Annotated in this window: 28 protein-coding genes and 2 pseudogenes (1 of these 30 running past the window's edge); 19 read left to right on the top strand and 11 right to left on the bottom strand. The window is 63.0% G+C overall.

Features of this window, described 5'->3' with window-relative positions; all coding sequences use genetic code 11:
• From ACXR0M_RS08030 to ACXR0M_RS08015, 4 genes are all read left to right on the top strand, one after another.
• Positions 1 to 10,822 carry the 3' portion of an amino acid adenylation domain-containing protein gene (locus ACXR0M_RS08030; RefSeq protein ID WP_458831403.1) on the top strand. 2,192 nt of this gene lie to the left of the window's left edge, so 10,822 of the gene's 13,014 nt are visible here — the last part of the coding sequence; its start codon lies off the left edge, out of view; it ends in the stop codon at positions 10,820 to 10,822.
• Positions 10,819 to 28,641, top strand: coding sequence for a non-ribosomal peptide synthase/polyketide synthase (locus ACXR0M_RS08025; protein WP_458831402.1), 17,823 nt, complete (start codon positions 10,819 to 10,821; stop codon positions 28,639 to 28,641). The genes ACXR0M_RS08030 and ACXR0M_RS08025 overlap by 4 nt, the downstream gene beginning before the upstream one ends.
• A 66-nt stretch (positions 28,642 to 28,707) precedes the next feature.
• Positions 28,708 to 29,856 (top strand): macrolide transporter subunit MacA, encoded by a 1,149-nt coding sequence (gene macA / locus ACXR0M_RS08020; RefSeq protein ID WP_458831401.1) that lies wholly within the window; start codon positions 28,708 to 28,710, stop codon positions 29,854 to 29,856.
• A gap of 2 nt (positions 29,857 to 29,858) precedes the next feature.
• Positions 29,859 to 31,817, top strand: a complete 1,959-nt coding sequence (locus ACXR0M_RS08015; protein WP_458831400.1) for a MacB family efflux pump subunit — start codon at positions 29,859 to 29,861, stop codon at positions 31,815 to 31,817.
• A 67-nt stretch (positions 31,818 to 31,884) separates the two neighbouring features.
• Here ACXR0M_RS08015 and ACXR0M_RS08010 read toward each other — a convergent pair whose 3' ends face one another.
• Complete coding sequence (locus ACXR0M_RS08010; RefSeq protein ID WP_458831399.1) at positions 31,885 to 32,634, bottom strand: helix-turn-helix transcriptional regulator; 750 nt, start codon at positions 32,632 to 32,634, stop codon at positions 31,885 to 31,887.
• Positions 32,635 to 32,909: 275 nt separating this feature from the next.
• Between ACXR0M_RS08010 and ycaC the strand changes: the two genes are divergently transcribed.
• Positions 32,910 to 33,542 carry an isochorismate family cysteine hydrolase YcaC gene (ycaC, locus tag ACXR0M_RS08005; RefSeq protein ID WP_025109120.1) on the top strand — a complete coding sequence of 211 codons (633 nt, stop codon included), beginning with the start codon at positions 32,910 to 32,912 and terminating at the stop codon, positions 33,540 to 33,542.
• Between the two features lie 156 nt (positions 33,543 to 33,698).
• Here the strand turns inward: ycaC and ACXR0M_RS08000 are convergent, their stop codons facing one another.
• Entirely contained in the window at positions 33,699 to 34,436 is a 738-nt protein-coding gene (locus ACXR0M_RS08000; RefSeq protein WP_458831672.1) for a Fic family protein, read from the bottom strand.
• Positions 34,433 to 34,696, bottom strand: a complete 264-nt coding sequence (locus tag ACXR0M_RS07995; protein WP_458831398.1) for a hypothetical protein — start codon at positions 34,694 to 34,696, stop codon at positions 34,433 to 34,435. The genes ACXR0M_RS08000 and ACXR0M_RS07995 overlap by 4 nt, the downstream gene beginning before the upstream one ends.
• Positions 34,697 to 34,956: 260 nt before the next feature.
• On the opposite strand from ACXR0M_RS07995, the gene ACXR0M_RS07990 reads away from it, so the two are divergent.
• The 11 genes and pseudogenes from ACXR0M_RS07990 to ACXR0M_RS07940 all read left to right on the top strand — a co-directional run bounded on the left by ACXR0M_RS07990 (position 34,957) and on the right by ACXR0M_RS07940 (position 47,292).
• On the top strand, positions 34,957 to 35,892 hold the full coding sequence (locus tag ACXR0M_RS07990; protein ID WP_458831397.1) for a Gfo/Idh/MocA family protein: 936 nt from the start codon (positions 34,957 to 34,959) through the stop codon (positions 35,890 to 35,892).
• 269 nt (positions 35,893 to 36,161) lie between these two features.
• The gene (locus ACXR0M_RS07985) at positions 36,162 to 37,193 is read left to right on the top strand and encodes an isopenicillin N synthase family dioxygenase (protein ID WP_458831396.1); all 1,032 of its coding nucleotides are present in this window, start codon (positions 36,162 to 36,164) and stop codon (positions 37,191 to 37,193) included.
• A gap of 27 nt (positions 37,194 to 37,220) precedes the next feature.
• Positions 37,221 to 37,463: pseudogene (locus tag ACXR0M_RS07980) on the top strand (MetQ/NlpA family ABC transporter substrate-binding protein); the annotation flags it as partial.
• A pseudogene (locus tag ACXR0M_RS07975) lies at positions 37,447 to 38,031 on the top strand (methionine ABC transporter ATP-binding protein); the annotation flags it as partial. The pseudogenes ACXR0M_RS07980 and ACXR0M_RS07975, both read left to right, overlap by 17 nt.
• Positions 38,028 to 38,699, top strand: a complete 672-nt coding sequence (locus ACXR0M_RS07970; protein ID WP_458831395.1) for a methionine ABC transporter permease — start codon at positions 38,028 to 38,030, stop codon at positions 38,697 to 38,699. The pseudogene ACXR0M_RS07975 and the gene ACXR0M_RS07970, both read left to right, overlap by 4 nt.
• A gap of 8 nt (positions 38,700 to 38,707) precedes the next feature.
• Positions 38,708 to 40,258, top strand: a complete 1,551-nt coding sequence (locus tag ACXR0M_RS07965; protein WP_458831394.1) for a sugar ABC transporter ATP-binding protein — start codon at positions 38,708 to 38,710, stop codon at positions 40,256 to 40,258.
• Positions 40,251 to 41,276 carry an ABC transporter permease gene (locus ACXR0M_RS07960; RefSeq protein WP_458831393.1) on the top strand — a complete coding sequence of 342 codons (1,026 nt, stop codon included), beginning with the start codon at positions 40,251 to 40,253 and terminating at the stop codon, positions 41,274 to 41,276. The genes ACXR0M_RS07965 and ACXR0M_RS07960 overlap by 8 nt, the downstream gene beginning before the upstream one ends.
• A gap of 25 nt (positions 41,277 to 41,301) precedes the next feature.
• Entirely contained in the window at positions 41,302 to 42,357 is a 1,056-nt protein-coding gene (locus tag ACXR0M_RS07955; RefSeq protein ID WP_458831392.1) for a substrate-binding domain-containing protein, read from the top strand.
• Positions 42,358 to 42,402: 45 nt separating this feature from the next.
• On the top strand, positions 42,403 to 43,068 hold the full coding sequence (locus tag ACXR0M_RS07950; RefSeq protein ID WP_458831391.1) for a sulfite oxidase-like oxidoreductase: 666 nt from the start codon (positions 42,403 to 42,405) through the stop codon (positions 43,066 to 43,068).
• Between the two features lie 430 nt (positions 43,069 to 43,498).
• Positions 43,499 to 45,886 carry a TonB-dependent receptor plug domain-containing protein gene (locus ACXR0M_RS07945; RefSeq protein WP_458831390.1) on the top strand — a complete coding sequence of 796 codons (2,388 nt, stop codon included), beginning with the start codon at positions 43,499 to 43,501 and terminating at the stop codon, positions 45,884 to 45,886.
• 41 nt (positions 45,887 to 45,927) lie between these two features.
• The gene (locus ACXR0M_RS07940) at positions 45,928 to 47,292 is read left to right on the top strand and encodes an APC family permease (RefSeq protein WP_458831389.1); all 1,365 of its coding nucleotides are present in this window, start codon (positions 45,928 to 45,930) and stop codon (positions 47,290 to 47,292) included.
• Here ACXR0M_RS07940 and ACXR0M_RS07935 read toward each other — a convergent pair.
• On the bottom strand, positions 47,289 to 47,750 hold the full coding sequence (locus tag ACXR0M_RS07935) for a DUF3574 domain-containing protein (protein ID WP_458831388.1): 462 nt from the start codon (positions 47,748 to 47,750) through the stop codon (positions 47,289 to 47,291). The two genes, ACXR0M_RS07940 and ACXR0M_RS07935, sit on opposite strands and share 4 nt — an antisense overlap.
• 386 nt (positions 47,751 to 48,136) lie before the next feature.
• Here ACXR0M_RS07935 and ACXR0M_RS07930 point away from each other — a divergent pair, with 386 nt between their 5' ends.
• The gene (locus tag ACXR0M_RS07930; protein WP_458831387.1) at positions 48,137 to 48,646 is read left to right on the top strand and encodes a hypothetical protein; all 510 of its coding nucleotides are present in this window, start codon (positions 48,137 to 48,139) and stop codon (positions 48,644 to 48,646) included.
• Between the two features lie 335 nt (positions 48,647 to 48,981).
• Here ACXR0M_RS07930 and ACXR0M_RS07925 read toward each other — a convergent pair whose 3' ends face one another.
• The 6 genes from ACXR0M_RS07925 to ACXR0M_RS07900 form a co-directional block, all read right to left on the bottom strand.
• Positions 48,982 to 49,572, bottom strand: coding sequence for a helix-turn-helix domain-containing protein (locus ACXR0M_RS07925; protein WP_458831671.1), 591 nt, complete (start codon positions 49,570 to 49,572; stop codon positions 48,982 to 48,984).
• Positions 49,573 to 49,625: 53 nt separating this feature from the next.
• On the bottom strand, positions 49,626 to 49,787 hold the full coding sequence (locus tag ACXR0M_RS07920; RefSeq protein WP_169840464.1) for a hypothetical protein: 162 nt from the start codon (positions 49,785 to 49,787) through the stop codon (positions 49,626 to 49,628).
• Positions 49,788 to 49,997: 210 nt separating this feature from the next.
• Positions 49,998 to 52,379, bottom strand: coding sequence for a DUF3772 domain-containing protein (locus ACXR0M_RS07915; RefSeq protein ID WP_458831386.1), 2,382 nt, complete (start codon positions 52,377 to 52,379; stop codon positions 49,998 to 50,000).
• A 121-nt stretch (positions 52,380 to 52,500) separates the two neighbouring features.
• Entirely contained in the window at positions 52,501 to 53,289 is a 789-nt protein-coding gene (gene mddA / locus ACXR0M_RS07910; RefSeq protein WP_458831385.1) for a methanethiol S-methyltransferase, read from the bottom strand.
• Positions 53,290 to 53,513: 224 nt separating this feature from the next.
• On the bottom strand, positions 53,514 to 53,708 hold the full coding sequence (locus ACXR0M_RS07905; RefSeq protein ID WP_458831670.1) for a DUF2986 domain-containing protein: 195 nt from the start codon (positions 53,706 to 53,708) through the stop codon (positions 53,514 to 53,516).
• Positions 53,709 to 53,826: 118 nt separating this feature from the next.
• Positions 53,827 to 54,858, bottom strand: coding sequence for an alpha/beta hydrolase family protein (locus ACXR0M_RS07900; protein WP_458831384.1), 1,032 nt, complete (start codon positions 54,856 to 54,858; stop codon positions 53,827 to 53,829).
• A 221-nt stretch (positions 54,859 to 55,079) separates the two neighbouring features.
• Between ACXR0M_RS07900 and ACXR0M_RS07895 the strand changes: the two genes are divergently transcribed.
• Positions 55,080 to 55,775, top strand: a complete 696-nt coding sequence (locus tag ACXR0M_RS07895) for a tRNA (adenine(22)-N(1))-methyltransferase (RefSeq protein ID WP_458831383.1) — start codon at positions 55,080 to 55,082, stop codon at positions 55,773 to 55,775.
• Here ACXR0M_RS07895 and ACXR0M_RS07890 read toward each other — a convergent pair.
• Positions 55,756 to 56,760 carry an alpha/beta hydrolase gene (locus ACXR0M_RS07890; RefSeq protein ID WP_458831382.1) on the bottom strand — a complete coding sequence of 335 codons (1,005 nt, stop codon included), beginning with the start codon at positions 56,758 to 56,760 and terminating at the stop codon, positions 55,756 to 55,758. The genes ACXR0M_RS07895 and ACXR0M_RS07890 overlap by 20 nt on opposite strands.
• 144 nt (positions 56,761 to 56,904) lie before the next feature.
• Between ACXR0M_RS07890 and ACXR0M_RS07885 the strand changes: the two genes are divergently transcribed.
• Complete coding sequence (locus ACXR0M_RS07885; RefSeq protein WP_458831669.1) at positions 56,905 to 57,564, top strand: carbonic anhydrase; 660 nt, start codon at positions 56,905 to 56,907, stop codon at positions 57,562 to 57,564.
• Positions 57,565 to 57,671 lie beyond the last annotated feature (107 nt).

The following is a 57,671-nucleotide window of genomic DNA, read 5'->3' as shown; positions in this document are numbered from 1 at the left end:
CGTGTGGGCGCTGTTCCATTCCTTCGCCTTCGATTTCTCGGTGTGGGAAATCTGGGGCGCGCTGGCGTTCGGCGGCCAGTTGCTGCTAGTGCCGCAGGCGATCAGCCGTGCGCCGGACGATTGCTACGCGCTGCTGTGCCGCAGCGGCGTGACCGTGCTCAACCAGACCCCGAGTGCGTTCCGCCAGTTGATCGCGGCACAGGGCCGCAGCCCGTTACAGCACTCGCTGCGTGAAGTGATCTTCGGCGGTGAAGCGCTGGAGCCGGGCCTGCTCAAACCGTGGTACGCCCGGGTCGGCAATGCCGGCACGCGCCTGGTGAATATGTACGGCATCACCGAAACCACCGTGCACGTGACCTATCGCCCGTTGCAGGCAGCGGATGCGCAACTGGTCGGCCGCAGCCCGATTGGCGTGAGTATTCCCGACCTGCAACTGTACGTGCTCGACGCCCAGCGCGAACCGGTACCGGTCGGCGTCATCGGCGAGTTGTACGTCGGTGGCGCGGGAGTGGCCCGGGGGTATCTCAATCGCGAGACGCTGACCGCCGAGCGCTTTATCGCCGACCCGTTCAGCGGCCGCGCCGCAGCGCGCCTGTACAAGACCGGCGACCTCGCGCGGCGCACTGCGGATGGTGGCCTCGAATACCTCGGGCGCAACGATGATCAGGTGAAAATCCGCGGCTTCCGCATCGAACTTGGCGAGATCGAAGCGCGCCTCGCTGCCTGCACCGGCGTGCGTGAAGCGGTGGTGATTGCCCGCGAAGACAGCCCCGGTGATCAGCGTCTGGTCGCCTACTGGCTGGCCGCCGAAGGTGCGGAACCCAGCGCCGCGCAATTGCGTGAGCAGTTGCTGCAGTCGCTGGCCGAATACATGGTGCCGAGCGCCTTTGTGCGTCTTGATGCGCTGCCGCTGACCACCAACGGCAAACTCGACCGCAAAGCCTTGCCACAGCCAGACAGCGAGGCCTTCGCCCGACGCGGTTTCGAAGCCCCGGTGGGCGACGTGGAAACGCTGATCGCCGGCCTCTGGCAGACCCTGCTCGGTATCGAACAAGTCGGGCGGCATGACAATTTCTTCGAACTCGGCGGCCATTCGCTGCTGGCGGTGAAGCTGATCGAGCGCATGCGTCAGCACGATCTGCATTGCGATGTACGCGTGCTGTTCGGCCAGCCAAGCGTGGCGGCGCTCGCCGCGACCCTGAGCAATGCCGACAGTTTTGTGGTGCCGGACAACCGGATCACTCCCGACTGCACGCACATCACCCCGGATCTGCTGCCACTGGCGACCATGGATCAAGCGGCCATCGAGCGCATCGTCGCCAGCGTGCCCGGCGGCGTCGGCAATGTGCAGGACATCTATGCGCTTGCGCCGTTGCAGGCGGGAATTCTTTATCACCATTTGGCGACCAGTGCCGGCGATCCCTACGTGCTGCAGGCGCAATTCGCTTTCGAGGGTCTGCCACAGATCAAGGCCTTCGTCCGCGCGCTGAACGCGGTGATCGAACGCCACGACATTCTGCGCACCAGTGTGGTCTGGGAAGGTCTGGAAGAGCCGGTGCAAGTGGTCTGGCGCGAAGCGCCGCTGGCACTGGAACGCGTCGATGCCGACCTGCTGCAGGGCGATGTGCTGGAGCAGATGCAGGCGCGTTTCGACCCGCGACAGTACCGCCTCGACCTGCGCCGCGCACCGCTGATGCGTCTGGCCTACACCGAAGACCGCGAACAGCAGCGCTGGGTCGGCATTTTGCTGTTGCACCACATCATCCTCGACCACACCGCACTCGAGGTGCTGCTCGCGGAAATGAACGACCATCTGCAACCGCGCGGCCGCGAATTGCCGGCGCCGGTGCAGTACCGCAACTACGTGGCACAGGCGCAACGCAGCGCCAATGAGCAACAACACGCAGCGTTCTTCCGCGACATGCTCGGCGATATCGACGAGCCGACCGTGGCCTTCGGTCTGCAGGACGTGCACGGCGACGGCAGCACGGTGATCGACACCGTGCAGGCGCTGGACAGCGGCGTCGCCCGGCGTTTGCGCGAGCAGGCGCGGCGACTCGGTATCAGCGCCGCGAGCCTGGTGCATCAGGCCTGGGGGCAGGTGCTGGCGCAGCTTTCCGGGCACGCGGACGTGGTGTTCGGTACCGTGCTGCTCGGGCGCATGCAGGGCGGCGAGGGCGCCGACCGCGCGCTGGGCATGTTCATCAACACCTTGCCGCTGCGCGTCAGCGTTGACGCAAGTTCGGTGCAGCACGGCGTGCGCGCCACCCATGAACGACTGGCGCAACTGCTGGCGCATGAGCAGGCGTCACTGGCGCTGGCCCAGCGTTGCAGCGCTGTTTCGGCCTCGCTGCCGCTGTTCAGCACCTTGCTCAACTATCGCCACAGTGCCGCCGAACCGGTGAGTGTGCAGTGGGACGGCATTCAGGTGCTCAGCTCTCGCGAACGCAGCAACTATCCGCTGGTGGTGAGTGTCGACGATCTTGGCGAGGGCTTTGGCCTCAGCGTGCAAGCCGTCCCGCAAGTCGACGGCGCGCGGGTCTGCGACTACCTGCAAACCGCGCTGCACAACCTGCTGACCGCACTCGAACACAACCCGGCGCTGCCGTTGCGGCAGATCTCGGTAATGTCGCCGAGCGAGCGGCAGCAGGTCCTGCACGGTTTCAACCTGACCGCCCGCGACTACCCGCAACCGCAGACCGTGCAGCGCCTGGTCGAAGCGCAAGCGGCGGCGCACCCCGAGGCGTTGGCCGCGGTGCAGGGCGCGCAGCAGTTGAGCTATGGCGAACTCAATCAGCGCGCCAATCGCCTCGCGCATTACCTGATCGGCCTTGGCGTGCAGCCCGATGACCGGGTCGTGCTGTGTGCCCGGCGCAGCCCGCAGATGCTGGTGGCAATGCTGGCGATCCTCAAGGCCGGCGCCGGTTATGTGCCGGTCGATCCGGCGTACCCGGCAGAACGCATCGCCTACCTGTTGCAGGACTCTGCGCCGGTGGCGGTGCTGGCCCAGGCGTCGACTCGCAATCTGCTGGCTGGTGTGTCCGTCATCAATCTGGACAGCGAGCTCTGGCAGCACCTGCCAGACGCCAATCCGCAACTGCCGACGCTGACCCCGAACCACTTGGCCTACGTGATCTACACCTCCGGTTCCACTGGCCAGCCGAAAGGGGTGATGGTCGAGCACGCGACCCTGGAAAACCTCGTGCACTGGCACGCAGAAGCCTTTGACCTGCAGGCCGGCAGCCATACCGCGAGTGTCGCCGGCTTCGGTTTCGATGCGATGGCCTGGGAAGTCTGGCCGGCGCTGTGCGTCGGCGCGACCCTGCACCTGCCACCGCCAACGTTCGGCAACGAGCACCTGGACGAGCTGCTCGACTGGTGGTGCGCGCAGCCGTTGCAGGTCAGCTTCCTGCCGACGCCGGTGGCCGAATACGCCTTCAGCCGTGAATTGCAGCACCCGACCTTGCGCACCTTGCTGATCGGCGGTGATCGTCTGCGCCAGTTCAGCCGCCCGCAAAGTTTTGCGCTGATCAATAACTACGGCCCGACCGAAGCCACGGTGGTGGCGACCTCGGGACTGGTCAAGTGTGGCCAGCCGTTGCACATTGGCCGGCCAATCGCCAATACCAGGGTTTATCTGCTCGACGAGCAGCAGCGTCCGGTGCCAGTGGGCGTGGCGGGCGAGTTGTATGTCGGCGGCGCGGGCGTGGCACGCGGTTATCTGAACCGCCCCGAGCTGAGCGCTGCGCAGTTCCTCTTCGATCCGTTCAGCGAGGTGCCGCAGGCGCGCATGTATCGCACCGGTGATCAGGCGCGCTGGCTGGCCGACGGCAATATCGAATACCTGGGACGCAATGACGATCAGGTCAAATTGCGCGGAGTGCGCATTGAACTCGGTGAAATCGAAGCCGCGCTCGGCAGTCACGCGGCGCTGCAGGAAGCGGTGGTACTGGTGCGCGACGGGCGACTGATCGCCTGGTTCACCGAGCGCAGCCCGGTTGATGTGCAGCAGTTGCATACGCACCTGCAAGCGCGTTTGCCCGATGCGCTGCTGCCGGCGGCGTATGTGCGGCTGGATGCCTTGCCACTGACCGCCAACGGCAAGATCGATCGCCAGGCCCTGCCGGAACCGGCGCAGGGCGCCTGGCTAAGCCGCGAATACGCGGCACCGCAAGGCGTGGTGGAAACCGCGCTGGCGCAGATCTGGATCGATGTGTTGAAGGTCGAGCGGGTCGGGCGCCACGACAACTTCTTCGAGCTGGGCGGGCATTCGCTGTTGGCGATGAGCCTGATCGAACGCATGCGCCAGATCGACCTCGCGGCCGACGTGCGCGTGCTGTTCAACCAGCCGACTCTGGCCGCGCTGGCCGCCGCTGTGGGCAGCGGTCGCGAAATCGCAGTGCCGGCCAACCGTATCCCGGCGGGCTGCACCCACATCACTCCGGATATGCTGACCCTGACCGAACTCGATCAGGCGAGCATCGAACGTATCGTTGCCACGGTGCCCGGTGGTGCGGCCAACGTGCAGGATATTTACCCGTTGGCGCCGCTGCAGGAAGGCATTCTCTATCACCACCTCAGCGCCGAGCAGGGCGATCCGTACCTGCTGCAATCGCGCCTGGCCTTCGACAGTGTCGAGCGCTTGCGCACCTTCAGCGGCGCCTTGCAGCAAGTCATCGCCCGCCACGACATCCTGCGCACCAGTGTGGTCTGGGAAGGTTTGCCGAGCCCGCATCAGGTGGTGTGGCGCGAGGCGCCGCTGGTGGTGCAGAACGTGCCACTGGATCCGGCGCAGGGCGATCTGCTTGAACAGCTGCACGCACGCTTCGATGCACGCCAGCACCGCCTCGACCTGAGTCAGGCGCCGCTGCTGCGCATCGTTTACGCCGAGGACCCGACGCAGCAGCGGGTGGTGGCGATCATCCTGTTCCAGCACTTGATCCTCGACCACACCGCGATGGAGGTGATCGGCCAGGAAATGCGTGCGTTCCTGTTTGATCAGGTCGAGCGCCTGAGCACGCCGATGCCGTACCGCAACTACGTGGCGCAGGCCCGGCTCGGCGCCAGCGAGCAGGAGCACGAAGCGTTCTTCCGCGAGATGCTTGGCGACATCGACGAGCCGACCCTGCCGTTCGGCCTGCACGATGTGCAAGGCGATGGCGGCGACATTGAAGAGGCGCAGCAGGCGGTCGATGCCGAGCTGACCCGGCGTCTGCGCGAGCAGGCCCGCCAGTTGGGCGTCAGCCCGGCGAGCCTGATGCATCTGGCTTGGGCGCAGGTGGTCGGGGTACTGGCCAACCGGCGCGACGTGGTGTTCGGCACGGTGCTGATGGGCCGGATGCAGGGCGGCGAGGGTGCTGACCGCACGCTGGGGGTGTTCATCAACACCTTGCCGTTGCGCGTGGATGTCGGCGAAGGCGTGCAGGCTGCGGTGAAGACCACCCATGCCCGGCTGACCGCGCTGCTGGCCCACGAACATGCGCCACTGGCGCTGGCCCAGCGTTGCAGTGCGGTGTCCGGGGCGCCACTGTTCAGTGCCTTGCTCAACTACCGGCACAGCGCCGCCGACGCGCAGCCGCAGGACGGTCAGGGCATCTGGGAGGGCGTGCAGTTGCTCGGTGGTGAAGAGCGCAGCAACTACCCGCTGACCCTCAGTGTCGATGACCTCGGCGACGGCTTTGCCCTCGCGGTGCTGGCGCTGACGCAGATCGGCGCACAGCGCATTTGCGCCTACATGCACACCGCGCTGGAACATCTGGTGGACGCGCTGGAGCAGGCGCCGCAACGGCCGCTCAACCGCTTGCCGATACTTGCGCTCGAGGAATACGAGCGCTTGCTGGTCGGCTTCAATCCGACGGTCACCGCGTACCCGCGCGGGGCGACGATTCAGGCGCTGGTGCAAACGCAGGCCGAACAACGACCGCAGGCGCCGGCGGTGGTGCAGGGCGCGCAGCAACTGACCTATGCACAACTCAATCAGCAGGCCAATCGCCTGGCGCATCACTTGCTCGGCCTCGGCGTGCAGCCGGACGACCGCATCGCCGTGTGCCTGCAACGCGGCCCGCAGATGCTGGTGGCGCTGCTGGCGATCCTCAAGGCGGGCGCCGGTTACGTGCCGGTCGACCCGGCGTACCCGGCGGAGCGCATTGCCTACCTGTTGCAGGACAGCGATCCGGTGGCAGTGCTGGCGCAAGGTTCGACCCGCGAGCTGCTGGGCCGGGTGCCGGTGATCGATCTGGATCAGCCGCTGTGGCAGCAACTGTCCGATGCCGATCCGCAATTGCCGACGCTGACCCCGGCGCATCTGGCCTACGTGATCTACACCTCGGGCTCGACCGGCCAGCCGAAAGGCGTGATGGTCGAGCACGCGACCCTGGAAAACCTCGTGCACTGGCACTGCGCGGCATTCGACCTGCGCGCCGGCAGCCACACCGCGAGTGTTGCCGGTTGCGGTTTCGACGCCATGGCCTGGGAAGTCTGGCCGGCGCTGTGCGTCGGCGCGACCCTGCACCTGCCGCCGGCGTCGATCAGCAACGAGCACCTGGATGACTTGCTCGACTGGTGGCGTGCGCAACCGTTGCAGGTAAGCTTCCTGCCGACGCCGATTGCCGAATACGCCTTCAGCCGTGAACTGCAACACCCGACCCTGCGCACGCTGCTGATCGGCGGTGATCGCCTGCGTCAGTTTCCCCGCGAGCAAAGCTTTGCGGTGATCAACAACTACGGCCCGACCGAGGCCACGGTGGTCGCCACCTCCGGGCAGATCCATGCCGGGCAGTCGCTGCATATCGGTCGACCGATCGGTAACGCAAAAGTCTACCTGCTGGATGAGCAGCAACGACCGGTGCCGGTTGGCGTGGCAGGCGAGTTGTATGTTGGCGGCGCGGGCGTGGCCCGGGGGTATCTGAATCGGCCCGAGATGAGCGCCGAACGCTTCCTCGACGACCCGTTCAGCGAGCAACCGCAAGCGCGCATGTACCGCACCGGCGACCTCGCGCGCTGGCTGGCCGATGGCAATATCGAGTATCTGGGACGCAATGACGATCAGGTCAAACTGCGCGGCGTGCGCGTGGAACTCGGGGAAATCGACGCTGCGCTGTGCAGTCATCCGGCGGTGCAGGACGCGGTGGTGCTGGTGCGCGACGCCCGTTTGATCGCCTGGTTCACCGCGTCCACGGCGGTTGATATCGAAGACCTGCGCGCGCATCTGCAAGCGCGCTTGCCGCAGGCATTGGTACCCGCCGCCTATATGCGCCTGTCAGCGCTGCCACTGACCGCCAACGGCAAACTCGATCGCAAGGCCCTGCCGGAACCGGATCAGGACGCCTGGCTCAGCCGCGAATACGCGGCGCCACAAGGCTCGGTGGAAATCGCCCTGGCGCAGGTCTGGGCCGAGGTGTTGCAGGTCGAGCAGGTCGGGCGGCACGACAACTTCTTCGAACTGGGCGGGCATTCGTTGCTGGCGGTGACCCTGATCGAGCGCATGCGTCAGCTCGGTCTGAGCACCGACGTGCGCGTGCTGTTCAGCCAGCCGACCCTCGCCGCGCTGGCCGCGGCGGTGGGCAGCGGTCGCGAAGTGGAAGTGCCGGCCAACCTGATTCCATCCGGATGCATGCACATCACCCCGGACCTGTTGACGCTGGTCCAACTGGATCAGCCGAGTATTGAACGGGTGGTCGCCACGGTGCCGGGTGGCGCGGCCAATGTGCAGGATATTTATCCGCTGGCACCGCTGCAGGAAGGCATTCTTTATCACCACTTGAGCGCCGCGCAGGGCGATCCGTACCTGCTGCAATCGCGCCTGGCCTTCGACGGTTTGGAGCGTTTGCAAGCCTTCGCTGACGCGCTGCGTCAGGTCATGCAGCGCCACGACATTCTGCGCACCTCAGTGGTGTGGGAGGGGCTGACGACGCCGGTGCAGGTGGTGTGGCGCGAGGCCGAACTGCCGCTGCAGCAAGTCGCCTTCGACCCGGCGGCGGGGGATGTTCTGGCGCAGTTGTACGAGCGTTTCGACGCGCGGCATTACCGCATCGAACTCAGTCAGGCGCCGTTGATGCGTCTGGTCTATGCACAGGATCCGGCCAATCAGCGGGTGGTGGCCATGCTGCTGTTCCATCACATCGCCATGGACCACACGGCGCTGGCGGTGGTCCAGGAGGAGATGCAGGCGATACTTTTCGGCGCCGGTGAAACGCCGCAGCCGGCGGTGCCGTACCGCAACTACGTCGCGCAGACGCGCCTGGGTGTCAGTGAGCAGGAGCATGAGGCGTTCTTCCGCGCGATGCTTGGCGACATCGACGAGCCGACGCTGCCGTTCGGCCTGCTCGACGTGCGCGGCGACGGCAGTGACATTGAAGAAGTCCGCCAGAGCGTGCCCGAGGCACTGACGCGCAATCTGCGCGATCAGGCGCGGCAGCTCGGCGTCAGCGTCGCCAGCCTGTTCCACTTGGCCTGGGCGCAAGTGCTGGCGGCGACCTCCGGGCATGAGCGGGTGGTGTTCGGTACCGTGCTGCTGGGGCGGATGCAGGGCGGCACGGGCGCCGATCGTGGTCTGGGCATGTTCATCAACACCTTGCCGTTGCGCGTGGACTTAGGCGCAACCCCGGTGCGCGCCGGCGTGCGGGCGACCCATGCGCAACTGACCGCGCTGCTCGGCCACGAACACGCGTCACTGGCTCTGGCCCAGCGTTGCAGCGGGGTGGCGGCGCCGTCGCCGCTGTTCAGCGCCATGCTCAATTACCGCCACAGTCTCAGCGAGGAACAGCAGCAGGCCACGCGTCTGAGCTGGCAAGGTATCCATAACCTTTCCAGTGAAGAGCGCACCAACTATCCGCTGAGCCTCAACGTCGATGATCTGGGGCAGGGCTTTGATCTGACGGTCATGACCCCTGCGTCGATTGGCGCGGCGCGGGTCTGTGGGTACATGCAGCGCGCTTTAGCGGCGCTGGCCGAAGCGCTGGAGCAGGCACCGCAACAGGCGTTGAATCAACTGCCGATATTGCCGGAGGCCGAGCGTCAGCAATTGCTGTTCGGCTTGAATGCCACCGACGTTGATTACGATCTGCAACAGACCATTCACGGCCTGTTCGAAGCGCAGGTGTTGCGTGCGCCGCATGCACCGGCGGTGCTGGCCGGGGAACTGGCGCTGACTTACGCCGAACTCAACGCCCGGGCCAATCAACTGGCGCAGCACCTGCGCGGGTTGGGTGTGCAGGCGGATTCGCGGGTGGCGATCTGCGTCGAGCGCGGTCTGGACATGGTGGTCGGGCTGCTGGCGATCCTCAAGGCTGGAGGCGGTTATGTGCCACTGGACCCGGCGTATCCGCTGGAACGTCTGGCCTACATGCTGGAGGACAGCGCGCCGCTGGCGGTGCTGGTGCAGGGTTCGACTCGCGGATTATTGGGCGATGTTGCGGTGCCGTTGATCGATCTGGATCAGCCGCAGTGGCTGTCGCTGCCCACCGACAATCTGTCGGTTGCTGAACTGACCCCGCAACACACCGCGTATGTGATCTACACCTCGGGCTCGACCGGTCAGCCAAAGGGCGTAATTAACGAACATGGCGGGGTAATTAACCGCCTGCTGTGGATGCAGGACGCCTATCAACTGACGGCGGCCGACACCGTACTTCAGAAAACCCCGTTCAGCTTCGACGTCTCGGTGTGGGAGTTTTTCTGGCCGCTGATGACCGGCGCGCGTCTGGTCATGGCACGGCCCGAAGGGCACAAGGATCCGCAGTACCTCAGCGAAATCATTGAGCGTGAGCACGTCACCACGTTGCACTTCGTACCGTCGATGCTCGACGTGTTCCTTGCCCACGCCGACACCGCACGCTGCAGCACTTTGCGTCAGGTCATGTGCAGCGGCGAAGCCTTGCCGGGCAGCGTGGTGCGGCGCTTCAAGCAGCAACTGCCGGGCAGTGAATTGCACAACCTCTACGGTCCGACCGAAGCCGCAGTGGACGTCACCGCGTGGAATTGCGCCGGCCCGTTGGAAAGCACCCCGGACAACACGCCCATCGGCAAACCGATCGCCAACACCCGCCTGTACATCCTCGATGCACAGCAACAACCGGTGCCACACGGCGTGGTCGGCGAGTTGTACATCGGTGGCGTGCAAGTGGCGCGCGGCTATCTGAATCGTCCGGAGCTGAACGCCGAACGCTTCCTCGACGACCCGTTCCAGCCCAACGGGCGCATGTATCGCACCGGCGACATTGCCCGTTACTTGCCCGACGGCAATATCGAATACCTCGGCCGCAATGACGATCAGGTCAAGATCCGTGGCCTGCGTATTGAACTCGGTGAAATCCAGGCGCGCCTGACCGGGATCGACGGGATTCAGGAAGCCGCGGTACTCGCCCGCGAAGACGTGCCCGGCGATAAACGTCTGGTGGCGTACTACACCGGCGCTCGGCTGGAGATAGACATCCTGCGCAGTCATCTGCTGGAGCATCTGCCGGACTACATGGTGCCCGCCGTGTTCGTGCACCTCGATGTTTTGCCGCTGAGTCCCAACGGCAAGCTGGATCGCAAGGCACTGCCGGCGCCGGACCACACAACGCTGACCACTCGCGAATACGAAGCTCCGGTCGGCGAAGTGGAAATCCTTCTCGCCCGGCTGTGGGCCGAACTGCTCAACGTCGAGCGGGTCGGGCGGCACGATCATTTCTTTGAACTGGGGGGTCACTCATTGCTCGCGGTCAGTCTGATCGGCCGCTTGCGTCAGGAAGGCATGGAAGCCGATGTCAGGTCGTTGTTCGAACATCCGACCCTGGCCGGTTACGCCGCAATTACCGAACGAATGGAGATCGTCCTGTGAACATGATTGAACTGTTGGCCACGTTGAAAGCTAAAGATATTCAACTGGCGGTCGCGGACGACCAATTGCGCGTCAACGGCAACAAGCAGGCGCTGAACGACCCGGCGCTGCTGGCGCTGTTGCGCGAGCACAAACCAGCGCTGATCGAGCTGATCAAGGCCGGGCACTACTCGGCCAGCAAGCACGGCCAGGTCGAGGTGCCAGCCAACGGCATCGTCCCCGGTGCCACCCGCATCACCCCGGCGATGCTGACCCTGGTCGAACTCGATCAACCGACCATCGACGCTCTGCTCGAGCAAGTGCCCGGCGGCGCGGCCAATGTGCAGGATATTTACCCGCTGGCGCCGCTGCAGGAAGGCATTCTTTATCACCACGTCAGTGGCGGCGAGGGCGACCCGTATGTGATGCAGTCGCAGTTCGCGTTTGCCAGCCGCGAGCGTTTTCAGGCGTTCGCCGAGGCGCTGCAAACCGTGATCGACCGGCATGACATCCTGCGCACGGCGGTGTTCTGGCAAGGGCTGGACGCGCCGCTGCAGGTGGTCTGCCGTCAGGCTCAACTGCCGGTGGAAGAGGTGCTGCTGACAGATGCCGACAGCGACGCATTGGCCTGTCTGCACCAGCGTTTTGATGCGCGGCATTTCCGTCTCGATGTCAGCCATGCGCCGCTGATGCGCCTGGCTCATGCCTGGGATGAGGCCGGGCAACGGGTGGTCGCCACGCTGTTGTTCCATCACATGGCCCTCGACCACTCGGCCCTCGACGTGGTGCGCCATGAAATGCGCGCCTGCCTCACCGGGCAAAGCGAACTGCTCGGGCGCCCGGTGCCGTTCCGCAATTACGTGGCTCAGGCGCGTCTGGGCGTCAGCGAGGCCGAACACGAGGCGTTTTTCCGCGACATGCTCGGCAGCGTCGATGAACCGACGCTGCCTTACGGTCTGCAGGACGTGCAGGGTGACGGCAGCCATATCGTCGAACTCAGTGTGGCGCTGGAAACCCTGCTGGGGCAGCGCTTGCGCGCGCAGGCGCGCATGCTCGGGGTCAGTGTCGCGAGCCTGTTTCACCTCGGTTGGGCGCAGGTGCTGGCGGCGCTTACCGGCAAGCAGCAAGTGGTGTTTGGCACGGTATTGATGGGGCGCATGCAGGGCGCGGAAGCGATTGATCGTGCATTGGGGATTTTCATCAACACCTTGCCGCTGCGGGTGGATGTCGACAGCCAGGACGTGCGCGCGGCGGTCAACGCCACGCACGCACGACTGACCACCTTGATGCGCCACGAACACGCGCCGCTGGCCCTGGCTCAGCGCTGCAGCCAGGTGGTGGCGCCGACGCCGCTGTTCAGCACGCTGCTCAATTATCGCCACAGTCACAGTGTCGCCGCGGCCAGCGCGGAAACTCTCGCGGCGTGGGAAGGTATCTCCACCCTGCACTCCGAGGAACGCAGCAACTATCCGCTGACCATGAGCGTGGATGACCTCGGGGACGCCTTCAGTCTGACCCTGCTGGCAAGCACGCAAACCGATCCGCAGCGCATCTGCGATTACTTGCAGTGCGCGCTGGAAAACCTCGTGCTCGCGCTGGAGCAGGCGCCGCAGACGCCGGTCAATCAACTGCCGATCCTGCCGGCAGCGGAGCTGGAACAACTGCTGCTGGGCTTCAATGCGACGCAGGTGGAGTTCGCCCGGCGTCTGACCATTCACCAGCGTTTCGAGGCGCAGGTGGCCGAGCGGCCTGAGGCCGTAGCGGCGGTGTTCGGCGAGCGCCAATTGACCTACGCCGAACTCAACGTTCAGGCCAACGCGCTGGCGCATCACCTGACCGAACGCGGAGTGAAACCTGACGACCGCGTCGCCATCGTCGCCCGTCGTGGGCTGGACACGCTGGTGGGGCTGCTGGCGATTCTCAAGGCCGGCGCCGGTTATGTGCCGATTGACCCGGCGCATCCGACAGAGCGTTTGAATTATCTGCTGGAAGACAGCGCGCCGGTGGCAGTGCTGAGCCAAAGCCATCTGCGCGAGCGTCTGTCGACGCTGAACGTGCCGCTGATCGAACTCGACCGCCGCACCTGGCCGCAGACCGTCACCCATGATCCGCAAGTGCCGGGGCTGAACAGCACGCATCTGGCCTACGTGATCTACACCTCCGGCTCCACCGGCCTGCCCAAGGGCGTGATGGTCGAGCACCAGACTTTGAACAATCTGGTCGATTGGCATTGCTCGGCATTCGACCTGTGTGCCGGGCGCCACACCTCAAGCCTCGCCGGCTTCGGTTTCGATGCGATGGCCTGGGAAGTCTGGCCGGCGCTGTGTGTCGGCGCGACCCTGCATCTGGCGCCGACCTTCGAGGCTGGCGAAGACATCGACGCGCTGCTGGCGTGGTGGAGCGCGCAGCCGCTGGACGTGAGTTTTCTGCCGACCCCGGTGGCCGAGTATGCGTTCAGCCAGAACCTCGAACACCCGACCTTGCGCACACTGCTGATCGGCGGCGATCGCCTGCGCCAGTTCAACCGCAACCAGCATTTCGACGTGATCAACAACTACGGACCCACCGAGGCCACGGTGGTCGCGACCTCGGGGCTGGTCGCAAGCGGCGATGCGCTGCACATCGGCAAACCGGTCAGCAACGCCACGGTGTACCTGCTCGACGCCCAGCAGCGCCCGGTGCCGATCGGCGTTGCCGGCGAGTTGTACGTCGGCGGTGCCGGGGTCGCCCGGGGTTATTTGAATCGCCCGCAGATGACCGCCGAGCGCTTCCTGCGTGACCCGTTCAGCACGGCACCGAACGCGCGGATGTACCGCACCGGCGACCTCGCACGCTGGCGCGAGGACGGCACCATCGAGTACCTGGGGCGCAACGACGATCAGGTGAAGATCCGTGGTGTGCGCATCGAGCTGGGCGAAATCGAAACCTGCCTCAACCAGTTGCCGGGGATTCAGGAAGCGGTGCTGCTGGCCCGCGAAGACCAGCCGGGGCAGCCACGTCTGGTGGCGTACTTCACCGAACAGGCGCAGGTCGAAGCGTTGCCGGTGGGCGAGTTGCGCGCACAATTGCTCAGCCGCTTGCCGGAATACATGGTGCCGAGCGCGTTCGTCAAACTCACCGCGCTGCCGCTGACCGCCAATGGCAAGGTCGACCGCAAGGCCTTGCCGGCGCCGGACCTGACCGCGCTGTTCACTCGCGAATATGTGGCGCCGGAAGGCGAGGTGGAAACCGCGCTGGCGCAGATCTGGGCCGAGGTGCTGCAGGTCGAGCGGGTAGGGCGTCAAGATCACTTTTTCGAACTTGGCGGACATTCGCTGCTGGCCATGCGCATGGTCTCGCAAGTACGTCAACGGCTGGGCGTCGAACTGGCGCTGGGGGATCTGTTTGCCAATGCCGAACTGGCTGCGGTCGCGTTGCTGTTGAGTGAAGCCGGACGCTGCGCGCAGCCGCCGATCGTGCCGGTACCGCGTGACGGCGCCTTGCCGCTGTCGTTCGCCCAGCAGCGCCTGTGGTTCCTCGCGCAGATGGAAGGCGCCAACACCGCCTACAACATCCCCGTGGCCCTGCGCCTGCGCGGGCGTCTCGACGATGGGGCGCTGCAACGCGCGCTGGCGCGCATCGTCGCCCGGCACGAAACCCTGCGCAGCCGCTTCGCCCAGTTCAATGACGAAGCGCAGGTGCTGATCGCCCCGGTGGACACGGGTCTGCTGTTGCGCGTCGAAGACCTGCGCCAGCACCCGCAGCCGGAGCAAACCCTGCAAGCGCTGATTCAGGGCGAAGCTTCGGGGCCGTTCGATTTGCAGGACGATCCGCTGATTCGCGGGCGCCTGGTGCGCCTGGCTGATGATCATCATGTGCTGTTGCTTACCCTGCACCACATCATCTCCGATGGCTGGTCGATGGGCGTTTTGACCCGCGAACTGATGGCGCTGTATCAGGCCTTCAGCCACGGTCAGCCGGACCCGTTGCCGCCGCTGGCCCTGCAATACACCGACTATGCGGTGTGGCAGCGGCGCTGGCTCAGCGGCGAGGTGCTGCAACGCCAGAGCGAATACTGGCAACAGACCCTCGCCGGCGCCCCGGCGCTGTTGCTGCTGCCCACCGACCGCCCGCGTCCGGCGCAGCAGGACTACGCCGGCAGCAGCGTCGCGGTGTTGCTCGACGAACGCCTGAGCGCCGGGCTCAAAGCCTTGGGCCAGCGCCACGGCGTGACGATGTACATGACGTTGATGAGCGCTTGGGCGATGCTCCTCAGTCGCCTGTCCGGACAGGCAGAAGTGGTGATCGGCTCGCCAGTGGCCAACCGGACCCGCGCCGAGATCGAAGGCCTGATCGGCATGTTCGTCAACACGCTGGCCTTGCGTATCGACACCGCTGGCGAGCTCAGCGTCGAAGCGCTGCTGGCGCGGGTCAAGGCGCAGACCCTGCAAGCACAGGCGCATCAGGACCTGCCGTTCGAACAGGTGGTGGAAGTGACGCGACCCGTGCGCAGTCTGGCGCACAGTCCGCTGTTCCAGACCCTGCTCAGCTGGGACGGCCTCGAAAGCCCGGCGCTGGCCCTCGGCGAGCTGACCCTGGAAGGCGTGGCCGAGCCGAGCCACTTTGCCAAATTCGATCTGTCGCTGAGCCTCAGCGAGGCTCATGGTGTGATTCGTGGATCGCTGGAATACGCCACGGCGCTGTTCGAGCCAAGCACGGTCGAGCGTTTTGTCGGCTACTTCCAGCGCCTGTTGCAGGCGATGGTCGCCAACGATCAGGCGGTGCTGGAACATGCGCCGTTGCTGGCGCCGGAAGAACGGCAGCGTTTGCTGGTGGCGTTCAATGCCACCGAAGCCGATTACGATCTGCAGCAGACCATTCATGGCCTGTTCGAAGCGCAGGTTTTGCGTGCGCCGCAGGCACCGGCGGTGGTGGCCGGGGAGCTGGCGCTGACTTACGCCGAACTCAACGCCCGGGCCAATCAACTGGCGCGGCATCTGCGCGGGTTGGGTGTGCAGGCGGATTCGCGGGTGGCGATCTGCGTCGAGCGCGGTCTGGACATGGTGGTCGGGCTGCTGGCGATCCTCAAGGCCGGCGGCGGTTATGTGCCGCTGGACCCGGCGTATCCGCTGGAGCGTCTGGCTTACATGCTGGAGGACAGCGCGCCGCTGGCGGTGCTGGTGCAGGGTTCGACTCGCGGACTATTGGGCGACGTAGCGGTGCCGTTGATCGATCTGGATCAGCCGCAGTGGCTGTCGCTGCCGACGGAGAATTTGTCGGTTGCTGAACTGACCCCGCAGCACACCGCGTATGTGATTTACACCTCGGGATCTACCGGCCAACCGAAAGGCGTGATCAATGAGCATAGCGGGGTGGTCAATCGCTTGCTGTGGATGAAGGACGCTTATCAACTGACGGCCGGCGACACGGTGCTGCAAAAGACCCCGTTCAGCTTCGACGTCTCGGTCTGGGAGTTCTTCTGGCCGTTGATGACTGGCGCAAGGCTGGTCATGGCGCGCCCCGAAGGTCATAAGGATCCGCAATACCTCAGCGAAATCATTGAGCGCGAGCACGTCACCACGCTGCACTTCGTACCGTCGATGCTCGACGTATTCCTTGCCCACGCCGACACCGCGCGTTGCAGCACTTTGCGTCAGGTCATGTGCAGCGGCGAAGCCTTGCCGGGCAGCGTCGTGCGGCGCTTCAAACAACAACTGCCGAACAGTGAACTGCACAACCTCTACGGCCCGACCGAAGCCGCAGTGGACGTCACCGCGTGGAACTGCGCCGGACCGCTGGAACAAACACCGGACAACACGCCCATCGGCAAACCGATCGCCAACACCCGCATGTACATCCTCGATACGCAGCAACAACCGGTGCCGCACGGCGTGGTTGGCGAGTTGTATATCGGGGGCGTTCAGGTAGCCCGTGGTTACCTCAATCGTCCGGAACTGAACGCCGAACGCTTCCTCGACGATCCGTTTCAGCCAAATGGGCGCATGTACCGCACCGGCGACATCGCCCGTTACCTGCCCGATGGCAATATCGAATACCTCGGCCGCAATGACGATCAGGTCAAGATCCGTGGCCTGCGCATCGAACTCGGCGAAATCCAGGCGCGCCTGACCGGGATCGACGGCATTCAGGAAGCCGCGGTACTGGCCCGCGAAGACGTGCCCGGCGATAAACGTCTGGTGGCGTACTACACCGGCGCCGCGCTGGAAATCGATGCACTGCGCAGCCAATTGCTGGAGCACCTGCCGGACTACATGGTGCCTGCGGTGTTCGTGCATCTCGATGCATTGCCGCTGAGCCCCAATGGCAAGCTCGACCGCAAGGCACTGCCGGCGCCGGATCTGGCAGCGCTGACCACCCGCGAATACGAAGCCCCGCTCGGCGAAGTGGAAGTTGCGCTCGCCCGGCTGTGGGAGGAGTTGCTCAACGTCGAACGGGTCGGGCGTCACGATCACTTCTTCGAGCTGGGCGGGCATTCGCTGCTGGCGGTGAATCTGGTGGCGAAAATGCGCCGCGCCGGCCTCAGCGCCGATATTCGCGTGCTGTTCAACCAGCCGACTCTGGCGGCACTGGCTGCGGCTGTGGGTGGTGAACCCGAAGCCGAAGTTGCGGCCAACCTGATCCCGGCGGATTGCACCCGCCTCACTCCGGAACTGTTGCCACTGGTGGCCCTCGACCAGCCGAGTATTGATCGCATCGTTGCCAGTGTTCCCGGTGGCGTCGCCAATGTGCAGGATATCTACCCGCTGGCGCCGCTGCAGACCGGGATCCTGTTCCATCATCTGTCCGCCGTGCAGGGTGATCCGTACGTGTTGCAGGCGCAGTTTGCCTTCGCCGATCAACCGCGTCTGCAGGCCTTTACCCAAGCGCTGCAAAGCGTGATCCAGCGCCATGACATCTTGCGCACGTCGCTGTTCTGGGACGGCCTGCAAGACCCGGTGCAAGTGGTCTGGCGCGAGGCGCCGCTTGCTTGCGAAAGCCTGGCATTGGACGCCGCGGACGGCGATGTACTTGAGCAATTGCGCGCGCGTTTCGACGCCGGGCACTACCGCATGCCCGTCGATCAGGCGCCGCTGATGCGCGTGGTACATGCCTGGGACGCGGTGAATCAGCGCGTGGTGGCGTTGCTGCTGTTCCACCATTTGGTCATGGACCATGTGGCGCTGGAGGTGCTGCAACACGAGATGCAGGCGTTCCTGATCGGCCAGCCGCAGCGTCTGGCCGAGCCGGTGCCGTATCGCAATTACGTGGCGCACACCCTGTCCGGGCTGAGCGATCAACAGCACGAAGCCTTCTTCCGCAACATGCTCGGCGACGTCGACGAACCAACTTTGCCTTACGGGCAGAATCCGCCGCATGAAGGACTGGCTGAACAGGCGCGTTTGACCCTCGACGCCAGCCTGAGCCAGAGCATCCGCAGTCAGGCGCGGCGTCTGGGTGTCAGCGCCGCGAGCCTGATGCACCTGGCCTGGGCGCAGGTGCTCGGGCAGTTGTCCGGGCGTGACGATGTGGTATTCGGCACGGTCTTGCTCGGTCGCTTGCAGGGCGGCGAAGGCGCCGAACGTGCGCTCGGCGTGTTCATCAACACCTTGCCGCTGCGCATCGACCTGAGCGCGCACAGCGTCAAGGGCGCGGCGCTGGCGACGCATCAACTGCTCAGCCAGTTGTTGCAGCACGAACACGCGCAACTGGCGCGCATCCAGCATTGCAGCGCGATGGCGCCGACCACGCCGCTGTTCAGCACCTTGTTCAATTATCGTCACGGCGCTGCGGCGGGCGGCTCTTCTGCCGAAGCGCAAGCGGCCTGGCAGGGCATGCAATTGCTCGAAGCCGAGGAACACAGCAACTATCGCCTGACCCTCAGCGTCGACGACCTCGGCGAAGGTTTCAGCCTGACCGCACTGGCCGGCGCCGGCATCGATGCGCGGCGTACCTGCGACTATCTGCAATGCGCCTTGCACAATCTGGTGCAGGCGCTGAAACAGGCGCCGCATCAGGGCCTGGAGCGGTTGTCGATCCTGCCGCTCGCCGAGCGCGAGCAATTGCTGGTCGGCTTCAATGCGACGGCTTCCGCTTACCCGCAAGGGCTGACGATTGCCCAACGCTTCGAGCAACAAGCGGCTGCGCGGCCGCAAGCACTGGCAGCGAAATTTGCCGGTGCGACGCTGAGTTATGCCGAGTTGAACCGTCAGGCCAATGCCTTGGCCCATCACCTGATCGCGGCGGGCGTACAGCCTGACGACCGCGTGGCCATCGTCGCCCGGCGCGGTCTCGACACGCTGGTTGGTCTGCTGGCGATTCTCAAGGCCGGCGCTGGTTACGTGCCGGTGGACCCGGCGCACCCGGCTGAGCGTTTGCGCTATCTGCTGGAGGACAGTGCGCCGGTGGTCGTGCTGACGCAAAGCGATCTGCGTCCACGTTTGCCAGCGTTGGCGCTGCCAGTGATCGACCTCGATCTGCGTCAATGGCCCGGCAACAACCTGGCCAATCCGCTGCTGCCAGCGCTGACGCCGCAGCACCTGGCCTACGTGATCTACACCTCCGGCTCCACCGGTTTGCCGAAAGGGGTGATGGTCGAACACCACACCCTGAGCAATCTGCTGGACTGGCACTGCGCGGCTTTCGACCTGCATGCCGGCGGCCACACTTCAAGCCTGGCCGGGTTCGGTTTTGATGCGATGGCCTGGGAGGTCTGGCCGGCGCTGTGCTGTGGCGCGACGCTGCATCTGGCACCGACCCACGACGGCAACGAAGACATCGACGCGCTGCTCGACTGGTGGCGCACGCAGCCGCTGGACGTCAGCTTCCTGCCAACCCCGGTGGCCGAGTACGCCTTCAGTCAGGGCCTGACGCACCCGACCCTGAAAACCCTGTTGATCGGCGGCGATCGCCTGCGCCAGTTCAACCAGGGCCAGACGTTCCGGGTGATCAACAACTATGGCCCGACCGAGGCCACGGTGGTCGCCACCTCCGGCCTGATCGAGGCGGGCGGCGTGCTGCATATCGGCAAACCAGTCAGCAATGCCACGGTGTACCTGCTTGACGCGCATCAGCGCCCGGTGCCACTGGGGGTGATGGGCGAGTTGTACGTCGGCGGCGCCGGCGTGGCCCGGGGTTATCTGAACCGCCCGGACATGACTGCCGAGCGCTTCCTGCACGATCCATTCAGTCGCGCGCCGAACGCGCGAATGTATCGCACCGGCGACCTTGCGCGCTGGCGCGACGACGGCACTATCGAGTACCTCGGGCGCAACGATGATCAGGTGAAAATCCGTGGCGTGCGCATTGAACTGGGGGAAATCGAAACCCGCCTCAACCAGTTGCCGGGGATTCAGGACGCGGTGCTGCTGGCCCGCGAGGATCAACCCGGCCAGCCACGGCTGGTGGCGTATTACACCGAACAGGGCGAAGCGTTGAGCGTTGGCGAGCTGCGTGCTCAATTGCTCGCGCAGCTGCCGGAATACATGGTGCCAGCGGCGTTCGTGCGTCTCGATGCGCTGCCGTTGACTGCCAACGGCAAGCTCGACCGCAAGGCCTTGCCGCAGCCCGATCTGGCCGCGCTGTTCACCCGCGAGTACGTCGCGCCGCAAGGCGAACTGGAAAACGCCTTGGCGCAGATCTGGGCCGAGGTGCTGCAGGTCGAGCGCGTGGGGCGCCATGACCACTTCTTCGAACTCGGCGGCCACTCGCTGCTGGCGATGCGCATGGTCGCGCAGGTGCGTCAGCAACTGGGGCTGGAGCTGGTGCTGGCGGATCTGTTCGCCAACGCCGAACTGGCGGCGGTTGCCAAGTGCCTGCAAGCAGCAGAGGTCAGCCGTCAGCCGGCGATTGTCCCGGTGCCGCGTGACGGCGCGTTGTCCTTTGCTCAGCAGCGCCTGTGGTTCCTTGCGCAGATGGCTGGCGGCAACTCGGCGTACAACATTGCCATGGGGTTGCGCCTGCGCGGGCGTCTCGACCGCGATGCGCTGCAACGCGCGTTGGCGCAGATCGTCGCGCGGCACGAAACCTTGCGCAGCCGGTTTGTCAGCGTTGACGATCAGGCGCAGGTGATGATTGCGCCGGTCGACAGCGCTGTGTTGTTGCAGGAGCAAGACCTGCGTCAGGACCCGCAGGCCGAAGCCAGTGTGCAGGCGTTGCTTGCGCAGGAAGCTGCGACGGCTTTCGATCTGCAGCACGACCCGCTGTTGCGCGGGCGCCTGCTGCGTCTGGGCGACGAGCAGCACGTGCTGCTGTTGACCGTGCACCACATCGTCGCCGATGGCTGGTCGATGGGCGTGTTGACCCGTGAACTGATGGCGCTGTATCAGGCGTTCAGCCTCGCTCAACACGATCCGTTGCCGCCACTGGCGCTGCAATATGGTGACTACGCGGTGTGGCAACGGCGCTGGCTCAGCGGCGAAGTGCTGCAACGCCAGAGCCAATACTGGCAACAGACCCTCGACGGTGCCCCGGCCTTGCTGACCCTGCCCACCGACCGGTCGCGTCCGGCGCAGCAGGATTTTGCCGGGAGCACGGTCGAGGTGCTGCTGGACGAGCGCCTGAGCATCGGGCTCAAAGCCTTGAGCCAGCGCCACGGCGTGACCCTGTTCATGACCGTGATGAGTGGCTGGTCGCTGCTGCTCAGTCGCCTGTCCGGGCAGTCCGATGTGGTGATCGGCGCGCCGGTGGCCAACCGCACCCGCGCCGAGATCGAAGGGCTGATCGGCATGTTCGTCAACACCCTGGCCTTGCGCATCGACACGTCCGGCGCGCCGAACGTGGCCGAACTGTTGGCGCGGGTCAAGGCACGCACGCTGCAGGCCCAAGCGCATCAGGACCTGCCGTTCGAGCAGGTGGTGGAAATCGCCCGGCCGCAGCGCAGTCTGGCGCACAGTCCGCTGTTCCAGACCACGCTGAGCTGGGACAGCAGCGTCGGTCCGAACCTCGCTCTGGGCGATCTGCGCCTCGAAGCCGTCCCTGCGCCGGCGCAGGTTGCCAAGTTCGATCTGACCCTGACCCTGGGCGAGGTCAACGGGGTGATTCGCGGTTCACTGGAGTACGCCACGGCGTTGTTCGATCAATCGACCGTGCAGCGTTATGTCGGCTACCTGCAGCGTCTGCTGACAGCGATGGTCAGCGACGAGCAGACGGTGCTGGAGCGGGTGCCGTTGCTCGCCGAGGATGAACGTCAACGCTTGCTCTGCGCTTTCAACGCCACTGCGCGCGACTACCCGCAGGCGCTGACCGTGCACGGGATTTTCCAGCAGCAGGCGGCGGCCCATCCGAAGGCGCTGGCGGCGGTGCATGGCGAACACTCGCTGAGCTACTTCGAACTCAACGCCCAGGCCAACCGTCTGGCGCATCATCTGATCGGCCAAGGCGTGCAGCCCGGCGATCATGTGGCGATCCTGTTGCCGCGTTCGCTGGAATTGCTGGTGGCGCAACTGGCGATTGCCAAGTGCGCGGCGGCCTATGTGCCGCTGGACATTCATGCGCCGAGCGAGCGTCAGGCGTTCATGGTCGAGGACTGTCAGGCGGTAGCATTGCTGACCCTCAGCCATGAAGCCATCGACTACGCCGCGCCGCGCATCGATCTTGATCGCTTGCAGCTCAGCCAGCAGCCGACGCACAACCCGAACCTGGCGCAGTCCTCGGAAACCGCGGCGTACATCATGTACACCTCGGGCTCCACTGGCACGCCGAAAGGGGTGATGGTGCCGCACCGGGCCATCGGCCGACTGGTGCTGAACAACGGCTACGCCGATTTCAATGCGCAGGACCGCGTGGTGTTCGCCTCCAACCCGGCGTTCGATGCGAGCACCATGGACATCTGGGGCCCGCTGCTCAACGGCGGACGGGTGGTGGTGATCGATCACTCGACCTTGCTCGACCCGAATGCCTTTGGCCGCGAACTGAGCACAACCGGCGCGACCGTGCTGTTCGTCACCACCGCGCTGTTCAACCAGTACGTGCAATTGATCCCGCAGGCACTCAAGGGCCTGCGCATTCTGTTGTGCGGCGGTGAACGCGGCGATCCGGCGGCGTTCCGTACGCTGCGCGTGGCCGCACCGCAGCTGCGCATCGTGCATTGCTACGGCCCGACCGAAACCACCACCTACGCCACCACGTTCGAGGTGCTTGAGGTGGCGGAAAACGCCGACAGCGTGCCGATTGGCGGACCGATCTCCAACACTCAGGTGTATGTGCTCGACGCGTACCAGCAACCAGTGCCGATGGGCGTGACCGGCGAGTTGTACATCGGCGGGCAGGGCGTGGCGCTGGGTTATCTGAACCGGCCGGAGCTGACTGCCGAGAAGTTCCTGGGTGATCCGTTCAGCGCGCGTCCTGGCGCGTTGCTCTATCGCACCGGCGACCTCGCGCGCTGGCTGGCGCCAGGGCAACTGGATTGCATCGGACGCAACGACGATCAGGTGAAAATCCGTGGCTTCCGCATTGAACTCGGGGAGATCGAAAGTCGCCTGCTCAGTTGTGCCGGGGTCAAGGAAGCGGTGGTGCTGGCACGCCGCGACGGTCAGGAAAACCTGCGTCTGGTGGCCTATTACACGGTCGCCGATCAGGCGCTGGACAGCGCCGACCTGCACGCGCAATTGCAGGCGCGCCTGCCCGAGTACATGGTGCCGAGTGCCTGGGTGCAGTTGGAAACGTTGCCGCTGAACAACAACGGCAAGATCGACCGCAAGGCGTTGCCGGCGCCGAGCCAGGAGGCGCTGCTCAGCCGCGCTTACGCGGCCCCGGTGACTGCGCTGGAAACGAGTCTGGCGCAGATCTGGGCCGAGTTGCTGCAGGTGGCGCAGGTCGGGCGGCACGACAACTTCTTCGAACTGGGCGGGCACTCGTTGCTGGCGATGCGCATGCTGTCTCAGGTGCGTCAGCAACTGGGTATCGAGCTGGCGCTGGGTGACTTGTTCGCCAACCCGGAACTGTCCGCGGTGGCCGAGGTGCTCAGCCGTGCCGGGCACAGCACGCTGCCGCCGATCCTGCCGGCACCGCGTGATCAAGTGCTGCCGCTGTCGTTTGCCCAGCAACGCCTGTGGTTCCTGGCGCAGATGGGCGGCGGTAATAGCGCCTACAACATTCCGGTCGGCCTGCGCCTGCGCGGTCGCCTCGATGAAGACGCCTTGCAACGGGCGCTGGCGCGTATCGTTGCGCGCCACGAAAGCCTGCGCAGCCGCTTCCAGCCGCTCGACGATACGGCGCAGGTGCTGATCCTGCCGGCCGACAGCGGTCTGTTGCTGCGGGTCGAAGACCTGCGTGGCGACCCGCAGGCCGAGGAGCGCTTGCGCAATCTGGCCGAAGCCGAGGCCAGCGCACCGTTCAACTTGCAGGACGATCCACTGTTGCGCGGGCGTCTGGTGCGTCTGGCCGACGATCAGCATGTGCTGTTGCTGACCGTGCACCACATCGTCTCTGACGGCTGGTCGATGGGCGTGCTGACCCGCGAGCTGGCGGCGCTGTATCAGGCGTTCAGCCACGGCCAGCCGGATCCGCTGCCGCCGCTGACCCTGCAATACACCGACTACGCACTGTGGCAACGGCGCTGGCTCAGCGGCGAGGTGCTGCAACGCCAGAGCAATTTCTGGCAACAGGCCCTGGCCGGCGCGCCAGCCTTGCTGACTCTGCCGACCGACCGTCCACGTCCGGCGCAACAGGATTACCGTGGCGCCGGCGTCGACATACAGCTGAGCGAACAGCTAAGTGCCGGGCTCAAGGCGCTGTGCCAACGCCGCGCGGTGACGCCGTACATGGTGATCATGAGCGCCTGGGCGATGACCCTGAGTCGCCTGTCCGGGCAGTCCGAGGTGGTCATCGGTTCGCCGGTGGCCAACCGCACCCGCGCCGAGATCGAAGGCCTGATCGGCATGTTCGTCAACACCCTGGCCTTGCGTATCGACACCTCGGATGAGCCGACCGGCGAAGCCTTGCTGACGCGGGTCAAGGCGCAAACCCTGCAAGCCCAGGCACATCAGGATCTGCCGTTCGAACAGGTGGTGGAAATCTGCAAGCCGCTGCGCAGCCTGTCGCACAGCGCGCTGTTCCAGACCCTGCTCAGTTGGGACAACAACGACGGGCCGGCGCTGACCTTGGGCGATCTGACCCTGGAAGGCATGGCCGGGCCGAGCCGTTTTGTGAAATTCGACCTGTCGCTGACCCTCGGCGAACACCCGAGCGGCATTCGCGGGGCGCTGAACTATGCGACGGCGCTGTTCGACGAGGCGACCATTCGCCGTTTCGTCGGCTACTTCGAGCAAACGCTGACCGCGCTGGTCGCTGACGATCAGCGGGTGCTGGCGCAGGTGCCGTTACTGGCGGCGGAGGAGCAGCAGCGCTTGCTGGTGGAGTTCAATGCCACCGAGGTCGATTGCCCGCTGGAGCAGCCGCTGCACGGGTTGTTCGAGGCGCAGGTGCGGCGCAAACCGCACGCCATTGCGCTGCAGGCCGGTGAACGCAGCCTGACTTATCGCGAACTCAACGAGCGCGCCAATCGTCTCGCCCATCACCTGCGTGAGCGCGGTGTGCAGCCGGATGCGCGAGTGGCGATCTGTGTTGAGCGCGGGCCGGATCTGCTGGTCGGGCTGCTCGGCATTCTCAAGGCCGGCGGCGCTTATGTGCCGCTGGACCCGAGTTATCCGGGCGAGCGGCTGGCGTACATGCTCAAGGACAGCGCGCCGACGGCGGTGCTGGTGCAGACGGCTACTCGCGGTTTGTTCGATACATCTGCGGCGCCGTTGATCGATCTTGATCAAAACACCTGGCAGCACCTGCCGGCGCATGACCTGCAGGTGGCGGGCCTCAACGCTTCGAACCTTGCTTACATGATCTACACCTCGGGTTCTACCGGGGTGCCGAAAGGCGTAATGATCGAACATCGCAGCGCCTGCAACATGGTGCATTGGGGATCGGTCATTTCTCCGCCGACTGAGCACGGCGCGCTGCTGCAGAAAGCGCCGTTCAGCTTCGACAGTTCGGTGTGGGAGATTTTCTGGCCGCTGTGTTCCGGCATGCGTCTGGTGCTGGCGCGACCGGATGGCAACCGCGATTCGGCGTATGTGGTGCAGACCATTCGTGAGCATCAAGTGACGGTGGTCAAGTTCGTCCCCGCGTTGCTGCAGCAATTCATTGAACAGGAGGGCGTTGAGCAGTGCACCAGCCTCACCGACGTGCTGAACGGCGGTGGCGAACTCAGCGCTGCATTGGCACGTCAGGTACGAGCGCGGTTGCCATGGGTGCGTTTGCACAACGTCTACGGCCCGACTGAAACCACCGTCGACAGCACGGGTTGGACGCTGGAGCCGGGAATGCCGGTGCCGGACAACGTGGTGCCGATTGGCAAGGCTCTGAGCAACACGCGTCTGTACGTGCTCGACGCTTACGATCAACCAGTGCCACAAGGTGTCAGCGGTCAACTGCACATCGGTGGGGTCGGCGTGGCGCGCGGTTACCACGGCTTGCCGGACATGCAGGCCGAGCGCTTTATCGACAGCCCTTTTGTGGCGGGAGATCGGCTGTACCGCAGCGGTGATCTGGTGCGCTACAACCACCAAGGCGAGTTGGAATTCCTCGGCCGCAACGACTTCCAGATCAAGCTGCGCGGCCTGCGTCTGGAGCCGGGAGAGATCGAGGCGCGACTGATCGAGCATCCGGCCATTCGCCAAGCGGTGGTGATGGTGCGCGATGAGCGTCTGGTGGCCTGGTACACCGTGCGCGCTGGCGTGGAAGCGCCAAGTCTGGAAACGCTGCGTGCGCACGTGCTAGAGCGTTTGCCGGAATACATGGTGCCCGGCGCCTTCGTGCAACTCGATGCGCTGCCGCTAACGCCAAACGACAAGATCGACCGCAAATCCCTGCCGGAGCCGGGCGCGGACGCGGTGATCAACCGGCCGTACGTTGCACCGCAAGGTGAAACCGAAACCAGACTGGCGCAGATCTGGGGCGAAGTGCTGGGCGTCGAGCAGGTTGGTCGTCACGACAATTTCTTCGAACTCGGTGGGCACTCGCTGCTGGCGGTGCGCTTGGTCAATCAGCTGCAACGTGCCGGGCTGAAACTGTCGCTGGCCGAGCTGTTCCAGCACCCGAGCGTCGAATCGGCCGCCGCGCTGCTCAGTCAGGGCGAGGCGAGCGGGCAGCCGGACGGGTTGGTCGTGGTGCGCGCCGGGGAGCACGGCACGCCGTTGTTCCTGCTGCACGAGTTCAGCGGCCGCGATGTGTATTTTCCGACGCTGGCGCAGCACATCGGCGGCGAGTTCCCGATCTACGGCCTGCCCGGCGTACCGCTTGGGCAAGCGCAACTGCGCACGCTCGAGGGCATGGCGCAGCGCATGGTCGGGATCATCCGTTCGCTGCAGCCGCATGGGCCGTATCGGCTGGCGGGCTGGTCGTTCGGCGGGGTGCTGGCGCATGAGGTCGCGCAGCAATTGCTCGGCCTCGATGAACCGGTGGAATTTATCGGCCTGCTCGACAGCTACGCGCCGAACCCGTTGGCGCAGGACAAGGCGCTGTGGAGCGGCGCGGGCCTGGACAAGCGTCAGTTGCTCGGCCATTGCCGTGGCCGTTCGATGATGCTCGGTGCCGAACGCGAAGCGGCGCTGGCGGCGGTGCAGGCGCTTGAGGCTCAAGCCGAGCAACTGGACTTCCCGGAGCTGTTCCAGCGTTGCCAGGCGCAGCAACTGACCGACCCGGAACTGGCGACGGTCAGCGCGACGGATGCCTGGCACTACTTCGATCGCGAAGCGGCGCATCGTCTGGCGTTGGCGCATTACCGGGTCAGTCCGGCGAGCCAGACCATCCACCTGTTCCGCGCTCAGGAGTTGATGGACGGACAGTCCAGACCGAGTCCGACCCGTGGCTGGGAAGAGCGTTTCGACACTGGATTGCTGCGCTGCATCGACATCCCCGGCGATCACCGAACCATGATGAAACTGCCGCATATCCAGGCGCTCGGTCAGGCGATGACCCAGGCACTGGATACGCTGGCGATGCCGCAGCCGGTGGCCTATCAACCGTTGCTGACGATCCAGACCGGGCACGCCGGACATGCGCCGATTTTCTGTGTGCCGGGGGCGGGTGACAGCGTCACCGGGTTCATTCACCTGACTGAGGCGATCGGTCCGGAATGGCCGATCATCGGCCTGCAACCGCGCGGGCTGGACGGTGTCAGCGTGCCGCACAGTTCAGTGGAAGCGGCTGCGGCGTGCTACCTGCAAGCGATTGTGCAGCTGTATCCGCAAGGGCCGCTGCACCTGATCGGCCATTCGTTCGGCGGCTGGGTGGCGCATGCGCTGGCCGCGCAGTTGCAGGCAGCCGGGCGTGAGGTGGCCTCGCTGACCTTGATCGACAGCGAGGCGCCGGGCGGCGACGGTATCGCGGGCAAGCCGTATACCGCCACCGCCGCCCTGCAACGGCTGATCGACAGCCTGCAATTGTCCTGCGGCAAGTCGCTGGGCATCGATCCTGCGGTGTTTGCCGACGCCGATGACACCATGCAATTGCGCCTGCTGCACCAAGGCATGGTGCGTGCCGGGGTGTTGTCGGAGCGTGCGGCGCCGGACGCGATGCACGGCCCGGTGCGCACCTTCGCCACGGCACTGCGCACGGTGTATCAGCCGCGTCTGGCCTACAGCGGCCCGGTACGGCTGGTGCTGGTGGATGATCCGACGCTGGACGAGTGGGGCAATCAGCGCGAGCAGGCGGCGATGCTCGCCGGCTGGCAGCGCCAGGTCGAGGATCTGACGGTGTGGTACGGGCCGGGCAACCACTTCACGATTCTCAAGGCGCCCAACGTCTTCAGTTTCGCCGCGTGGTGGCACGACGGTCTGGCACTGCCCGTCGGCCAGGTGCTGTCCTGAGTGTGGTTTTTCTATCAGGACCCGGCTGTTGGCCGGGTCCATCCCTGAACGGATTTGTGGTTATTTATGGAAAAGTCGAAGTTGCGCAAAGTCGGTATGGGGTTGGCATTGGCGGCGGTGGCCGGGTTGGTGCTGTACACGGTGCAGGCACCTGCCGAAGCACCGAAATACCAGACCGCCACGGTCGAACGCACGGACATCGAGAACACCGTGCTCGCCACCGGTTTGCTCGAGGGCGTCAAGCAAGTGGACGTCGGCGCGCAAGTGTCGGGGCAGTTGAAATCGCTGAAGGTCAAGGTCGGCGACAAGGTCAAGAAGGGCCAGTGGCTGGCGGAAATCGATCCGCTGGTGCTGCAGAACACCCTGCGTCAGGCGCAGGTCGATGAGGAAAACCTGCAGGCGCAAAAACGCGCGACCCAGGCCCAGCTCAAGCAGACCAAGGCGATCTACGAGCGTTATCAGAACCTGCAGGAAGACGCGTCGATCTCGCGGCAGGATTTCGAAACCGCGCAATCGAACTACGAGGTGCAGCAGGCCAACCTGTTGTCGCTGGACGCGCAGATCAAAAGCGCGCACATCCAGATCGACACCGCCAAGGTCAACCTCGCGTATACGCGGATCATCGCGCCGATCGATGGCGACGTGGTCGGCATCGTCACCCAGGAAGGCCAGACCGTGATCGCCAACCAGTTGGCGCCGGTGCTGCTGAAGCTGGCGGACCTCGACACCATGACCATCAAGGCTCAGGTGTCGGAGGCCGACGTGATTCATATCGCGCCGGGGCAGGAGGTGTATTTCACGATTCTCGGCGAGGACAAGCGCTATTACGGCAAGCTGCGCGGCACCGAACCGGCGCCGCAGAACTTCCTTGAAACGCCGCCCGCCGGCACGCCGAAGCAAAACACCGCGGTGTTCTATAACGCGCTGTTCGAGGTGCCCAACCCCGACCATCGCCTGCGCATCTCGATGACCGCGCAAGTGCGCATCGTCCTTGACACTGCGCAATCGGTGCTGACCGTGCCGGTGGCCGCGCTGGGGCCGCGCAATGCCGATGGCAGCTTCCCGGTGCGGGTGCTGGACGCCAAGGGCCAGGCGCAGACGCGCACTGTGCAGACCGGGATCAACAACAACGTCAAAGTGCAGATCAATCAGGGCCTGAGTGAAGGCGAGCGGGTGGTGATCGGCGATCCGTTGCCCGCCGTGGCGGGGGCTTGAGCATGACTGAACCACTGCTGCAACTGAGCGGCATCACCCGCAGTTTCACCGCAGGCGACCGTGAGTTTCTCGCCTTGAAAAACATCAGTCTGACCATCGAAGCCGGGGAAATGGTCGCGATCATCGGCGCCTCCGGCTCCGGCAAATCGACGCTGATGAACATTCTCGGCTGCCTCGATTACGCCACCGCCGGCAGCTACAAGATCAACGGTCAGGAGACCCGCGACCTCGACGATCAGGCGCTGGCCGAGCTGCGTCGTGATTATTTTGGCTTCATCTTCCAGCGCTATCACCTGCTGCCGCACCTGAGCGCGATGCACAACGTCGAGATGCCGGCGATCTACGCCGGCATCCCCGCACCGCAACGCCATGCCCGCGCTCGCGAGCTGCTTGCGCGGCTCGGCCTCGACGGCCATCTGACGCACCGGCCGAGCCAGCTTTCCGGCGGGCAACAGCAACGGGTGAGTATCGCCCGCGCCTTGATGAACGGCGGCGAGGTGATCCTCGCCGACGAGCCCACCGGCGCCCTCGACACCGCCAGCGGCAAGGAAGTGATGCGCATCCTCCTGGAGCTGCACGCCGCCGGGCACACGGTGATTCTGGTGACCCACGACCCTAAAGTCGCGGCCAACGCCGAACGCATCATCGAAGTCAGCGACGGCGAAATCCTCAGCGACCACCTCAACGTGCGCGACGGCGGGCAACTGCCGAGTGAAGAAGAGGTGGCACCGAAAACGCCTGCGACCCGTCGCCTGGTGGCCAGCCTCGGGCTTTTCAAGGAGGCGTTCAATATGGCCTGGGTGGCGCTGGTGTCGCATCGCATGCGCACCTTGCTGACCATGCTCGGCATTGTCATTGGCATCACCTCGGTAGTGTCGATTTCGGCGATCGGCGAGGGCGCCAAACGTTATGTGCTCAAGGACATCTCGGCGATCGGCAGCAACACCATCGACATCTACTCCGGCACCAGTTTCGGCGACAAGCGCGCCGCCATGATCGAAACGTTGGTGCCGGCCGACGTCACCGCGCTGAATCAGCTGTACTACGTCGACAGCGCCACTCCGGTGGTCGGGCGCAGCATGCTGTTGCGTTATCGCAACATCGACCTCGACGCGCAGATCAACGGTGTCAGTGACCAGTATTTCCAGGTACGCGGGATCAAGCTGGAGGCGGGCATCACCTTCAGTGAAAACGACGCCCGGCGTCAGGCGCAGGTAGTGGTGATCGACTACAACACCCGGCATCGGCTGTTTGCCGAAGGGGTCGATCCACTGGGCCAGGTAATCCTGATCGGCAACCTGCCGTGCACGGTGATCGGCGTGGCGGCAGAGAACAAGAACCTGTTCGCCTCGGGCAAAACCCTCAACGTCTGGGTGCCTTACGAAACCGCCGCCGGGCGCATCCTCGGTCAGCGCTTTCTCGACAGCATCAGCGTGCGGATGAAGGACGGCCAGTCGAGCAAAGTGGTGGAAGCACACGTCAACCAGTTGCTGCTGCAGCGCCACGGGATCAAGGATTTCTACACCAACAACCTCGACAGCGTGCTGCAGACGGTGCAGAAAACCAGTCGTTCGCTGGCGTTGCTGCTGTCGCTGATTGCGGTGATTTCGCTGGTGGTCGGCGGCATCGGCGTGATGAACATCATGCTGGTGTCGGTCACCGAGCGTACGCGGGAGATCGGTATTCGCATGGCGGTTGGCGCCCGTCAGTCGGACATTCGCCAGCAGTTTCTGGTGGAGGCGGTGATGGTCTGCCTGCTTGGTGGGGCGATCGGGATTTCCCTGTCGTATGCCATCGGGCACCTGTTCTCGGTGTTCATCAAGGAATGGGAAATGGTCTTCTCCCTGGCCTCGGTAATCACCGCGGTGATCTGCTCGACCCTGATCGGCATCGTCTTCGGCTTCGTGCCCGCGCGCAACGCGTCTCGCCTGGACCCGATCGAGGCGCTGGCACGGGACTGAACCACGCCCACAAAAAAACCGCTGCCTGGGGGGAGGGCAGCGGTTTTTTTTTCGTTGGGTTACGGGCTCAGGCCGCTGTTGTCGCGTCGTTGTCTTCCGGTGAATACATCCAGCGCATCAATGAATGGCGGCCACTGATGCCGAGCTTGATCGCGGCGCGCTTGAGGTAGCTTTCCACGGTATTGACCTTCAGCTGCAACTGTTCCGCCAGCTCCGGCGCGGTGCGTCCAGCCAGCAGACCAACGCAGACCTCGGTTTCGCGATTGGACAGGCTCAGCCCCAGTTGCTGCAGGCGCTCGCCGAAGCGCAGGCGCAAGTTGCCCAAGCCCTGTTGCGAGGCGTCGCCATTGGGTGACTGCTCTTCAGCAGTGGTGTGCGCCGGTTGCAGCGCATGGATGTGTTTTTCCACCATCGGCAACAGCACCGGAGAGATATCCTGCAGCAGGCTGCGCTCCTGAGCCGAAAAACGTTGCGACTGATCGTGGCGATAGACCGAGATTACGTAACGGTAACCGTCCTTGCGTCGAGTCAGGTGCAGTTGCGAGGCGTCGGCGCTGGTCGGTTGCGCATCGACCGGTTCGGCACTGCGCGCGGCACTGTGCTCGGAGAACACCGTTTCGGCCAGCAGCGCCGAATCATTGTCGATCTCGCCCTGACTGCGCTGCGAGCGACCGACCGGCTCTACGCGCATCTGGCGGATGTGCATCGCATCCACCGCCAGTTGCGTGCGGATCAGGTCATGCAACATCCGTGGAAAGTGCCGGCTGCCGGTGCTGGCAATGACTTTACCAATGTGAGGGAACAGGTATGAGTTCATAAGCGTCGTCCATGATTTACAGGTGAAACGATCCATTGCGGACCGCGCGCCGGCCGGGTTTGGCAGTCAGCGCGACGTCCGCAATTGGATCCTATCCTAGTACAACGTTTGGAAGTCGGTTTAATGAAGGCGTTGTGTGCCGATAACGCTGATTGTCCTTTTTTGGTTGACAGTGAAACGCGTTTCAACCGATTTATCCGGCGCGGTGGTGTCCGTAATCTGTGCCCATGTTCAACGCAACGCCAACTACCTCAACCAAGAAAAGGGATTCAACCATGAGCACTGCAACCTACAACCGCCTGAACAAAGACGACGCCGTAGTTCTGCTGGTCGACCACCAGACCGGTCTGATTTCTCTGGTTCAGGACTTCTCGCCGAACGAGTTCAAGAACAACGTGCTGGCCCTGGCGGACCTGGCGAAATTCTTCAATCTGCCAACCATCCTCACCACCAGTTTCGAACAAGGCCCGAACGGCCCGCTGGTGCCGGAGCTCAAGGAAATGTTCCCTGACGCGCCCTACATCGCCCGTCCAGGCCAGATTAACGCCTGGGACAACGAAGATTTCGTCAAGGCGATCAAGGCCACCGGCCGCAAGCAGATCATCATCGCCGGTGTCGTGACCGACGTCTGCGTCGCATTCCCGACTCTGTCGGCCCTGGCGGAAGGCTTCGACGTCTTCGTCGTCACCGACGCCTCCGGCACCTTCAACACCACCGTCCAGCAAGCCGCATGGAACCGCATGACCCAGGCCGGCGCGCAGATGATGAACTGGTTCTCGGTGGCCTGTGAGCTGCACCGCGACTGGCGCAACGACATCGAAGGGCTGGGCAACCTGCTGTCGCAGCGGATTCCTAACTATCGGAATTTGATGAACAGTTATTCGGCAATCACCGCTGCGCAGAAGTAAGCGCTGTCGCCAGACTAAAGCCTGCCGTTAAACGCAGGCTTTTGTTTGTTCTGCTGAATCCAGATCACCCGTGTAGCGTGTGCGAGGAGCGCGGGTCAGGTGGCACGTTCTGATGGCTGAACCCCCATTCCGGCAGCGATGCACCGAAACCACAGATCACTTGAGAGGCGTTGCCCGATAGGTTTTATAAAGCTGTTGAACCTCAGGGTCGTCCAGACTCTGGTAGGTGATTCCTTCTTTATCCAGACCATCCAGTCCTTTTATACCTCCGATCATTTCGGGCCATTCTTCACGGCTGGAAATGTCGATGATGAAAGGTGTCAGGTAACGGTCCAGATGGCCTTGGAAAGGATCTCGGATCTCATCGCTGAGAGCCCGAAGGTAGTCATCTTTGTTCGTCATTGACCAGTTAATGGCGAATTTGGTCCGAAAGCAAAGCTCCATGTATACGAGCAGGATCGTACGCCCATTGCCGTCCAGAAACGGATGCGCAGAAGCCAGTTGCCCCATGACTTCTCCAGGCCGAGCACGGAATCGCTTTTTGTTTGCCGCAAGTTCGAGGGCGTATTCGACGGACCTTTTGATCAGATCCGGACGCTCAAATATCGTGTGATGAGGATCATCTTTTGATCCCTTGAAAACTGCCAGATGGGGGACCAGCTCATTTCTGTCTTTCCCCGCCCAGGGGTAAAAGCCCGAGAACAGGATTTCGTGTGTCTTGAGGACTGCTTTGTAGTCGATGGGCTTTTTCTTGGCGAGATAGGCGAGAGCGTCTTCGATACTGGCTTCGAATGAGAGGTGCTCAGACTCTTTGACTTCAATGGGATCTTTAAGCTTGAGCGAGTTTTGGAGATAGCCTTCAATCTCAAAATCGCCGAAGGGGTCGAAATTCACGCGCTGAGTTGTTTTTTGCAACGCCTTTTTTCCTGCAGATAGCGGCCTTGCAGGGCCATGATTTCTGTCTTGCTCAGAACACCTTTTCTTTTGAGGTTGACGAGCAATTGCTCAACGCCGTCCAGTTCTACAACATCACCCGCCAGGCGTGTGATGGTTACGGCCATGCAACTGAGGTTGTCACGGTCGGCGGTAACCTTGTGGGCTTTGGCGAGCAGGCGAACTTCAGTGGCGACGCTCTCAGTGGCTGATGTGGTCATTTTTGAACCCTCCTTTTCTCTCACGGAGCATAGCACGGCGTCGTTTCTGGAGGCGTGCCACCTTACGTTCGGTCCTCTGGGGCGGATGCATTGAAAGCGGGCTTTTTGTATACACCGCCGCATTCGCGCACGCTACCGTCCATGCGGAAGCGATTGCAAGGCTCCGCGAATTTTTGCTCATTTGCATCTGGGTATTCCCCGCCATTTACCGCTAATCTGCGCACTCGCTGACGACAACAAGACAAAAACAGGAGTCACTGATGCAACCGATCCGTCTCGGTCTGGTGGGCTATGGCAAGATTGCCCAGGATCAACATGTGCCGGCGATCCACGCCGATCCCGGGTTTCAGCTGGTGGCGGTTGCCACGCAAGGCAAGCCCTGCGCCGGGGTGGAGAACTTTGACTCGCTGAGCGAGCTGCTGGAGAAAGGTCCGGCGGTAGATGCGATTGCCTTTTGCACGCCGCCACAAGGCCGGTTCGCCCTGGTGCAGCAAGCATTGGCCGCCGGCAAACATGTGCTGGTGGAAAAGCCGCCGTGCGCCACGCTGGGCGAGGCCATGGCGCTGGTCAGTCAAGCGCAGCAGCAAGGTGTCAGCGGACTGTTCGCCTGGCACTCGCGTTACGCCCCCGGTATTGAAGCCGCCCGCGACTGGCTCGCCAGCCGCACGCTGCAAAGTGTGCAGATCGAGTGGAAGGAAGACGTGCGCAAGTGGCACCCCGGTCAAACGTGGATCTGGCAACCCGGCGGTCTGGGCGTGTTTGATCCGGGCATCAATGCCTTGTCGATTGTCACCCATCTGCTGGCGCTGCCACTGTTTGTCGAATCGGCCGAACTGCGCGTTCCTGAGAACTGCCAGTCGCCGATTGCCGCGTCGATCAGAATGTCCGACACCAACCGGCTCGACGTGCGCGCCGAGTTCGATTTCGACCACGGTCACGACGAACTCTGGAGCATCGAGATTCGCTGCGCCGAAGGCGTGCTGCGTCTGGACAACGGCGGCGCGCTGCTGAGCATCGATGGCGTGCGTCAGGCGGTCTCAGAGGAGGGCGAGTATGCGGCGGTGTATCGGCATTTCCGGCAACTGATTGGCGATCGCGCCAGCGACATGGATCTGCAGCCACTGCGGCTGGTGGCGGACAGTTTTTTTGTCGGCAGCCGGAGGGCGGTCGAACCGTTTTATGACCCGGCACGTTGATCAGTAGCAGCGCCTCTGGCGCCAGGACGACATGGAAGTCAGTCAGAGTTGGGCAGGCGGCGCCGCAGTATCGATTTACTCGCCGCCGACGACTACCGAAGTCAGGCCTAAGCTAATGCGAAAAGGGTATTTTTTCGTCGTTTTTAAGATCGTTTAGTTTTGTCTCACGACGAATCAGACGCATCAAACCGATAGACCCCCGATTGCCATGACGGCACACGCTGAATCGATCAAAGGCTCTTCAGGTTTGGTTCACACGGGAGTGAATCATGCCGCATACCCTGGATATCACCGCGCTGCCGACGCTGGACCTTTCGTTGTTCGAAGGCACCGCGCAACAGCGTTATGTATTTCTCGAAGACTTGCGTCACGCAGCGCGTGACGTCGGTTTTTTCTATCTCACCGGCCATGGCATCGACCGCGACCTGCTCAAGCAGGTGCAGGATCACGCCCGGCAATTCTTCGCCTTGCCCGAGCACGAGAAGACTGCCGTCGGCATGATCAATTCGCCGCATTTTCGCGGTTACAACCGCGCCGCTTCCGAGATCACCCGTGGTCAACCCGACTGGCGCGAGCAGTTCGATCTCGGGGCCGAGCGCGACGCCTTGCCACTGGATGCGAACGCTCCGTTCTGGGCGCGGTTGCAGGGCCCCAACCAATGGCCGGCGGCGCTGCCGGAGCTCAAACCGTTACTGCTCGATTGGCAGCAGGCGATGACGCGCATGTCGTTGCGCCTGCTGCGCGCCTTCGCCCAGGCGCTGTCGCTGCGGGCGGACGCGTTTGATCAGTTGTACGGCGACAAGCCCAACGAACACATCAAGTTGATGCGCTATCCAGGTCAGGCCGCCCACGCGAGTCAGCAGGGCGTCGGCGCCCACAAGGATTCCGGGTTCCTCAGTTTCCTGCTGCAGGACCAGCAGGCCGGTTTGCAGGTGGAGATCGAGCCGGGGCGCTGGATCGATGCTCTGCCGCGTGAAAACACCTTGGTGGTGAACATCGGCGAATTGCTGGAGCTGGCCAGCAACGGTTACCTGCGCGCCACGGTGCACCGGGTGGTCTCGCCGCCGGCGGGCCATGAACGTCTGTCGATCGCGTTTTTCCTGGGGGCGCAACTGGATGCCGTCGTGCCGCTGTATCCGCTGCCGAGCGCACTCCTGCGTGAGGCGCGCGGGCCTGCCAGTGATCCGCACAATCCGTTGTTTCGCGATGTTGGCTGGAATTATCTCAAGGGACGCTTGCGTTCGCATCCGGATGTCGCGCGGCGCTTTTATGCCGACGCACTGATTCCGCAAACCGCCTGACTCATCACTCGATCAAGGACCAAGACCATGTTGAAAAAAGCAGGTGTGACCCTGGCCGTGCTCGGGGCGCTGGTGACTTCGTTCGGCGCTCAGGCACTGGAGCCGTTGCGGGTGGCGGCCGACCCGGTGCCCCACGCGCAGATTCTCGCGTATATCCAGAAAATTGATCCGCAACTCAAGCTCAAGGTCATCGAGATCCCCAACGGCGTGAACTCCAACGAGTTGCTGGTGCACGGCGATGTCGATGCCAATTACTTCCCTGCGCCGCCAGCGGCAGCGCATCGGCATGATCTTCCAGGGCTTCAACCTGCTGCACTCGCGCACCGTGTTCGACAACATCGCCGTGCCGCTGGAGATCGCCAACGTCGGCAAACCGTGGCGCCATGTGCGGGTGCGCGAACTGCTGGAACTGGTCGGCTTGAGTGACAAGGCGCATGCCTTTCCCTCGCAGCTGTCCGGTGGGCAAAAACAGCGGGTCGGAATTGCCCGCGCACTGGCCGCCGAGCCGGCGTACCTGTTGTCGGACGAAGCCACCAGTGCGCTGGACCCGGAAACCACCGCGTCAATTCTTGACCTGTTGCGCGATATCAACCGGCAACTGGGCGTGACCATTGTGCTGATCACCCACGAGCTGGACGTGGTCAAGTCGATCTGCGATCACGCGGCGTTGATGGCGAACGGGCGCTTGGTCGAGGCCGGCCCGGTCCCGCGTTTGCTCGCTGATCCGCAATCGAATCTCGGCACTTCGTTGCGTCCGACTTGCGGTCTGCCGCTGGGCCACGACATCCCTGGTCTCAGCTTCCTCAAGCAATACGGCGTGCGGGCGGCCCAGTCATGAACCGCACGAGCAACTGGGATGAAATCCTGCAACTGCTGTTCAACGCCACTGGCGAAACCCTGTACATGGTCTTGCTTGCCGGGCTGTTCACGCTGCTGATCGGTTTGCCGCTCGGGGTGTTGCTGTTTGTCAGTCGCCGCGAAGGACTGTGGCCATTGCCACGGCTCAATGCCGCGCTGGGTTCGCTGGTCAATCTGGGGCGCTCGCTGCCCTTTGTGGTGATGTTGATTGCACTGATTCCGCTGACGCGTCTGCTGGTTGGCACCACCCTCGGCAGCACCGCCGCTGTGGTGCCGATCACCATCGGCGCGTTTCCGTTTTTTGCGCGGATCGTCGAGAACGCGCTGGACGAAGTCGACAAGGGCCGGATCGAAGCGATCCTCGCCATGGGCGGCGATATCCGCCATGTGATTTGCAAAGTTCTGCTGCCCGAAGCCCTGCCGGCGCTACTCGCGGGCATCACCCTGACGCTGGTGATGCTGATCGGCTTTTCGTCCATGGCCGGGGTGATTGGCGGAGGCGGTCTGGGCGATCTGGCGATCCGTTATGGCTATCAGCGTTTCAACAATGAAGTGATGGTCGCCACCGTCGTGGTGCTGGTCATCCTAGTGCAGGGCGTGCAGAGCCTGGGTGACCGGCTGGTGCGTTCGCTGGCCCATCGTCGTTAAGGATTTTTATGAGTTTGGTCGTGGCCCGCGCGCCGCTGATTCAAGTACGTGAACTGAGCAAGCGCTTCGGCTCGAACCGCGCGCTGGATCGCGTCAGCCTGCAGATTCATCCCGCTGAAGTGGTGGCATTGCTCGGTGCCAACGGTGCCGGCAAATCGACGCTGGTGAAGATTCTCGCCGGCAGCCAGTGCGCCGATGTCGGGGAAATTTTCGTCGATGGCCAGCCACGGCAATTCAGCTCGCCGCTGTCGGCTCGCCGAGTCGGGATTGTCGCCGTGCATCAGCAGATCAACGACGGCATCGCGCCCGGTTTGAGCGTGGCGGAAAACCTGCTGCTCGATGAATTGTGCAAGCCCGACGCGACCTTCTGGCTCAATCGCAAATGCCTGCTGGAGCGCGCTGCGAGCATCGCTGCCGGACTCGGTCTGGCGTTGCCGCTGGATGCACCCATTGAGCAACTCGGCCAGGCCGAACGGCAACTGGTGGTGCTGGCCCGGGCCTTTGCCTTGCAGCCGCGTCTGTTGATTCTGGATGAGCCGACGGCCGCGTTGTCGGACGTCGAGGCGCAGCGCCTGTTCGGATTGCTCGACACCTTGCGCAGCCGTGGGCTGGCAATCATCTACATCTCCCATCGTCTGTCCGATCTGCAACGGGTGGCGGATCGCGCCATCGTCCTGCGCGACGGGCGTCTGGCCGGAGAATTCAGCGCGCGGCAGTTGCCGGAAGCGGTGCAGGCGATGCTCGGGCAGGCGCTGGACGGGCATGTCTACAGGCCCGGCCTCGTCGGCCAAAAAGTGCTCGGCGTGCGCGGTTTGCAGATTTTGCCGCGCGCGAAGCGTTTCGATTTCGACCTGCACCAAGGTGAAGTGGTGGTGCTCACCGGGCTGCTCGGCGCCGGTAAGAGCGAAATCGCCGACGTGCTGTTCGGCTTGCGCAAAGCCGTGGCCGGCAGCCTGCAACTCGATGGCGAGGACTGGCTGCCGGGTTCGCCAGGGGAGGCGATTCGCAGCGGCGTGTTTCTCGCGGCGGAGGACCGCACCAGCCAGTCGCTGGTGCCGGACTTTTCTCTGCGCCGCACTCTGACGCTGCCGTTTCTGCAGCGTTTCACCCGAGCCGGGTTCATTCGCAATCGCGCCGAAGCCGCAGCGGTCGAGGCGCAAGTCGCGGCGTTGGGGATCAAGACCATGGGCATCGACGTGCCAATGAGCGCGTTGTCTGGCGGCAATCAGCAAAAGGTCGTGCTGGGCCGCTGGTTGCTCGGGGCCGGGCGGCTGCTAATCCTCGACGAGCCGTTTCAGGGCGTCGATGTGCGCGCCCGCCGCGAGATCGGCCAGCTGCTGCGCGACGGCGCAGGTGAGCGCGCGACGCTGGTGATTTGTGCCGACGTTGACGAAGCCCTGGAAATCGCCGACCGCATTCTGCTGGTGCGCGATCACGCGGTGGTCGCCGAATACCCGCGTGCCGGTCTTGAGCGCGCGACCCTGGTCGCTGCGCTGGCCGGCAGCGACGCAATCGAAAATCCCCTTCATGCCACGCCAAGGAGCAGAGCGAGTGCCTGATTCGAGTTCACTGTTGTCGAGCGCTGCGGCCCCCGCCGAGCGCCTGCTGCAAGCGCTGATCCGCTACGGCCTGTTGTGGCTGCTGGCATTGATCGTGGTGTTTTTCAGCGTCGCCGAGCCGGCGTTTTTGCGCGTCGGCAATCTGTTCAGCATCTTGCAGTCGGTGTCGATCGTCGCGTTGCTGGCCCTCGGGGTGACGCTGACCATGGCCGTCGGCGGGCTCGATCTGTCGATCGGTGCGGTGGCGGCGATGAGCCTGATGATCGCCAGTTACGTGATGGTGGTGCTCGGCTGGGGCGCAGTGCCGGCGGTGTTGATCAGTCTGGCCGGTGGTGCACTGGTCGGGCTGCTCAATGGCTGGCTGATCGTCAAGCTGCGGGTGCCGGACATCCTCGCAACGCTGGGCAGCATGTTCCTGGTGATCGGTGTGCAACTGATTCCCACCGGCGGCCGCTCGATTGCGGTGGGCATGACCTTGCCCAATGGCGAGGAAACCGAAGGTGCCTTCAGTGCGGCGTTTCTCGCGTTGGGTCGCGGGCGGTTGTGGGAGGTGGTGCCGGTCCCGGTGCTGATCACCGCGTTGGTGGCGCTGGCGGTGTGGCTGTTCCTCGAGCGCACGCGCATTGGCCGCTTGTTTTATGCCATCGGCGGCAACGAGCAGGCCGCGCTGCTGGCGGGCGCGCCAGTGCAGCGTTTCAAGTTACTGGCTTACGTGTTGTCGGCGTTGCTCGCCTCACTGGGTGGTCTGCTGTTGGCGGCGCGCCTGGGCCGCGGCGATGTCAGCTCCGGTAACGGTCTGGTGCTGGACGCCCTCGGCGCGGCGCTGATCGGTTTTGCCGTGCTCGGGGCGAAGAAAGCCAACGCCTTCGGCACCTTGGTCGGCGCACTGCTGGTGGCCTCGCTGCTCAACGGTCTGACCATGCTCAACGCGCCGTACTACGCGCAGGATTTCGTCAAGGGACTGGTGCTGGTGCTGGCCCTGATGTTCACCTTCGGCCTCGCGCATCGGGCGCGCTGAGCCGACATCGTCCAAGGAACGTCGTATGCAGGGTTCAATCAAACAATTCGCGCGCCAATGTCTCGCCACGGCCATGCTCTCGGCACTCGCCCTGAGCGCCCAGGCCAAGGCGTTACCGGGTGCGCCGGCGCCATTCGACAAGGGCCAGGTGCAGATCGCCCTCGTGGGGTATCTGTTTTCCGGGGACTTTCCCGAGGCCTACCTGCGCGGCGTGGAGCAACAGACCGAAGCGCTGGGGGCCAGTCTGCGGGTGTTCGATGCCCGGCAGCAGGCGGCGAGTCAGGGCGAGATGATCGATCAGGCGATCGACCTCGGGGTCGACGGAATCATTGTCCAACTGGGCCTGGCGGAAACCCTCAAGGGACCGACTGACCGGGCCATCGCCAAAGGCATCAAGGTGGTGGCGTTCGATGTAGATCTGAACAGCCCGCAGGTAACCCAGGTCGAACAGGATCACCATGCACTGGCGCGGCTGGCGCTGGATCAGGCGCTGAAGGACAACGGCACGCGGTTCGACGCCGGTTACGTGTACATCAGCGGTTTCACGCCGATGGAGCGTCGCGACGAGATCTGGAGTCAGGTGAAGCAGGCCAATCCGGGCATCATCGAGAAGGCCCGGTTCGGCACGCTCAACCCGCCGATCGCCAACTCGGTGGCGGATCAGGCCAGCGCCGTGCTGCGGGCCAATCCGGGGATCAGCGTGATCTTCGCACCGTTCGACGAGTTCGCCAAAGGCGCAAAAATCGCGGTCGACGAGGCCGGGCTGGGACAAAAAGTGAAGATCTACAGCGCCGACATTTCCACCGCCGACATCCAGATCATGAAAGAACCAGACAGCGCCTGGGCGGCCACGGCAGCGGTCAATCCGCAAGTGGCGGGGGCGATCAGCGTGCGCAGTCTGGCGATGTTGATTGCCGGCGAAAATCCGGGGCATCAAGTGCTGGTGCCACCGACCCTGATCACCCGTCAGCAACTGCTCGACCTGGAGGTGAAAAACGTTCGCGATCTGGCGCAGAAGCTTCCGGCTTTTGGTGATAGCGCCAACGTGGCGCGGGCCGAGTGGATACCGGTGGTTAACTGAAATCTGCCATGGGTTCGGCATTCGAGAAATGAGGTCAGTGTGGGTATGCACGACAAGGCAACGCGATTACGCAAAAGCCGTTCACCCGAAGCGGATCCCGCACGCAGCGGACGGTTGCCTCCCGGTCAGGTGCTGACCGAGCGCTTCCCGATCCTGCACGAGGGCAGCGTGCCGCACTACGATTTGGCGAACTGGTCGTTACGTCTGTTCGGCACGCTGAAACACCCGGTCGAACTGCGTTACGAGGACCTGCAAGCGCTGCCACAGCGTCAGTTGCAATGCGACATCCACTGCGTGACACGCTGGTCGAAGTTCGACACGCAGTGGAGCGGGGTGCATCTGCAGGATCTGCTGAACGCTTCCGATATCCAGCCCGCTTCAAGTTTCGTCATGGCCCACGCCGACCACGATTACCAGAGCAACCTGTCACTCGACGACCTGCTGCATCCGCACAGCCTGCTGGCCACCCATTACGCCGGCCACCCCCTGACCACCGAGCATGGCTGGCCGCTGCGACTGGTGGTAGCGGGGCGGTACTTCTGGAAGAGTGCCAAATGGCTGCGCGGTCTCGAGTTTGCTGACCAGGAACAACCCGGTTTCTGGGAGCGTAACGGCTTTCACCTGCACGCTGATCCGTTCGCGGAACAACGCTTCAGTGCTGAAGCGTTGGATATCGCTGAAGATGTCTGGCTGGAAAAGGATTTCGACTAGTACAGACGACCCTGTGGGAGCTGGCTTGCCAGCGATGGGGTCCGTTCAGTCACTATTTCCGTTGAATGACACACCGCTATCGCTGGCAAGCCAGCTCCCACAGGGATCTTTTTTGCAGTTGTAATCCCTGTTTGATAGTTACATCAACTGTTGATCCAGCAACACGTGTTGTTGAACTAAAGACTGTTCTTCAGAGCGATCTAACCTAAGTGTTATTGGTTCTTTTGCGAAACAGATCCGCTCGTCTAGCATCGGTGTTCAAGGGGATAAACTAACTTTGGGGATTCTGCGCTTAATCAATTCAATCTGTTTAATCAGCCTTCACTGCCTTCCTGATTTCTAAAACTAAAGCAGACATTGCCGTGCATTGATTGCCGAATTCTTATTGTCGGCAACGGCCGGGTATTAACTGCGATAAAGGAGCTGTCCCATGTACCAGCGTTCCCGTTCATTACTGGCCATCGCGGTGGTCGGTGCGATCTGGCAACTTCCGGCGCAAGCCGAAGATACTTCCACGCGCGTTGACGATGACACACGGCTGGGTACCGTGCTGGTCACCGGCACCCGGGGCACTGCGCGCACGGTGCTCGATTCTCCGGTGCCGGTTGACGTGTTGACCGCCGCTGACCTCAAGTCCACTGGCGCTGCCGACGGTGAGTTGGGCCAGGCGCTGCAAACGTTGCTGCCCTCGTTCAGCATGCCGCGTCAGTCCAACTCCGGTGGCGCTGACCATGTGCGTGCGGCGCAGTTGCGCGGCATGAGTCCGGATCAGGTGCTGGTGCTGGTCAACGGCAAGCGCCGGCACACCTCTGCGGTGGTCAATGACTCGTCGAAAATCGGTCGTGGCACGGCGCCGGTGGACTTCAATTCGATCCCGATCAGTGCGATCAAACGCATCGAAGTGCTGCGCGATGGCGCCGGGGCGCAGTACGGCTCCGATGCGATTGCCGGGGTGATCAACATCATTCTCGACGACGCTCCCGAGGGCGGCGAAGTGTCCACCAGCTACGGCGCCTATCACACCCATCAGGATGCTATCGGTCGCACCACCACCGACGGCCAGAACAGCGTGACCACCGCCAAGATCGGCACGCGCCTGGGTGAAGAGGGCGGGTTCATTCGCGGCGGCACCGAGTACAAAAACCGTAACCCGACCAACCGCGCCGGTTACGACGGCTTTGCCGATACCCCGCAGCAGCGTAACTATGTGATGGGCGACGGTCTCGCGCGGGACGTCAATCTCTGGTTCAACAGCGAGCTGCCGCTGGCTGGCGGCAAGGCCTACAGCTTCGGCACCTACAACCAGCGCCACACCACCGGCGCCGAGTTCTATCGCTACCCCTACGAACAGCCGCAGTTCTATCCCAACGGCTACCTGCCGCAGTCGCTGGGTGACAACAAGGACATCTCCGCCACCGCCGGTTTCAAAGGCATGATCGGCGAAGACTGGGATTTCGACAGCAGCGTCACCCACGGGCGTAACCGCTTTGACGGATCCACCCGGCGCACCCTCAACGTCAGCCTGGGGGCCGATTCGCCTACGTCGTTCGACACTGGCGATTACGAGTTGCGCCAGACCACCACCAACCTCGATTTCAGTCGCGAACTGCGCCTGGGCGGACGTTCGTTTGTGCTGGCGCTGGGCGGTGAATACCGCTACGAAAATTACCTGACCTACGCTGGGGACGAGGCTTCGTACATCGGCTCTGGCGCTGACGGCGCCAACGGTTTGCGCCCCGGCGAAGAGTCGGACCTGGACCGTAACGTGTTCGCCTCTTATGCCGAACTCTCGGGCGATCTCACTGACCGCTTGTTCGTCGACGCCGCCACGCGCTGGGAGCATTACGACGATGCCGGCAGCAAGCTCACCGGCAAGCTCAGTGGTCGCTACAAACTGACCGAACAATGGGCGTTGCGTGGTGCGGTGTCGAACAACTTCCGTGCGCCATCGCTGGCCCAGAGCGGTTTTCAGAACACCACCAGCAACTTCGGTGAAGGCGGCACGCTCACCGATATTCGCGTGCTCTCGGTCAACGATCCGATCGCGCGTGCGCTGGGCGCGCAGAAACTCGACCCGGAAACCTCGAAGAACTTCAGCCTCGGCCTGACCTTCCAGTTGAACGAACGCTTCGACGCTTCGCTCGATGTGTTCCGCATCGACGTCAAGGACCGCATCACCTTGTCGCAGCGCATCGGCAGCGACGCCATGGAGCAATACATCAACGACAACTTCGGCGTGGCCGGGGTGCATGACGTCAACTTCTTCACCAACGCTGCCGACACCAGCACCCACGGTGCAGAACTGGTGCTCAACTACCATCAGCCGCTGTATGACGGGACGTTGGGCCTGACGACCGCCTACACCTACAACCACACCAAAGTCACCAGCACCAAAGGCACACCGTCGCAACTGACGGCGTTGGGTATCGGCAACGATGCGCTGGTCGGCGTTGAAGAAACCAATACCCTGACCGACGCCGCGCCCAGGGATCGTTTCGTATTTTCCGCCAACTGGGCCAGCGAACACTGGGGCCTGCTCGGGCGTCTGACCCGTCAGGGCGAAACCACTCGTGTGTTCGACTTCGGCGATTCGCAACCGGAACAGACCTACGGCGCGGTGTGGCAACTGGATGCTGAGGTGACCTACAAATTCACCCCCAAATTCAGCGTGGCCCTGGGCGGCAACAACCTCACCGACAACTACCCGGAACGCTCCGGCTCGGCGATCAACTACGGCGGCAATCTGCCGTATGACGTGCTGTCACCGATCGGCACCAACGGTGCCTATTACTACGCCAGTGCCACCTACGGCTTCTGAGCCGAACCGCCACGGACGGCGGACCTTCTGCGGGACTCTGCATGAATCAATCAAACGGCCCCAAGCGCCATCTGCCGGTGCTGCAGGCGCTGCTGATCACGCTGGGCATGGTGATCACCACTGACATCCTCAAGACCGCGCCGACTGTGGCACTGGACGTCGGGCCGGATTATTTCTATTGGGTGTGGATACTCGGCGGCGTGGCGTCAATGGCCGGTGCCATGTGCTTCGCTGAAATGGCCACGGCGTTTCCGCATCCGGGCGGCGATTATCACTTTCTGCGCACTGCTTATGGCGAGCGCATGGGGTTTGTGTTTGCCTGGTCACGTTTCTCGGTGATGCACACCGGCTGGATCGCGTTGTCGGCGTTCATGTTTGCCGATTACTTCAACGCCGTGGTGCCGCTCGGTCGCTATGGCTCGGGGCTGTTTGCTGGCGGGATCATCGCTGCGCTGGTGCTGCTTAATCTCACCGGCAAGCACATCGGTTTCATCACCCAGACCTTGCTGGTGGGCCTGTTGGCGCTGGGCTTTCTGAGTATCGCCAGCGCTGGTGTGTGGCTGGCGTGGCAGGGGATTGAAGCACCGCCACCGAGCGTTGCGGTTGCGCCGGAAAACACCGGGATGGCCGGGTTTTCCGCGGCGATGATTTTCGTCTTTCTCGCGTTCGGCGGCTGGAGCGATGCGGCGACCTTGTCGGCGGAAGTACGCGATGGTCGACGCGGAATATTCCTCGCCATGCTCGGTGCGCTGACGTTGCTGATGGCGATCTACCTGGCGTTGAACTGGGCGTTTGTCCGTGGCTTGGGGTTCGCCGGGCTGGCGGCGAGCAACGCACCGGGCGTGGACCTGTTGAACCGCGCATTCGGCGCGCCGGGTGTGCTGCTGATTCTGCTGATGGTCGGGATTGCGGCCATCGCCACCATCAATTCTACCTTGCTGGTCGGCGCTCGCACCGCCTACGCCGCCGCCCAAGACGTGCCGCAGTTGCGCCGCTTCGGCGAGTGGGACAAGCGCGACGGGGTTCCGCGCAAGGCCTTGCTGGCGGAGGGCTCGGTGGCCTTGTTGCTGGTGCTGTTCGGCAGTTTCACCCAGAGCGGTTTCAACACCATGGTCGAGTACCTGACCCCGGTGTACTGGCTGTTTCTAAGCTTCAGCAGCCTGGCATTGATCGTCCTGCGTCGGCGCTTTCCCGAAGTGCCGAGACCAGTGAAGGTGCCGTTGTATCCGCTATTGCCTTTGCTGTTTTTAGGCCTGTGCCTGTACATGCTGTATTCCAGCGTGACGGTGGTGGGGTGGGGCGCGTTTCTGGGAATGGGGGTGTTGCTGGTCGGCGCGCTGCTGTTGGCCGGATTGAGCCGCCTGGCGTCGACGCCTCGGCAGGCCCTCGGTCAAGTCACTGACTAAAACGATACTTCGGCGGGTTGCGACAGACGCAGTACCGACAAGTCCCCGGTAATGCGTTTGTACGCCAGCCGAATCGCCTCGATGTTGCCGGCGTTCTGCGGATTGTTCTCGTGCAGGATCACGATGACCTTGGTACTCAGCCGCTCCGGCTCTTTCGCCCCATGATCGCGCCACTGCCCATACGCATCGAGAACAGTGAAACCGTCGGGAAACCGCGACGTCACTTCCTTGTCGAGAAACTCGCGCCAGCGCGCAGGGCTTACGGCGCCTTCCTTGCCATCCACCGTGCCTACCGAGAAGTACAACTCGGTGCGGATCCACTGCGCCTGCGCCGGTCGCGTGGCATCACCTTGCAGGGTCGAACTGGCGGGGTCTTTGGTGTGCACGGAAACGGCAGGAGGACTGGCGCACCCGGCGACAGCGACAAACAGTGCAGCCAGTAACAGGCGTCTTTGCATGGAACTTCCTTTTTGAATCAAGTGTGGTTTGCACAATTATAGGGGGCGAGGTTAATAGCGATAAAAGATTAAAAACTGGATGGCTGATTGATGAATGGAATAAGCAAAATAATCGGTGCGGGTTAGACCGATAATTTCTTTCGGTTATTTATATAGCGTTGTTTTACATATCGATAATGGCGCAATCGCCGTCAACGCATTTGATCTTTCTGTCATGGCGTCTGTTTAGCTGCTGCAACATCTCACTGTGCATATAACGCTGCGCTTGAGCGGTTTGAACATCGTTTTTGGCTGTTTGATGGACGTCTTGTTCGAGAACTTCAAGTCCATAGAATCAGCGCCATCAGCTTTTTCATCCAGTTCTTAAATCCTCAGGGAGCTACACCATGATGAACGCCATGCAGATGCAAATGCCAATGAACGCCAACATGCCGATGATGCCAATGACGGGCATGCCGATGATGATGGCGACCATGAGCTGCGAAATGATGGACGACGGCATGATGTGCAAGATGATGCCGGCCGCTGGCATGGACATGGCCATGTTCAAGAACAGCGGCGCCATGATGCAGATGATGATGGACTGCGGCATGCCGATGACGATGCATTGCGGCAACATGAGCATGATGTGCATGTCCCAGGCGGCGATGGCGATGCCGATGATGAACATGATGATGCCAATGCCGATGATGGGCATGCCGATGCCATCGATGAAGTGCGTGATGGAATGCACCATGATGGCCGACTGCATGATGTGCAAAATCATGCCGATGCCCGGCATGAGCATGGACATGATGAAAAACTGCTGCGCCCTGATGATGAAAATGATGAACGACTGCAGCATGCCAATGATGATGAGCTGCAACGGCATGCCGATGATGTGCTGCACCTGCTGATTTCCGGCAGCACAAAAAAGCCCCCGACGGCCCAAGGCCTCGGGGGCTTTTTCATTCCATTGACCAACACTTGTCCAGCCCACACCACGCCGGCTTCGGCTATCACCACGAAACCATGTGGGAGCGGGCTTGCTCGCGAAAGCGGTGTGTCAGGCAACGCAGATGTTGAATGTGCGAAAGCCTTCGCGAGCAAGCCCGGCTCCCACAGGGATCTTCAGTGGCCATAAATCTTGAACCCACTTGGAAACCTGTGGGAGCTGGCTTGCCAGCGATGGCGATGTGTCAGGCAATGAGATGCCGTATCTGCCAACAAGCCTGGATCCCACGGCGATTCGTCAGTCCAGGCGTTCGGGGTAGGTCACTACCAGATAGGCCACCGCCTCGCTGTCCGCCGGGTTGCGGTAGCAATGGGGCTGGTCGGCATAGAACAGGATCGAGTCGCCGGTGGACAGCAGATAGCGTTCGTCATTGACGCTGATCTCCAGCACGCCTTGAGCCACCACCAGGTTTTCCTGCACGCCCGGCCCATGACCCTCGGACAGATCTTCGCCCAGCGGACTCAAACGCAGTTCATAAAATTCCGACTGCCGCGCCACGTCGAACGGGAACAGTGCACGGCTGACAAACGCACCGCTGGCACTCACCAGCCGTTTGCTCTGGCGCGCCGACAACACCGCCACGCCCTCGAACGCGCGATGCTCGAGAAACGCCGCCACCGACACCTTCAAGCCCTTGGCGATTTTGCACAGCACCTTGATCGACGGCACGCTGCGCCCGGACTCGATCTGCGCCAGCATTGCCCGGCTCACGCCGCATTGGCGCGCCAGTGCATCGAGCGACAAATGCCGCTTGCCGCGCAAGCGTTGCAGGTTTTGTGCGACCCGTTCGCAGATCGGGTCTTGTTCCAGTGCTTCGAGACGGTTCAGATCCAGCACAGGTTCGTCGGCGCTCGCCAGAAAACGCGAGGGATCACCGGCGTTCACGCTTGACGCGGCTCGGTCGAGCGCTTGGCCTGCACCCACTGAAAGGCCTGGTAACCGGCGTTGCGCGCATACATTTCCCACATGGCCCGCGCGAGTTGCTGGGCCTGGCGGCGTTTGCGGTAAGCGACGAAATCGATCAGATTGGCAGTCGGATTCATGGCGCACTTCACTGTGATCAATGAGGGGATGAACAGAGAGTACGCACAAATTCATATAACGATAAATACTGATTTTATATGTATTAATTCCTTTCTGTTCTTTGGTTGAGGTGGCACTCGCCGCGACACCTTTGGGAGCTGGCTTGCCAGCGATGGGGCTGTGTCAGTCATCGCTCTTGCAGACGGAACCACCGCCAAACCCTTCAGGGACTACGGGCTCGACGCCGGTTTCGCCAACGCAATCCCGGCATCCCCCAGACGCTTGAGAATCTCGAACAGCAGATCGCTCTTGGTCCCGCCGACGATCCGTGGGCTGCCGACGTAGCCGGTCACGGTCAGGGTGATGCCTTCCGGCGAAAGCTTGCTGAAGCGCACGTAGGCGGCCGGTTTGTCGAGGATGTTGTCGTTTTCGTGGTAGGTCTCCAACAGCAAATCCTTGACCTGCTCGGGGTCGATGTCCAGCGGGAACATCAGATCCAGGCTCGCCACCCCCTGGGCGCTGCCGCCGAGGGTGACGTTGCGCAAGTTCTGTGAGATCAGCTGCGAGTTGGGCACGATGACGATGGAGCGGTCGCTGAGCTGGATTTCCGTGGCGCGCACGTTGATGCGGCGGATGTCGCCCTCGACGCCGCTGATGCTGATCAGGTCGCCGACTTTTACCGGCCGCTCGGTGAGCAGGATCAGCCCGGAGACGAAATTCTTCACGATTTCCTGCAGGCCGAAACCTATACCTACAGATAGTGCGCTGACGATCCACGCCAGATTGGTCCAGCGCACCCCCAGTGATGACAGGGTCAGCAGGATGACGGCGGCGTAACCGATGTTGGAAAACAGCGTGCTGAGCGACGCGCACATGCCCGGGTCCATGTCGGTCTTGGGCAGGAACTCGTGATCGAGCCAGCGGCGCAGCGCGCGGATCAGGTAGATGCCGATCAGCAGCGCCAGCATCGCGTTGATCAGGTGCGCGGGGACGATGTTCAGCTTGCGCAACCCGGCACCGCCAAGGATGCCCATTATGTTACTGGTCAACTGGCCGAGCGTGGTGCCGATGCCACCGACGAACAGCGCGATAACCGCCAGCAGCAGCAATCCGGCGCGGCTGGCACCGGACAGCAGGGTGGACACCTGCTCCAGGCGCCGATCGCTCATGCCCAGCGTCTGCTTGATGGTTTTGCCGGCGGAGTAGCGCGGCGAGAACAGGTATTCGCAGGCGTCCTTGACCACCTGAATCAGCAAATAGAATCCCGAGAGCACGATATAGGCCCATACCAGTTCATAGGTGATGAAGCGCGCCAGCGACACGTAACCGGTGATCAGCGCCAGCGCCGAAATGCACATTGACACCATGGCAACGCTGTAGATCACCCCGGCAAAGGTACTGCCGGCCGCCGGGTCATTGGCGGCGATCAACGCCTTGCGCACCTTGCCGGTGCGGACCAGCATCGGCAGCAGAATCGCGATCACCACAATGGCAATCACCCCGCGTTGGGCGATCACGATCTGGCTGCTCATGCCGGTGGCGTTGCTGACCTGCACCAGCGTCACCAGCACCAGCAAGGTGGCGGCGAGAATTCGCGGAAAAGGCTTCAGCGCCAGCGCCACCTCATCGGCAATCCCCGGCAGTCGCCACGAAGGATGTTGCGTCGACAGTAGCGCGCGGCTCAGGGCGGTGATCATGACGCAGGCGTAAACGGCTTTTTCGAACTCCTCGGAGAAGGTCGAGAGCATCGGCGTCAGCGGTTCGTGGCGCGTGCAGGCATAGAACAGCAGGTGCAGGGCAATGGCCGTGGTCGCCACGGTCGCCAGCGCCGAGGCGAAGGCCAGCGCGCTGCGGCGCAGGCGGCCCTCCGGCATGCGGTGGATGCACAGCCAGGTCAGCCCGCGTTCGGCGAGGCGGCGGCCGAGCGTCCAGAACAGCAGGGCCAACAGCATCAGTACGCACGTGAAAAATCGCTGTCCGGGCGCCCAGACCGTGGCCCAGGTTTCGTCCACCTGATCGATGAAAAAGCTCAACCGCTGGCGGTCGTCCGCAGCCGGCGAAACCAGCGGCGACCAGAAGTTCGGGCTGAGAATGCTGTCGGTGCGCAGCGTCAGTTCGCTTTCGAGCAGCGTACGGCGGATGCCGGAGATTTGCGTGATCAGGTCTGCAGCACTTTGTTTAAGTGCGCCGAGACTTTTGAGCGTGGCATCAACCTTGTTTTTCTGCTCGCTGAGTGTCGCCCGTTGCGCGGCGATATCCGCTTGTTCTGCGGCAATCTGCGTATCCGGCGCCGCGCCGAGCACACCCAGTTGCACCGCCATTTGCGCCTGCTGCGGCAGCAACGCCGCCGACAGGCGATCGACATCCAGGATAAAGGTCTGCACCCGGTCCTGCGGGCCCTCGAGCTGGTTGTAATTGTTGGCGGCGGAAATCTGCTGCTTGAGCCCGTCGAGGCGCAGTTGCAGGGCCTGCAGATCGCTTTGTGACACTTCCACCAGCGGTACCGTGGCAGCCACCGAGGGCGCCGGCAAATCCGCCGCCCACAGTGCCGAACCGCTCGGTATGAGCAGGGTCAGCGTCACAAACAACAACGACTTCAAGACGTTACGCATGGACGGGCCGGTTCCGGTTGAGCACACAATCTATGAGGTTAGGTGATCGAACCGGATGCCGAGAAAAATTTCCGCTGAGCAGGGCCGGCTCGTGGCAAAGCTGTGCCCTGCGTGCTTGTGGCTAAGGCGGGTTGTGCCGATTGTTGGCAGCCCGCGATGCCTTGCGAAACGGCAGCAACATGCCGACGCGTTGCTGGTAGTCCTGATATTGGCGACCGAAGACGCCGAGCAGATCTTTCTCTTCCAGATGCGCGCCGATCAGGATGTAGAGGCTGCTGGTCATGGCGAACAGCAGATGGCCGACGCTCATTACCGGCGTCGCCCAAAAGGCGATCAGAAAACCCAGGTACATCGGGTGCCTGACCACCTTGTAGAGCGAGGGTGTGAGAAAGTGCGAGGGTGGCGGCTCAGCGTGCTGAAAAGCTCTAAGGGCCTGCTTCAGACCAAACAGCTCGAAGTGGCTGATCAGGAACGTCGCCAGCAACACCAGCCCCCAGCCGACCCAGAACAGCCCGACAAGCAGGGCGCTCAGGACAGGTGTTTCAACGCTCCAGACCGGCAGGGCAATCGGTCGCCAGGCATACATCAGCAGGATCAACACCAGACTGCTGCACAACACGTAGGTGGCACGCTCGATTGCGGCGGGTATCACTCGGGCAAGTCGGGCCTTGAAGCCTTGTCTGGCCATGACGCTGTGCTGCACGCCGAACAGGGTGATGAGCAGAATATCGACCAATATCGACTCGATCAGCGGCTGTTGTGACCCCGAATCAATGTGCCGGGGCACCAGCTGTCTGCCGAGAAAGCCGATCAGGTACAGGACGGTGGCCAGAAACAGCAGATAGCTGGTCAGGCTGTACAGCAAATAGAACAGGCCGGTAGGCCGGGATGTTGCGCTAGAGGTCTTCATGATCCATGCCTCGCGGTCATGGCGTGGACTGCAAACTCGCACCTTGGGTTGGATGAAGGAGGGGGAATATTGAATCTAGCAGGGAACGCCGGTTTCGGCTGGCGGGAAAGAGAGAAAACGATGGATGCCCTCAGTCTTGGCGGGTGAGGCTGACTTTGCTGATGAGGTGAAACCGCGTGGCTTGCAGGTTTCACTGTGGCTGCCGAGTCGCTGGCGGATGTTAATCAGGAAGTTGCGGAAATAGTCGACCCGCTCGGCGACGCGCTCTCGCTGGTTTCGACCGGTTCCAAGGCCGCTTCAGCGGCCATTTTCGCGCGGTCGGCCTTGCTGATGTACTTGGGCTTTTTCGGTGCCAGTTTGGCACTGGCCTTTTTCGCCTTTTCCTTGAACAACTGCTGCAGTTTCTTTTGACGGTTCATGTTTACTACTCGGTGGACGGGAGTGGGGCGGGTGCCGATCAGGCGAGCATTAGAACCGGCTGTGAGCGATTTGGCGAGCATGTAAAGCTCGCCGTGGATCAAACCTGATTGCAGTGGCTCATGGCTTCACTGTCGCGAGGAAATCGCTGATCAGCCCGACCACCTGCTGCTGGATGTCCTCACGCGGTCGCGCCTTGTCGCCATCGCGGCAAATGATGCCGTCGCCCGGTGCGTCTTCTTCGAGCATTTCGATCGCTCCGGGTTTGCAGATCGACATGAAGCTGAAGTGGCTGGCGTCGCGGATTTCGACATAGCGCGTGGTGGCTGGCGGCAGACGTTTGGCCAGATCAGCGGACTCCAGTTGTGCCGGCAGATCTTCGGACGGCGCACCGGCGGCGATCACCAGCGCTGGCACGGGCAGCGCGGCGAGGCTGGCGTCGGTCATGCCGCGCGACAGACCGAGGTCCAGCGAGACGACGGCGGTGACCGCAGGGTAGCGCCGGTCGGCAGCCAGCTCGGCCCTGGCTTGCGGCGTGCTGGCGGGATTCATTTGCTGGTAGACGCGGCAGCTCGCAAGCTGCGCATGGACCTTGCAGTCCTCGGCGAAACGCTCGGGATCGAACCGCGCTCCGGCGGTTTCCAGCGCGGTCCAGCCGCCGAGTGAATGGCCGACCACGGCGATACGCTGTGGCGCGACGGCACCAAACTGTCCCGGTTGCGCCATTACCGCTTCGATCGCCCGCCGCAGATCGACCGGCCGTTGCCACAACTGTGCGGCGGCTTGCGGGCTGCGATCGTGGGTGGTGCTGCCGGGGTGATTGACGGCTGCGACGATGTAACCCCGATCGGCCAAGGCAGTCGCCAGCCACATCTGGTTGCTCCAATTGCCGCGATAACCGTGGGACAGCACCACCAGCGGATGCTCACCGGTCGTCGGCGCTGCGTCGCGCACGGCAGACCCGCTGACGAAGACCGGACTGTCATCGATCAATTGCGCTGGCGCGTTAGTGGTCGCGGGGTACCAGACGACCATCTCCAGCGGACGCTGCGGGTCCGGCAGGGTGGTGCTGTGGAAACCGATGGGGTGGGTGTCGGCCACTGCGATAGTGGGCAGACTGATCAGCAGCAGGGTGCCGAGAGCTGTTTTCAATGTCGATTCTTCCTTGAGTGCATTTATTGTTGTGCGCGTCGCCTGCTGGAACAGTCGTTGACGGCCGACGGCAGATTAGTCGAGGCGTATTAAACAAGATAGCGACGCATGACCGCGCGTTTAAAGGCAGCAGCGGATTTGAAATGCCTCCCGCACCCCGCTAGAGTCGCGCCCCTTGTCCGGCCTGCAGTGTCGGCGATGGCTGGAAAAGAGGGCGATAGTTGAACGAACACACTTTGTCCTTGCGCCTGGAGCGCGTGGCGGCGCAGGTTCCGGCGGGGGCGCGTCTGGCGGATATCGGCTCGGATCACGGTTATCTGCCGGTAGCTTTGCTGCGCCGTGGCGCTATTGTCGCGGCGGTGGCCGGCGAGGTTGCGTTGACCCCTTATCACGCTGCGCTGCGCACGGTGCGCGAGAACGATCTGCAAACCCACATCAGTGTGCGGCATGCCAGTGGCCTGGCGGCGATTGAACCCGACGACGGAATCACTGCGATCAGCCTGTGCGGCATGGGCGGCGAGACCATCCGCAACATTCTCGACAGCGGCAAGGCGCGTTTGAGCGGGCACGAACGGCTGATCCTGCAACCCAATGGCGGCGAGCAGCCGCTACGCCAGTGGCTGATGGACAATGGTTATCGCATCGTCGTCGAGGACTTGCTGGAGGAAAACCGCTTCTTCTATGAAATCATCGTCGCCGAGCGGTCCGGGCCGGTCGCTTATAGTGCTGAACAGCTTTACTTCGGCCCCCTGCAGATGCAGGCGCGCAGCCCGGCATTTATCGCCAAATGGCAACGTCTGTTGCGTAAGAAACAGAAAACCCTGAAAGACTTCACCCAGGCTCGCAACGCAGTGCCCGAGGAAAAATTGCAGGAAACTGCGCAGCAGATTCAGTGGATTACTGATTTGCTGGCGTGAGCTGAGCGCGTCGTTCGTTTTTGGCTTGATGCTCGGCGATTCGCAAGTTGATCCACGCCCGGCTGTGAGCCAGCACCTTGTTGGTCATCGCCGTCGGGAAGTGAATGAACCCATGGGCGCAAGCGGGCAGCAGGTGCACCTCGACCGCTGCCGATGTTTGCCAGCGTGCAGCCAGCTCCAGGGTGTCGTCGCGCAGTGGATCGAGTTCGCCGGCAAACATCAACGCAGGGGGCATGCCGGTAAAGTCGCCGTACAGCGGTGACAACGGCGCTTGCTGACGTTGCGCCTCGCTGCAATCGGGCGTCAACAGGCGCAAGGCTTCAACCATGCCAGGGCCGTCCAGCACCAGCGTGTCGGCGGTCGCAGCACGGACGCTGGCGGTTCCGCTCAGGTCGTAGACGCCGTAATACAGCAAGGCACCGTGGATGCGCTGCAATAATTCGGGCGACGATTGCAGCCCCAACAACGTCGCCGCTGCCAGATGCCCGCCCGCCGATTCCCCGACGATGATCACTGGCAGATCCGCGAACTCATGGCAATTGAGCAACCAACGCGCGGCACCCAGACAATCCGCCAGCAACCCCTCGACGGGCGTGTTGGTTGCCAGTCGATAATCCACCGAAACCACCGTCACGTTGCACGCATTGACCAGGCCCGCGTTAAGTTCATCGTTCATCTGCGGGTTGCCGATGACCCAGCCGCCTCCGTGAATATCCAGCACCACGCCTCGGCTTTTGCTTTTAGGCCTGATAATCCGTAACGGAAGCGGGGCGCCGTTTGCATCAATCACGATGTTTTCGCCCTCCAGGCCATGTTTGCGCAGCTTGTCCGCGCCGGTCTTCTGACTGACTCGCAACAAGGTCTGAATCAGGCGCGGCGTGACGCGATTGCGGACTCGAAACCTTGGCAGCCAGGCGAGGGTTTTGTTGAAGCGCTGCATCTGCGCGATTTCGTGGGGAGCGAATTCGAGGTTTCGGGTGTCCATGCTGGTTCCTGTGACATTTGCTGATGCGCGTCGAATGGTTTGGGTCAAGCCAACACGTGCGACCTCTGCAATAATGACGACCATCCTGGCATGGAAGCCTATCAACTGCTGGTGCCAGCACCTTTATTCGTTTTGGAGGATTCCATGCGTGACATTATCGACGGCTTTCTGCGCTTCCAGCGCGAGGTTTATCCGCAACGCGTCGAGCTGTTCAAGCAGCTCGCGACGGAACAAAATCCCAAGGCGTTGTTCGTCACCTGCTCAGACAGCCGTGTTGTGCCCGAGTTGCTCACCCAGCGCGAACCTGGCGAACTGTTCGTGATTCGTAATGCCGGCAACATCGTGCCGTCATACGGTCCTGAGCCGGGCGGGGTCTCGGCCACTGTCGAATATGCGGTCGCAGTGCTTGGCGTGCAGGACATTGTGATCTGCGGCCACTCGGACTGCGGAGCGATGGGCGCGATTTCCCGTTGCACATGTCTGGATCATCTTCCGGCGGTGGCCAACTGGCTACGTCACTCGGACGCCGCGAAAGCGATCAACGCCGCACACGATTTCGACACGCCCCGCGCGAAGCTCGATGGGTTGGTACGTGAAAACGTGATCGCGCAACTGTCGAACCTGCGTACGCATCCGTCGGTGGCGCTCGCGCTGGAGCAGGGGCGCTTGAATCTGCACGGTTGGGTATACGACATCGAGGCGGGATGTATCGATGCACTGGATGGCGCAAGCCGTCGTTTCGTTTCGCTTGCCGAATCGCCGAACACCGTGGCGATCGCTGCGCGCAACGGCAAGCAGGTGTAATAGTGGGGACGCGCTGTTGTGCAGCGCGTCTTCTATATAGTCACCCGCTTCTACAGAAAGGAATTTGCAAATAGGGGGTTGACCATCAGTTTCAGTCCTGTATTATT

It is taken from the genome of Pseudomonas sp. Eth.TT006 (genome assembly GCF_054456575.1).
Note: the sequence above shows the minus strand (reverse complement) of the source record. Positions and strands in the feature narration are given on the sequence as shown.

Excerpts from the sequence above, each read along its gene's own strand:
- macA (WP_458831401.1), top strand. The coding sequence starts at position 28,708 with ATGGAAAAGTCGAAGTTGCGCAAAGTCGGTATGGGGTTGGCATTGGCG.
- ACXR0M_RS08015 (WP_458831400.1), top strand. The coding sequence starts at position 29,859 with ATGACTGAACCACTGCTGCAACTGAGCGGCATCACCCGCAGTTTCACC.
- ACXR0M_RS08010 (WP_458831399.1), bottom strand. The coding sequence starts at position 32,634 with ATGAACTCATACCTGTTCCCTCACATTGGTAAAGTCATTGCCAGCACC.
- ycaC (WP_025109120.1), top strand. The coding sequence starts at position 32,910 with ATGAGCACTGCAACCTACAACCGCCTGAACAAAGACGACGCCGTAGTT.
- ACXR0M_RS07995 (WP_458831398.1), bottom strand. The coding sequence starts at position 34,696 with ATGACCACATCAGCCACTGAGAGCGTCGCCACTGAAGTTCGCCTGCTC.
- ACXR0M_RS07990 (WP_458831397.1), top strand. The coding sequence starts at position 34,957 with ATGCAACCGATCCGTCTCGGTCTGGTGGGCTATGGCAAGATTGCCCAG.
- ACXR0M_RS07985 (WP_458831396.1), top strand. The coding sequence starts at position 36,162 with ATGCCGCATACCCTGGATATCACCGCGCTGCCGACGCTGGACCTTTCG.
- ACXR0M_RS07970 (WP_458831395.1), top strand. The coding sequence starts at position 38,028 with ATGAACCGCACGAGCAACTGGGATGAAATCCTGCAACTGCTGTTCAAC.
- ACXR0M_RS07965 (WP_458831394.1), top strand. The coding sequence starts at position 38,708 with ATGAGTTTGGTCGTGGCCCGCGCGCCGCTGATTCAAGTACGTGAACTG.
- ACXR0M_RS07955 (WP_458831392.1), top strand. The coding sequence starts at position 41,302 with ATGCAGGGTTCAATCAAACAATTCGCGCGCCAATGTCTCGCCACGGCC.
- ACXR0M_RS07950 (WP_458831391.1), top strand. The coding sequence starts at position 42,403 with ATGCACGACAAGGCAACGCGATTACGCAAAAGCCGTTCACCCGAAGCG.
- ACXR0M_RS07945 (WP_458831390.1), top strand. The coding sequence starts at position 43,499 with ATGTACCAGCGTTCCCGTTCATTACTGGCCATCGCGGTGGTCGGTGCG.
- ACXR0M_RS07940 (WP_458831389.1), top strand. The coding sequence starts at position 45,928 with ATGAATCAATCAAACGGCCCCAAGCGCCATCTGCCGGTGCTGCAGGCG.
- ACXR0M_RS07935 (WP_458831388.1), bottom strand. The coding sequence starts at position 47,750 with ATGCAAAGACGCCTGTTACTGGCTGCACTGTTTGTCGCTGTCGCCGGG.
- ACXR0M_RS07930 (WP_458831387.1), top strand. The coding sequence starts at position 48,137 with ATGATGAACGCCATGCAGATGCAAATGCCAATGAACGCCAACATGCCG.
- ACXR0M_RS07920 (WP_169840464.1), bottom strand. The coding sequence starts at position 49,787 with ATGAATCCGACTGCCAATCTGATCGATTTCGTCGCTTACCGCAAACGC.
- ACXR0M_RS07915 (WP_458831386.1), bottom strand. The coding sequence starts at position 52,379 with ATGCGTAACGTCTTGAAGTCGTTGTTGTTTGTGACGCTGACCCTGCTC.
- mddA (WP_458831385.1), bottom strand. The coding sequence starts at position 53,289 with ATGAAGACCTCTAGCGCAACATCCCGGCCTACCGGCCTGTTCTATTTG.
- ACXR0M_RS07905 (WP_458831670.1), bottom strand. The coding sequence starts at position 53,708 with ATGAACCGTCAAAAGAAACTGCAGCAGTTGTTCAAGGAAAAGGCGAAA.
- ACXR0M_RS07890 (WP_458831382.1), bottom strand. The coding sequence starts at position 56,760 with ATGGACACCCGAAACCTCGAATTCGCTCCCCACGAAATCGCGCAGATG.
- ACXR0M_RS07885 (WP_458831669.1), top strand. The coding sequence starts at position 56,905 with ATGCGTGACATTATCGACGGCTTTCTGCGCTTCCAGCGCGAGGTTTAT.